The organism is Salinivibrio sp. PR932 (assembly GCF_001996125.1).
Taxonomy (GTDB): Bacteria; Pseudomonadota; Gammaproteobacteria; order Enterobacterales; family Vibrionaceae; genus Salinivibrio; species Salinivibrio proteolyticus.
This window is the reverse complement of the sequence record NZ_MUFM01000002.1, coordinates 57,672-115,342: the sequence shown is the minus strand read 5'-3', so window position 1 is coordinate 115,342 and position 57,671 is coordinate 57,672. Positions and strand designations below refer to the sequence as shown.

Annotated in this window: 48 protein-coding genes (2 of these 48 cut by a window edge); 20 read left to right on the top strand and 28 right to left on the bottom strand. The window is 50.6% G+C overall.

Features of this window, described 5'->3' with window-relative positions; genetic code table 11:
- From csdE to BZG84_RS01360, 7 genes are all read left to right on the top strand, one after another.
- A protein-coding gene (csdE, locus tag BZG84_RS01390; protein ID WP_232112093.1) for a cysteine desulfurase sulfur acceptor subunit CsdE crosses the window boundary here: on the top strand, positions 1-363 show its 3' portion. 66 nt of this gene lie to the left of the window's left edge; 363 of the gene's 429 nt are visible here — the last part of the coding sequence; the start codon falls outside the window, past its left edge; its stop codon occupies positions 361-363.
- A 502-nt stretch (positions 364-865) separates the two neighbouring features.
- Positions 866-1,606 carry an SDR family oxidoreductase gene (locus tag BZG84_RS01385; RefSeq protein WP_077480067.1) on the top strand — a complete coding sequence of 247 codons (741 nt, stop codon included), beginning with the start codon at positions 866-868 and terminating at the stop codon, positions 1,604-1,606.
- A 14-nt stretch (positions 1,607-1,620) separates the two neighbouring features.
- A complete protein-coding gene (locus BZG84_RS01380; RefSeq protein ID WP_077480066.1) occupies positions 1,621-2,832 on the top strand; it encodes an acetyl-CoA C-acetyltransferase in 1,212 nt (403 codons plus the stop codon).
- A gap of 55 nt (positions 2,833-2,887) precedes the next feature.
- Positions 2,888-3,235 carry a phasin family protein gene (locus BZG84_RS01375; RefSeq protein ID WP_069588559.1) on the top strand — a complete coding sequence of 116 codons (348 nt, stop codon included), beginning with the start codon at positions 2,888-2,890 and terminating at the stop codon, positions 3,233-3,235.
- 81 nt (positions 3,236-3,316) lie between these two features.
- A complete protein-coding gene (locus tag BZG84_RS01370) occupies positions 3,317-5,131 on the top strand; it encodes a class I poly(R)-hydroxyalkanoic acid synthase (RefSeq protein ID WP_077480065.1) in 1,815 nt (604 codons plus the stop codon).
- Between the two features lie 124 nt (positions 5,132-5,255).
- On the top strand, positions 5,256-6,020 hold the full coding sequence (locus tag BZG84_RS01365; RefSeq protein WP_077480064.1) for a substrate-binding periplasmic protein: 765 nt from the start codon (positions 5,256-5,258) through the stop codon (positions 6,018-6,020).
- A gap of 60 nt (positions 6,021-6,080) precedes the next feature.
- On the top strand, positions 6,081-6,866 hold the full coding sequence (locus tag BZG84_RS01360) for a substrate-binding periplasmic protein (RefSeq protein WP_158011459.1): 786 nt from the start codon (positions 6,081-6,083) through the stop codon (positions 6,864-6,866).
- A gap of 18 nt (positions 6,867-6,884) precedes the next feature.
- On the opposite strand, the gene tcdA is transcribed toward BZG84_RS01360, so the two are convergent.
- Complete coding sequence (gene tcdA, locus BZG84_RS01355; protein WP_077480062.1) at positions 6,885-7,703, bottom strand: tRNA cyclic N6-threonylcarbamoyladenosine(37) synthase TcdA; 819 nt, start codon at positions 7,701-7,703, stop codon at positions 6,885-6,887.
- Between the two features lie 27 nt (positions 7,704-7,730).
- Positions 7,731-8,651, bottom strand: coding sequence for a LysR family transcriptional regulator (locus tag BZG84_RS01350; RefSeq protein WP_158074943.1), 921 nt, complete (start codon positions 8,649-8,651; stop codon positions 7,731-7,733).
- 98 nt (positions 8,652-8,749) lie between these two features.
- On the opposite strand from BZG84_RS01350, the gene BZG84_RS01345 reads away from it, so the two are divergent.
- The 3 genes from BZG84_RS01345 to BZG84_RS01335 all read left to right on the top strand — a co-directional run bounded on the left by BZG84_RS01345 (position 8,750) and on the right by BZG84_RS01335 (position 12,050).
- The gene (locus tag BZG84_RS01345) at positions 8,750-10,078 is read left to right on the top strand and encodes an aspartate aminotransferase family protein (RefSeq protein ID WP_077677942.1); all 1,329 of its coding nucleotides are present in this window, start codon (positions 8,750-8,752) and stop codon (positions 10,076-10,078) included.
- 27 nt (positions 10,079-10,105) lie between these two features.
- Positions 10,106-10,936, top strand: coding sequence for a 3-keto-5-aminohexanoate cleavage protein (locus tag BZG84_RS01340; RefSeq protein WP_077479370.1), 831 nt, complete (start codon positions 10,106-10,108; stop codon positions 10,934-10,936).
- 142 nt (positions 10,937-11,078) lie between these two features.
- On the top strand, positions 11,079-12,050 hold the full coding sequence (locus tag BZG84_RS01335; RefSeq protein ID WP_077663021.1) for a TAXI family TRAP transporter solute-binding subunit: 972 nt from the start codon (positions 11,079-11,081) through the stop codon (positions 12,048-12,050).
- 74 nt (positions 12,051-12,124) lie between these two features.
- Here BZG84_RS01335 and mltA read toward each other — a convergent pair whose 3' ends face one another.
- Positions 12,125-13,204: a murein transglycosylase A gene (gene mltA, locus BZG84_RS01330; protein ID WP_069586646.1), complete on the bottom strand. Its 1,080-nt coding sequence runs from the start codon at positions 13,202-13,204 to the stop codon at positions 12,125-12,127.
- Between the two features lie 235 nt (positions 13,205-13,439).
- On the opposite strand from mltA, the gene BZG84_RS01325 reads away from it, so the two are divergent.
- A complete protein-coding gene (locus BZG84_RS01325; RefSeq protein ID WP_069586647.1) occupies positions 13,440-13,664 on the top strand; it encodes a hypothetical protein in 225 nt (74 codons plus the stop codon).
- 73 nt (positions 13,665-13,737) lie between these two features.
- Here BZG84_RS01325 and BZG84_RS01320 read toward each other — a convergent pair whose 3' ends face one another.
- On the bottom strand, positions 13,738-14,088 hold the full coding sequence (locus tag BZG84_RS01320; protein WP_101494780.1) for a DUF2850 domain-containing protein: 351 nt from the start codon (positions 14,086-14,088) through the stop codon (positions 13,738-13,740).
- Positions 14,089-14,328: 240 nt separating this feature from the next.
- Between BZG84_RS01320 and argA the strand changes: the two genes are divergently transcribed.
- Complete coding sequence (argA, locus tag BZG84_RS01315) at positions 14,329-15,654, top strand: amino-acid N-acetyltransferase (RefSeq protein ID WP_198536701.1); 1,326 nt, start codon at positions 14,329-14,331, stop codon at positions 15,652-15,654.
- A gap of 15 nt (positions 15,655-15,669) precedes the next feature.
- Here argA and recD read toward each other — a convergent pair whose 3' ends face one another.
- From recD to BZG84_RS01290, 5 genes are all read right to left on the bottom strand, one after another.
- Positions 15,670-17,508: an exodeoxyribonuclease V subunit alpha gene (recD, locus tag BZG84_RS01310; RefSeq protein WP_077677940.1), complete on the bottom strand. Its 1,839-nt coding sequence runs from the start codon at positions 17,506-17,508 to the stop codon at positions 15,670-15,672.
- Complete coding sequence (recB, locus tag BZG84_RS01305) at positions 17,505-21,086, bottom strand: exodeoxyribonuclease V subunit beta (RefSeq protein ID WP_077479374.1); 3,582 nt, start codon at positions 21,084-21,086, stop codon at positions 17,505-17,507. The genes recD and recB overlap by 4 nt, the downstream gene beginning before the upstream one ends.
- 151 nt (positions 21,087-21,237) lie before the next feature.
- On the bottom strand, positions 21,238-23,484 hold the full coding sequence (locus BZG84_RS01300; RefSeq protein WP_077479375.1) for a CehA/McbA family metallohydrolase: 2,247 nt from the start codon (positions 23,482-23,484) through the stop codon (positions 21,238-21,240).
- Positions 23,485-23,914: 430 nt separating this feature from the next.
- Positions 23,915-27,295 (bottom strand): exodeoxyribonuclease V subunit gamma, encoded by a 3,381-nt coding sequence (gene recC, locus BZG84_RS01295; protein ID WP_077677939.1) that lies wholly within the window; start codon positions 27,293-27,295, stop codon positions 23,915-23,917.
- A gap of 134 nt (positions 27,296-27,429) precedes the next feature.
- The gene (locus BZG84_RS01290) at positions 27,430-28,113 is read right to left on the bottom strand and encodes a DNA-3-methyladenine glycosylase I (protein WP_077479377.1); all 684 of its coding nucleotides are present in this window, start codon (positions 28,111-28,113) and stop codon (positions 27,430-27,432) included.
- Positions 28,114-28,196: 83 nt separating this feature from the next.
- Between BZG84_RS01290 and BZG84_RS01285 the strand changes: the two genes are divergently transcribed.
- The 4 genes from BZG84_RS01285 (at position 28,197) to pheA (ending at position 31,952) form a co-directional block, all read left to right on the top strand.
- Positions 28,197-28,505: a YebG family protein gene (locus BZG84_RS01285; protein WP_069586683.1), complete on the top strand. Its 309-nt coding sequence runs from the start codon at positions 28,197-28,199 to the stop codon at positions 28,503-28,505.
- A gap of 225 nt (positions 28,506-28,730) precedes the next feature.
- Positions 28,731-29,762 (top strand): 2,3,4,5-tetrahydropyridine-2,6-dicarboxylate N-succinyltransferase, encoded by a 1,032-nt coding sequence (gene dapD, locus BZG84_RS01280; protein WP_069586682.1) that lies wholly within the window; start codon positions 28,731-28,733, stop codon positions 29,760-29,762.
- Between the two features lie 396 nt (positions 29,763-30,158).
- Positions 30,159-30,509 (top strand): ribosome hibernation-promoting factor, HPF/YfiA family, encoded by a 351-nt coding sequence (gene hpf / locus BZG84_RS01275; protein ID WP_077479378.1) that lies wholly within the window; start codon positions 30,159-30,161, stop codon positions 30,507-30,509.
- Between the two features lie 258 nt (positions 30,510-30,767).
- Positions 30,768-31,952: a prephenate dehydratase gene (gene pheA, locus BZG84_RS01270; protein ID WP_077479379.1), complete on the top strand. Its 1,185-nt coding sequence runs from the start codon at positions 30,768-30,770 to the stop codon at positions 31,950-31,952.
- A gap of 56 nt (positions 31,953-32,008) precedes the next feature.
- Here pheA and BZG84_RS01265 read toward each other — a convergent pair whose 3' ends face one another.
- The 3 genes from BZG84_RS01265 to BZG84_RS01255 all read right to left on the bottom strand — a co-directional run bounded on the left by BZG84_RS01265 (position 32,009) and on the right by BZG84_RS01255 (position 35,091).
- Positions 32,009-32,710, bottom strand: coding sequence for a hypothetical protein (locus BZG84_RS01265; protein ID WP_077479380.1), 702 nt, complete (start codon positions 32,708-32,710; stop codon positions 32,009-32,011).
- Between the two features lie 167 nt (positions 32,711-32,877).
- Positions 32,878-34,011 (bottom strand): bifunctional chorismate mutase/prephenate dehydrogenase, encoded by a 1,134-nt coding sequence (gene tyrA / locus BZG84_RS01260; protein WP_077677938.1) that lies wholly within the window; start codon positions 34,009-34,011, stop codon positions 32,878-32,880.
- 3 nt (positions 34,012-34,014) lie between these two features.
- Positions 34,015-35,091 carry a 3-deoxy-7-phosphoheptulonate synthase gene (locus tag BZG84_RS01255; protein ID WP_077479382.1) on the bottom strand — a complete coding sequence of 359 codons (1,077 nt, stop codon included), beginning with the start codon at positions 35,089-35,091 and terminating at the stop codon, positions 34,015-34,017.
- A gap of 186 nt (positions 35,092-35,277) precedes the next feature.
- On the opposite strand from BZG84_RS01255, the gene BZG84_RS01250 reads away from it, so the two are divergent.
- The gene (locus BZG84_RS01250) at positions 35,278-36,975 is read left to right on the top strand and encodes a sensor histidine kinase (RefSeq protein ID WP_077479383.1); all 1,698 of its coding nucleotides are present in this window, start codon (positions 35,278-35,280) and stop codon (positions 36,973-36,975) included.
- Entirely contained in the window at positions 36,972-37,691 is a 720-nt protein-coding gene (btsR, locus tag BZG84_RS01245) for a two-component system response regulator BtsR (RefSeq protein WP_077677937.1), read from the top strand. Before BZG84_RS01250 ends, btsR begins: the two co-directional genes overlap by 4 nt.
- Positions 37,692-37,711: 20 nt before the next feature.
- Here the strand turns inward: btsR and BZG84_RS01240 are convergent, their stop codons facing one another.
- From BZG84_RS01240 to ffh, 7 genes are all read right to left on the bottom strand, one after another.
- Entirely contained in the window at positions 37,712-38,101 is a 390-nt protein-coding gene (locus BZG84_RS01240) for a DUF2799 domain-containing protein (protein ID WP_077479385.1), read from the bottom strand.
- Between the two features lie 101 nt (positions 38,102-38,202).
- A complete protein-coding gene (locus BZG84_RS01235) occupies positions 38,203-39,627 on the bottom strand; it encodes a carbon starvation CstA family protein (protein WP_077677936.1) in 1,425 nt (474 codons plus the stop codon).
- 227 nt (positions 39,628-39,854) lie between these two features.
- On the bottom strand, positions 39,855-40,208 hold the full coding sequence (gene rplS / locus BZG84_RS01230) for a 50S ribosomal protein L19 (protein ID WP_069586885.1): 354 nt from the start codon (positions 40,206-40,208) through the stop codon (positions 39,855-39,857).
- Between the two features lie 28 nt (positions 40,209-40,236).
- On the bottom strand, positions 40,237-40,992 hold the full coding sequence (trmD, locus tag BZG84_RS01225; RefSeq protein ID WP_069586884.1) for a tRNA (guanosine(37)-N1)-methyltransferase TrmD: 756 nt from the start codon (positions 40,990-40,992) through the stop codon (positions 40,237-40,239).
- 25 nt (positions 40,993-41,017) lie between these two features.
- Positions 41,018-41,545 (bottom strand): ribosome maturation factor RimM, encoded by a 528-nt coding sequence (gene rimM / locus BZG84_RS01220; protein WP_077479387.1) that lies wholly within the window; start codon positions 41,543-41,545, stop codon positions 41,018-41,020.
- Positions 41,546-41,573: 28 nt separating this feature from the next.
- Entirely contained in the window at positions 41,574-41,822 is a 249-nt protein-coding gene (rpsP, locus tag BZG84_RS01215) for a 30S ribosomal protein S16 (protein ID WP_069586882.1), read from the bottom strand.
- A gap of 198 nt (positions 41,823-42,020) precedes the next feature.
- The gene (gene ffh / locus BZG84_RS01210) at positions 42,021-43,394 is read right to left on the bottom strand and encodes a signal recognition particle protein (RefSeq protein ID WP_069586881.1); all 1,374 of its coding nucleotides are present in this window, start codon (positions 43,392-43,394) and stop codon (positions 42,021-42,023) included.
- A gap of 184 nt (positions 43,395-43,578) precedes the next feature.
- On the opposite strand from ffh, the gene BZG84_RS01205 reads away from it, so the two are divergent.
- Together BZG84_RS01205 and BZG84_RS01200 are read left to right on the top strand one after the other, a co-directional pair.
- Complete coding sequence (locus tag BZG84_RS01205; protein ID WP_077479389.1) at positions 43,579-44,376, top strand: cytochrome C assembly family protein; 798 nt, start codon at positions 43,579-43,581, stop codon at positions 44,374-44,376.
- A gap of 107 nt (positions 44,377-44,483) precedes the next feature.
- Positions 44,484-45,767: an HlyC/CorC family transporter gene (locus tag BZG84_RS01200; protein ID WP_077479390.1), complete on the top strand. Its 1,284-nt coding sequence runs from the start codon at positions 44,484-44,486 to the stop codon at positions 45,765-45,767.
- An 88-nt stretch (positions 45,768-45,855) separates the two neighbouring features.
- On the opposite strand, the gene BZG84_RS01195 is transcribed toward BZG84_RS01200, so the two are convergent.
- The 9 genes from BZG84_RS01195 to BZG84_RS01155 all read right to left on the bottom strand — a co-directional run.
- Positions 45,856-48,435, bottom strand: a complete 2,580-nt coding sequence (locus tag BZG84_RS01195) for a LuxQ periplasmic sensor domain-containing protein (protein WP_077677935.1) — start codon at positions 48,433-48,435, stop codon at positions 45,856-45,858.
- Positions 48,436-48,441: 6 nt separating this feature from the next.
- Positions 48,442-49,488: a substrate-binding domain-containing protein gene (locus BZG84_RS01190; RefSeq protein WP_077479403.1), complete on the bottom strand. Its 1,047-nt coding sequence runs from the start codon at positions 49,486-49,488 to the stop codon at positions 48,442-48,444.
- Between the two features lie 361 nt (positions 49,489-49,849).
- Positions 49,850-50,368 (bottom strand): S-ribosylhomocysteine lyase, encoded by a 519-nt coding sequence (gene luxS / locus BZG84_RS01185; protein ID WP_077479392.1) that lies wholly within the window; start codon positions 50,366-50,368, stop codon positions 49,850-49,852.
- Between the two features lie 30 nt (positions 50,369-50,398).
- A complete protein-coding gene (locus tag BZG84_RS01180; protein ID WP_443216367.1) occupies positions 50,399-51,007 on the bottom strand; it encodes a transglycosylase SLT domain-containing protein in 609 nt (202 codons plus the stop codon).
- Positions 51,008-51,024: 17 nt separating this feature from the next.
- Positions 51,025-52,602 (bottom strand): glutamate--cysteine ligase, encoded by a 1,578-nt coding sequence (gshA, locus tag BZG84_RS01175; protein WP_077479394.1) that lies wholly within the window; start codon positions 52,600-52,602, stop codon positions 51,025-51,027.
- A 97-nt stretch (positions 52,603-52,699) separates the two neighbouring features.
- Positions 52,700-55,546: a M16 family metallopeptidase gene (locus BZG84_RS01170; RefSeq protein WP_077677934.1), complete on the bottom strand. Its 2,847-nt coding sequence runs from the start codon at positions 55,544-55,546 to the stop codon at positions 52,700-52,702.
- An 11-nt stretch (positions 55,547-55,557) separates the two neighbouring features.
- Complete coding sequence (locus BZG84_RS01165) at positions 55,558-55,980, bottom strand: YqaA family protein (protein WP_077479396.1); 423 nt, start codon at positions 55,978-55,980, stop codon at positions 55,558-55,560.
- 64 nt (positions 55,981-56,044) lie between these two features.
- Positions 56,045-57,001, bottom strand: a complete 957-nt coding sequence (locus BZG84_RS01160) for an NADP-dependent oxidoreductase (protein ID WP_077479397.1) — start codon at positions 56,999-57,001, stop codon at positions 56,045-56,047.
- Between the two features lie 169 nt (positions 57,002-57,170).
- Positions 57,171-57,671, bottom strand: partial view of a sodium ion-translocating decarboxylase subunit beta gene (locus tag BZG84_RS01155; RefSeq protein WP_069586871.1) — the 3' portion only. 630 nt of this gene lie beyond the right edge of the window; the window shows 501 of its 1,131 coding nt (coding positions 631-1,131); the start codon falls outside the window, past its right edge; it ends in the stop codon at positions 57,171-57,173.

Here is a 57,671-nt window from a genome sequence, read left to right as displayed (position 1 = left end):
GCACAACACACCAACTGGGAAGACAAATACCGCCAGCTTATTATCTGGGGAAAACGTTTACCGTCCTTCACTGACGCGCAAAAACAGGCTGCGAGCCAAGTATCGGGCTGTGAAAGTGATGTGTGGTTTTTGCACCACAAAGACGCGGAAACGCACTACTTTGCCGCCGACTCCAATGCGCGTATTGTAAAAGGACTGCTAGCCGTGGTTCTCGCCTGTGTGAACGGCCAAAACCACACACAGATCGCTCAGTTAGATTTAAATGCGGTCTTCTCGCAAGCCGGGCTTGCACACCACCTCAGTGAATCACGCACCAATGGCTTGCACGCCATCGTGCAACATATTCATTCCGAGATTAAATAATCAAGCGTAAACAGGCGGATAGCAACAATAAACACAGCAAAAAGCCTGTTTACCCCACCCACTCAATTGCCTAACAATCCATTCATATTTAGCCACTAAGCTATCTTAAGACCACCAAAACGCAATCGATAACATCGCCAATAATTTGGTTATTTTAGTCACTAACAATCGATCAACTGGAAAACTAAAAATGAACAATTTTTTTACATTTGATTTCATTTTTGCGGTTAATCATTGACATAGATCTCGAATAGATAAAAGAACGCGTTTTTACTTTGCGTAATTTCTCAAATTCGTTAGGTTAAATATCGGCGGTCATAAAAGGGTCACACCTTCACGATAGACTGCCCAACAACAGTGACAGAAGATATTAATCATTATTGGCATAGGTCTTGCTGTTACTCATAGACAATAAGGATGACTGTAATTCTGGCGTGAGTGGTTCCAGATGCGGCTTCAGGCATCTCGTTTAATTTGCTTGTTGTAGTGAATGGAGTCATACATGAAGAAACTGGCATTAGTTACCGGCGCAAAAGGCGGTATTGGTTCAGCGATCACAGAACAATTGGTTCAAGAAGGATACCGCGTGATTGCAACCCACTTCACCGGCGGCCAAAGCTGCGCGCAAGAGTGGTTTGAAGAAAAGAACTTCAATACCGAACAAGTACGCCTTTTTGAACTCGATGTCACAGATACTCAGCAGTGTGCCACACGTCTTGCCAAACTGCTTGAAGAAGAAGGCACCGTCGATGTACTCGTGAACAACGCAGGCATCACACGCGATAGCGTCTTTAAAAAGATGGATGCCACCCAATGGCATGAAGTCATTAATACCAACCTCAATAGCCTCTTTAACGTCACCCAGCCTTTATTCGCCGCGATGTGTGAAAAAGGCGGTGGACGTATCATTAATATTTCATCGGTTAATGGCCAAAAAGGTCAGTTCGGCCAAGCCAACTATGCCGCAGCCAAAGCCGGCATGATGGGCTTTAGTAAGTCACTCGCTGCCGAAGGCGCGCGCGCCGGCGTAACCGTTAATGTGGTTGCTCCTGGCTATACCGCAACGCCTATGGTCACCGCTATGCGTGATGACGTTCTAGAGTCCATCACCAATCAAATACCGATGAAACGTCTTGCTAAACCTGAAGAAATCGCCGCGGCTGTGACCTACCTCGCGAGCGATGCAGGTGCCTATATTACAGGTGAAACGCTGTCGGTGAACGGCGGCTTATACATGCAATAAATCAGGGAACGATGATGGAACGCATTTATATCGTAGCAGCAAAACGTACTGCTATTGGCGCATTTTCAGGGGCGCTAAAAGATATCCCAGCAGGTCAACTGGCCGCTCATGCAATCAAAGGTGCATTGCAGGCTGGATCGCTTAGCGGCGACGTTATCGATGAAGTCATCGTCGGTAATGTGGTCAGTGCAGGACAAGGCATGGGTATTGGCCGTCAAGCCGCCATTTACGCAGACATTCCAGCTAGCGTGCCCGCCTATTCTGTCAATATGGTTTGCGGCAGTGGCATGAAGTCAATTATGGATGCTGTGACGCACATTCGCGCAGGTGACGCACAGGTTGTGGTCGCTGCGGGGGTAGAAAACATGTCACAGATCCCGTTTGCTGCGGCAGGAAATTTACGCACCGGACAAAAGATGGGCAATTTTGCGATGAAAGACTTACTCATCAATGATGGCCTTACCGATGTGTACAACCAATATCACATGGGCGTGACAGCCGAAAACGTTGCCAAAGAAGTCGGGATTACCCGTGAGCAACAAGACAGTTTCGCACTAAGCAGCCAGCAAAAAGCGATTGCCGCAATCGAAGCGGGCCATTTCAAGCAAGAAATTGTGCCCGTCGAAGTGAAACAGCGTAAGCAAACACTCACCTTTGATACCGATGAATATCCAAAGGCTGATGCCACGTTAGAAGGACTCACCAAGCTACGTCCAGCTTTTGATAAAGAAGGAACGGTCACTGCAGGCAATGCGTCTGGCATCAACGATGGCGCCAGTGCCGTCATTGTTGCCTCTGAATCTGCCGTCGCCAAACATGGCCTGACTCCGCTTGCTGAGATTACTGCTTACGCGCAGCACGGTATTGACCCGAGCGTTATGGGGCTTGGTCCAGTAGGTGCGGTCAATGCCGCGCTCGATAAGGCCAACCTGACTATCGACAACATCGATTTGTTTGAGCTGAACGAAGCCTTTGCAGCCCAAGCGCTCGGTGTGGTTCATCAGTTAGCACAACACCATCAAATCACTCCGGATGCTTTATTGGAGCGTGCAAACGTGAATGGCGGTGCCATTGCACTCGGCCACCCTCTTGGCGCGTCTGGTAACCGGATTGTGGTCACACTGCTACACGAGCTGACCCGAAGAAGCGCCACCTATGGCGTCGCTTCTTTGTGTATTGGCGGCGGCATGGGTACGGCTTTGGTTATCAAGCGTACACAAGCGTAAATGGACATTTGCGACCTTGGGAACTATCCCAGACAACACTATCAGGAGATACACCATGTACACAGATATGTTTAAAGCGTTTTCTGAGCAATCTGAAAAAGCCTTGGCTCCATACGTTAACTTCAACAAATTGGTAGCCAAAAACGTAGAAACTCTTACCGAGCTGCAAATGAATGCCATGCGCACATACAGCCAGCTAGGTCTGGAGCAAATGAAAGCGGCAAGCGAAGTGAAAGACGTATCAACACTGACGTCATTCAGCAGCCAGCAGCTTTCTGCGCTGACAAAACTGTCTCAACAAATGATGGACGACAGCACCAAGCTGCAAAATATCGCCAAAGAGTTCAAAGAAGATATCGACAAGTTGACTGCCGAAAACATGAAAACTGGCACCCCAGCATAAGGGCAAGGCCACTACAACAGCGCCTGCTGCCTTGTGGGTAGCAGGCCTTTGTGGTGTTTATCCGTTTAAGAGGGCAAGACTATGTTTCATCACTTCTTTTCGGACTACCTTGCCAGGCTGCAAGAACAAAACCAGCAATGGTGGCAGGATCTTGAGCAGGGCAAGGCAGCCGTAAACACACCGTTCAACCAAGCCATGCAGGAAATTAGCCTGCAAGACACTGCTCAGTTGCTGGAAGGTGCGGCTCAACAACCCGCTGCACTTTTACAGGTACAAATGCAGTGGTGGGAACAACAACTTCAAATTTGGCAAAACGCCATGCTCGCGCGCGACAATACCGAAGAGGTCGTCAGCGAAGAGCGAGATGACAAGCGTTTCAAAGACAAAGCATGGCAAGAAGACGTCTTGTACAACTTTATTAAGCAGTCTTACTTGCTGTTCGGGCGCACCTACATGCAAACCATCGATGCTATTGAAGGCCTCGATGAAAAAACCCGTGAGCGCCTTTCTTTCTTTTCACGTCAAGCGATTAACGCTATGGCGCCAAGCAACTATATCGCGACCAACCCTGAACTGTTGAAAATGACATTGGAGTCTCAGGGCGAAAACCTACTTCGTGGTATGGAGCAGCTAAAACAAGACATGGAGTCAAGCGCCGATATTTTGAAAGTGCGCATGACCAACAACAATGCCTTCCGTGTCGGTGACGATGTAGCGAACACCCCAGGGGATGTGGTGTTTAAGAATGAGGTGTTTGAACTCATTCAATATCGTCCTATGACGGAGAAAGTACACGCGACACCCATCTTGGTGGTGCCTCCGTTTATTAATAAGTATTACATTCTCGATTTACGTGAGAAAAACTCACTAGTGCGCTGGCTGGTCGAACAAGGCCATACCGTGTTCTTGATGTCATGGCGTAACCCTTCTGCAGAGCAAGCAGAGATCGGGTTTGAAGACTATGTGACCCAAGGCACTGTCAAAGCGGTTAGTGCTATCGAAGAAATTACAGGACAGTCGCAGATTAACGGCGTGGGTTACTGTATCGGCGGCACCGTACTGGCCTGTACGATTGCATACTATGCCGCGAAGCGCATGAAAGCACGTATCAAGTCGGCGAGCTTCTTTACCACCTTACTCGACTTCTCTCAGCCGGGTGAAATTGGCGCCTATATCAATGACAGCTTGATTCGAGCGATTGAAGCGCAAAATACAGCGCGTGGTTATATGGATGGCCGCTCACTCAGCGTCACTTTCAGCTTGCTTCGCGAAAACAGCTTGTACTGGAACTATTACATTGAGAACTATCTCAAGGGAAATAGTCCTGTCGATTTTGACTTGCTGTATTGGAATAGCGATAGCACCAACGTGGCGGCGAAAACCCACAACTTTATCCTGCGCGATTTGTATCTTGAAAACAAATTGGTGCAAGACAAAGGGGTCAAAGTCGGTGGCGTCTGGATTGATCTCAACAAGATCAAGGTGCCAAGCTACTTCATCTCGACCAAAGAAGATCACATTGCCCTGTGGCAAGGCACCTATCGCGGCGCACTGAATGTCGGTGGCAATAAAACCTTTGTGTTGGGTGAGTCTGGTCATATTGCGGGGATTGTTAACCACCCTGTGAAGAAGAAGTACGGATTCTGGACCAACGATAGTCTGCCTGATTCAGCCGATGAGTGGCTCGATAATGCGTCACATCACACAGGCTCTTGGTGGACGCATTGGGAGAAATGGCTGCGAAGCTATAGCCCAGAGGAGCAGGTAGAGCCTTATGCGATCGGCTCTGAGAACTATCCGGTTCTTTATGCGGCACCGGGTGAGTATGTTCGTCAGGTTTTGCCGATTCACACAGAGGCAAAAACCGAACCTGAGCCTGAAGAAGCTAACGCGTAACCAACTACTGTCTCAATAATAAGAATGGCGGCGCAATTGTGGCTCATAGAGCACAACGGCGCCGCCGCTTTATTTCTCCTGCACTATACTCGTCTCATAATCACGAAAACGATTAGGAGGCAGTATGAGGCTGATGGTGCAATGGGGATGTGCATTGTTGCTGCTCCTCCCAATGCTCACGCATGCGCAATCAATCCGCCTAGCATCAGGTGAATACCCTCCTTTTATTTCGCAGCACCTCCCCAACCAAGGCCCATTAACTGAAATTATTGTGTTAGCCACCGAAGAAGCTAATCTCGATGTGTCTTTTGGTTATTTTCCTTGGCATGAGTCTATGGCGCTGGCTCAGCAAGGTCAGTGGGACGGTACGGTTGGATGGGCTTTCACCGAAGAGCGCGCACTGGATTTTATCTATTCGGATGCCATTTATACCGAAAGTGCCGTTTTCTTTCATCACCGGGATAAAGCGTTCGATTGGTCAAAGCCCGAGGATTTAGCCGGTCTTGCGGTCGGTGTCGGCCTTGGATATATCGACGTCAAGACACTGAGCCAATTACAAAAAGCCGGTATCGATGTGAAGTTACAAGAATTTGCCAAAGAAGAGGACAAGCTCCACGCCTTATTGAATAATCAGGTTGACCTTGCACTAGGCAACAAAGATGTTTTGCAGCACATCATTAAAACGACGCTAAGTGTAGAGCAAGCTCGTCAGTTAACACATCATCCCCATCCCTTTCGCGTGACTCCCTTACATGTGCTGTTTAGTCGTAAGATTGAACAAGGGTACGATCATTCCCGCGCATTCAACAAAGGGTTACGACGTATAAAAACGGATGGTCGCTATCAAGCAGTTTGGAATCAATTTCGACGGCAAAAAATGTCGGAATAGTCTCAGTTGAAGATTCATCGACATTGGTTTTGGTAAATGTCCGTTGACTTTGGAGTTGTTATGTGGCGATGGCTAATCATTTTATTCGCGTTCAGCCTCCCGGTGGTTGGTGTTGCCACGCCCAATTTGGTGCTCACGTCTGGCGACTACCGTCCATTTATTTCTGATCAATTAGCACATCAAGGGGTGTTGGCGCATATCGTCAAAGAAGCTGGCAAGCAACAGGGCATGGAGATAGAGATCAAGTTTGTCCTTTGGCCGCAAGCAAAAGAAGACGCACAAACCGGTAAAGTACACGGCACGGTTGGTTGGGGCTATACCCCAGAAAGAGAGCGCGACTTTATCTATTCAGCCCCCATTTATACTGAGTCTGTGGTCTTTTTCCACCTCAAAAATCGTCACTTCGATTGGCAGTCTTTAGACAGTCTCAATGGCCTGAATGTGGGAATTAGCGAAGACTATATTGAAGACAACATGTTGGAAACCTTTAACCAAGAAGGTGGTAGCGTCATCATCCGTAAATATCCGAGCGAGCTCGAGAAGGTGAAAAGCCTGCTGACCGGCCAAAGTGATGTGATTGTCGGCAATCAATACGTCATCCATGACGTGGTGCGCAATCAACTTCGCAACGATGAAAGTCGTCACATCACATTTCATCCCAAACCGCTTCGTGTCACGCCTTTACATGTTTTATTCAGCCGTCAACACTCCCAAAGCGCGCTATGGGTCAGTCAGTTTAATCGAGGATTACGCCAGTTAAAGATGAGCGGTGACTACCAGCGCGCTTGGAGTGCATTTCGTATGGGAGAGTATGGGCTGATCGGCATCCCCGCCGAGCAGCCGTAGTTAATCGGCTTGGCGTAGTTAATCGGCTTGGCGTCGTTTATCCGCCTCGATCAATTTGTGTAAAATGCGCGACACCGCGACGAACCCAAAACTGGCCGTCACCATAGTTGCCGCACCAAAACCACTGGCACAATCCATTCGCTTCGGCCCTTGTGCAGATGCCTTGCTTTCACAGACACTGCCGTCAGGTTGTGGGTATTTGAGTTGCTCGCTTGAAAAGACACAGTCAATCCCAAACTTTCGTCCTTGAGTCTTAGTAAAACCGTAAAAGCGACGCAAATTGTTACGCAGCTTCGCCGCGAGTGGGTCTTGAATCGTTTTGGTTAAATCCGCCACTTGGATCTGGGTGGGGTCGATCTGTCCCCCCGCGCCACCCACGGTAATGACTTTGATTTTGTGCCGCTTGCAGTAAGCCAACAAGGCCGTTTTGGGCTTGATGCTATCGATAGCATCGAGCACATAATCAAAGCGCTTGTCGATATACTCAGCAATATTATCCGGCGAGATAAAATCATCAATCACAGTCACTTGGCATTCTGGATTGATTGCTGCCACACGCTCGGCCATCACCTCGCTTTTGCTTTGGCCAATGGTCGCTTTCAAAGCATGGATTTGTCGATTGGTGTTGGTAACACACACATCATCCATATCAATCAGTGTGATGGCGCCAATCCCTGTCCGAACCAGCGATTCCACTGCCCACGATCCCACGCCACCAATACCAATGACACAAATATGGCTCTGGTGAAACACCTCAAGCGCACGGCGTCCATATAAACGAGCCGTACCGCCAAAACGTTGCAGATAGGATTCTGATAGGGATTGTGTCATAACCATAGTCTTCATTGATCGCGCAGACAGGCGTTATACCGACTTGCTGATGGGATGTCTAGCCGGATCCCCTTTGAGGACATCATACAACCAATTGATCACGTGCATAACCGCCGGTGAGCGCTGCTTATACCGCGCGCTATAAAGATAATAGCCATAGCCGCTGTCGATACTTAACCCCAACGGATTCACAATCTGATCGTTTGACAGGGCCGCTGAGGCCATAAAGGTGGGGATTAACGCCATCCCCATCTGTTGTTTTACGCCTTCAAGCGCCATAAAAAAGTGCTCAAAGCCCGCTCCGTATTGCGGATTGCTGTCAGCCAGCCCAAATTGTTGCCAAAATTGCTCCCACAGTGAAGGGCGCGTTAGATGAGATAAAACTGGCACTTCCGATAACAACGCGGCCCGATCCAAAGGTTCTGGCAGCAAGGTCACTGATGCGACAAGCGATAAGTGTTCGTGAATTAAACAGACTCCTTGCGCGCCTGCCTGCTGATGAGGCTGACAGCGGATTAAAATATCCAATTCACTCTCTTTCCCTTGGGGCACATAGTCACTGGCACTGACCACCACAGAAATATCAGGATGCTGCGATTTAAACGCTGGCAGCTGCGGGATCAACCAAAGGCTGGCAAACGAGGGCGGCACCAATAAGCTGACGGACTCTTGCCTTGCACTTTGCTGACGCGCTTGCGCCGTGGCATTGGCAATATCATTGACGCTGGCCGATATCATAGTTAAATAAGGCTCTCCGACTCGGTTTAGCCTTACTCCCCCAGCATGTCGCTCAAAGAGTGGTTGACCAATCCCTTCTTCGAGCTGCTGTATTTGCTTGCTCACTGTACTTTGGCTGACATGCAACACCTTCGCGGCTTCTGAAAAACTTCCCGTTTGAGCCACCGCAATCAGTGTTTGTAGCGAGCGCATCGACGGCAAACGCACATTCATCATCCCATTCCTTTTTTGCATACCTGGTGAAAATATATCCTTTGCGGTTTAAAACACAAGTTCACCATACTGAGTTATCACGCTTGCATTGAGGCCCTCGTATGAGTCATGTCTTTCACCGTCACTGTCATCATCTTCCCCCTACCATTGCCAGTGGTAATGGGATGTACTTAATCGACACTCAAGGTAACGAGTATCTCGATGCATGCGGAGGCGCTGCCGTCTCTTGCCTTGGACACAACCACCCTAGCGTGTTAGAGGCTATCCACCGTCAACTGGACACTATTCCTTATGCGCATACCGGCTTTTTTACCTCCGCACCGAGTGAAGCACTTGCCGAGAAGCTGATTGATCTTGCCCCTTCTTCCATCAACCATGCTTATTTGGTCAGTGGTGGATCTGAGGCGATGGAAACCGCCCTCAAGCTCGCTCGCCAGTACTGGGTGGAAGTCGGCGAACCCCAGCGCCAACATTTTATTGCTCGGCGACAGAGTTATCATGGCAACACCTTGGGCGCCTTGTCTGTGGGAGGGAATGCGTGGCGACGAGCTCCATTTGCTCCCTTATTAATGGATACCAGTCTGATTGCCCCTTGTTACGCCTATCGCGATCAAGGTCCCGATGAAACCGCTTACGAGTATGGTCAGCGGGTGGCCAACGAGCTTGAAGCCATGCTGTTAGAAAAAGGGCCGGATACCGTCATTGGATTTGTCGCAGAACCTGTGGTGGGCGCGACAGCCGGTGCATTGACCGCAGAGGCTGGCTATTTTTCTCGTATTCGCGCGATCTGCGATCAGTACAATATTTTGCTGATCCTCGATGAAGTCATGTGCGGCACGGGACGCACTGGGCGTTTTTTCGCCTTTGAGCATGAAGACATCGTTCCGGATATTGTTGCCATCGCTAAAGGGCTGGCTGCCGGTTATCAACCCATTGGCGCGACCTTAGTCACGGATAGAGTCTATGAATCGATTGCATCTGGGTCAGGCTTTTTTCAACACGGCCATACCTTTATGGCTCATCCAACGGCATGTGCCGCTGCCTTAGCAACACTCACCACACTTGAGCAAGAAGGATTAGTTGACGCGGCGGAAAAACAAGGTGAGGCGCTTAAAACGGCGCTACATCATCAGTTTGATTCACACCCTTTTGTCGGCGACATTCGCGGACGTGGACTGTTTGTCGCGTTAGAGCTCGTGGCAGACAAAACCAGTAAGCGCCCCTTTTCATCTGATCTCGCGCTCCATCAAACGATAAAACATACCGCCATGCATAACGGGCTGATGTGTTATCCCATGGGCGGTACCATTGATGGTAAGCAGGGGCACCATATCTTACTCGCACCGCCCTATATCATTGAATCAACTCATATCGCAGCCATCACCGACAAGCTAGCACTAACATTAGAGATGTGCTTGCCTTCTCAATAACGATACATTGATAGACGAGGGAAAAGAATGCAAGACGCAAGGACGATCATGGTTGCCCCCAATGGTGCACGCTTACAGCCCACACACCACCCGACTGTGCCTATCACCGGCAAACAACTGATCCACTGCCTGCACGAATGTGCAGAGGCAGGCGCAACCATGGCACATATCCACGCCCGAGATACACAGGGGACGCATAGCCTTGATCCCGCGCTAAACCAAACGCTATATCAGCAAGTGATGGATGCCGTCGGCGATCGTATGGTGATTCAACTCACCACCGAGGCCGTAGGCCGCTATTCTCCCCAGCAACAAATGGCTCTGATCCAAGCCGTCAAACCGGAAGCCGCTTCCTTTGCACTCAGAGAGCTTGTTCCTGATCATCAACCGACACACCAAGCCGTGAAAGATTTTTTTGCTTGGACAGTGGAGGCGCGCATCTACAGCCAGTTTATTCTCTATCACCCTCAAGAATTGGCACGCTATTACGCGTTACGAGAGCAAGGCATTCTTCCCTCGCAAGGTCATCACCTGCTTTTTGTTGCGGGCCGCGACCGAACGCCTCCCAGAGGCGCACCGGAAGATATCGTCGCCATGTATCAAGCTCGTCACTTAGATGAAACTGTTCCTTGGTCTGTCTGTGCATTTGGCCAGCGTGAGCTTTCCTGTTTAACCACGGCCGCCTTGCTAGGAGGAGATATGAGGATTGGTTTTGAAAACAACATCTTCGATGTCCATGGTCGCGCAGCCCCCAATAACGCATACCAGATCACACAACTGCGCAACACGCTGGAAAAGCTGGGATATTGTACTAAACCTGTACAAGCATTGAGGCAAACCATGACCCAGTCGTTTTAACCCAATACTATTGCTTGCAAATATTGTTAAAAGATTGAAAAAATAGCGCGGTGACACTTTTTTGTCATATTTGCATCGAGTGTCATACCATCTTCGAGGGTGCGCCCGGATAGCAACCTCTAACTAAAAAGGAATCTTAAGCATGAAAGCGATGAAACCGACTCTGATTGCGCTCAGCTTTTCCGCTGCACTAGGAACCGCAGCAACCGCTCAAGCAAATCAGTTTGTGACCATTGGTACCGGTGGTGTTACTGGTGTTTATTACCCTACGGGTGGTGCAATCTGCCGTCTGGTCAATAAAAGCAAAGATGACCATGGTATTCGCTGCTCAGTAGAGAGTACGGGCGGTTCTATTTACAACATCAATACTATCCGTGCTGGCGAGCTAGATATGGGTATCGCCCAGTCTGACTGGCAATATCACGCTTACAAAGGCACCAGCAAGTTTAAAGACCAAGGCGAGTTCAAAGATCTGCGCGCGGTCTTCTCGATCCACCCTGAACCCTTTACTGTGGTCGCACGTGCGGACGCAGGGATTAAAACCTTTGATGATCTGGCTGGCAAACGCGTCAACATTGGTAACCCAGGCTCAGGTCAACGCGGTACCATCGAAGTATTGATGGACCAAATGGGTTGGGATATGGACAAGTTCGGCCAAATCTCTGAGCTAAAGGCGGCGGAACAATCCAAGGCATTGTGTGACAACAAAATTGATGCCATGGTCTACACAGTCGGCCACCCAAGTGGCGCAATCCAAGAAGCGACTACCGCCTGTGATAGCGTGCTAGTGGAAGTGGCGAACGATGCAGCTAAACAGCTGATTGCTGACCGTGATTACTACCGTAAAGCCGTGATCCCAGGTGGCATGTACCGTGGTAACGATAGCGATGTCACGACTTTCGGTGTCGGTGCGACCTTTGTATCATCGACTCAAGTACCAGACGACGTGATTTACAACGTCGTGAAAGCAGTGTTTGAGAACTTCGATGATTTCCGCCGTTTGCACCCTGCCTTTGCGAATCTGAAGAAAGAAGAAATGGTAAAAGATGGCTTGTCTGCACCGCTTCACCCCGGCGCGGCACGCTACTATCGTGAAGCAGGTTTGATTGAATAATCAATCACGCTCAAAGGAAAAGCGAGCATGCAATGCTCGCTTTTTTATCGCTTCAACTCCGTGAATGACACTCTCTAAGGCTGACTCGCAAGCTGGGGTGCCAACGCTTCAAGCTTCCAAACTCGGCCAAAGTGTTTGTAATGCCCCGCTCGCTCTCCAGCGTCATTGCCCATACCGTGGTACAAATCAAGATGATTTTCTTTCACCGCCCCACCGGTATCTAATGCCATTAACAGTTTGAGTACATGCTCTCCCGTCCAGTTGCCTTGCTCATCCAACTGAGGCACTTCAGCAAGTAGCACACTCCCCATCGGTAAATAACGTCTATCCGCCGCCACAGACGCGCCGGCTTTCAATGGAATACCTGCCGTGCCACTCACGGGATCTGCCGCCTTAGGCGTAAAGAAAACATAAGAGGGATTTTGCTCCAGTAACTCACGAACTTCCTCTTCACCATGAGCCGCCACCCAGTCTTTGATCGCTTTCAGCGACATTTTTTCACGCGGCACTTCGCCGTTTTCAATCAAGACTTTACCGATGCTGACGTAAGGGTGCCCATTCTTGCCACCGTAGGCAAAATACTCGAGTTGGTCGTTATCGCCAAAGTGGACAAAACCACTGCCCTGAACTTCCATAATAAAGTTATCAATCAAAGAAGCGCTGTAGCCCAGCTCTAATCCCAACCCATCTAAGGCTCCATCGTAAATCGCTTTGCGATCTGGGCAGTCGTCATCGCAAAAGGGTTTGGCATAAACCGGATAGCGGAACAAGGCATCGGGTTGATGACGCATCTCAATCACTGGTGAGAAATAACCGGTAAACATCACGTTACCAAAGTCATCACCACCGCCCATTTGGTCGACACCCAGTCCAAACTCAGCAAGTGCTTCCACATTGCCTCCTGCATCCAACCACGCTTGCAAGCGCTGGTATACCGCTTGATGCTTGGCCACTAGCGAAGGCGATTTCGCTTTCACTTCGGCTAACTGATCATTAAACAGACTAAAGTCACGTGGGCTATCAGACACCACGTGTGGCACTGGAGTTAAAATTGATTCAAACCGCCCATCAACATATTGTTGACCACGGTCAGTGGGACGTACACACCCTGCGAGTGCAACCACACACCCCATCACGACTAACGCTTTTTTCACACTGTAATCCAATCAGTAGTTTGTAGCGCTAAGGCTCGCAAAAAGACCTACACTTCGCAATCACTTCTCATTGCTAAGTTGTAACTGCCTGCAAATCAATACACGTTGAATGTGATCAAATCTATCTTACCTGCCTGAAATAGGCGACATTCATGAAAGTGTCATATAGTTGTTATGTACTGTGTCTGAAACAAAATTGCATAATAAATGCAACATCAAGGGAGTACGGGTTGCTATGGATCTGAAAGTTGGGCGTTCAACGCTTCTTGATACCGATGCAGTGGAATACCAATGGATTCGAATGATGGCCAGTGAGGGCTGCACTCGAAACACTATCAATACCAGCATTCAACGTTGTCTCGGTGGCGATGAAACCACCGCCGATATCCTTCGCCGCGTGGCCATGAAGCAGTGTTCGGTTAATGAACTGCTTTCATCTCTCGACGCGGTTAAATACTAGCGTGTAAAGTGGCGCCATATTGCCATTGATCGCAATTGGCGCCTCTTCACTTGCAGCAACGCTGCGCGCAAACTTAATTCGCCTTACCGAACATAGACGTATAGTGCGCTGGCGATAGCCTTTCTAGCGTTGATTTATTCTCTACGCGATACAGATACTCTTGTGTGCCAATCGTGTACGACAGCTCATCGCCATCAAACGTATAAGCGGTAGTCGCACGACTTCCATTGGTATAAATACCATCCGAGCGCACCTCAAAACGGTCAGCCGCATAAGGGGCCACCTCTAGTTCCACCCACTCACCGTATAAATCTTTTTTGGTCATATCAGGGGCAAAAAACTCGGGGCGAGTTGCCACCAGAAAACTGGCGCCACCCGCTAGAATAATAAACACCAGTAAAAATATTTGTTTGGTCAACCGCACGCTACAACCTCACTCACTGATAATCAGGACATTTTAACCAATCCCATTGTCTACTTTAGACGCAGTTTGCAAATCTTGTGAGTTTGGTTCCCAAACAGACGCTAATTTGCCCCGTCACCTCGCCTCTTTATCGCACGGGCGCGCAGACGACAGCGCATAGTAAACTGACTAAAGGCTTGACACTTATCACCCAAAGAGAATAAAAAGGCACTATAAGTGAATATTTAGATGGAAAGGCATGTGAAGATAAGAAGTACCGCACTGGTTAAAGGATTTCGTCAATCGGCGCCGTATGTCAACGCTCACCGAGATAAAACCGCGGTGATCATGCTGGGTGGCGAGGCGATGGCGGATGAGAACTTTCAGAATATCGTCAATGATATCGCCCTACTCAATAGTCTGGGCATGAAACTGGTGTTGGTGTTTGGCGCCCGCCCGCAAATCAATCATGCTCTTAATCAGTACGGACTGGAAACGCCTTATCACAAAGGTATTCGCATCACCGACAGCCACGCGCTTGAAGTGGTCAAACAAGCGGCCGGTCAAGTGCAGCTCGACATTACGGCGCGTTTATCCATGGGGCTGAATAACACGCCCATGGCCGGCGCTCAGATCAATGTGATCAGTGGCAATTTTGTTATCGCGCAACCCTTGGGCGTCGATGAAGGAATTGATTATTGTCACAGTGGCAAAATTCGCCGTATCGACATTGACGGCATTCAGCGCCAGCTCGATCAAAATGCGATTGTGCTAATGGGGCCGGTAGCCAGCTCAGTGACGGGGGAATGCTTTAACCTCACCTCCGAAGAAGTGGCGACTCAAGTCGCGATTCGGTTACGCGCAGACAAGTTAATTGGCTTTTGCTCCGAACAAGGGGTCTTAAACCAAGACAATGAGGTAATTTCTGAGTTACTGCCCACCCAAGCCCAGCCACTTCTAGAAGCCAGAGAAGCCGCTGGCGATACTGGCTCTGGCACCAGTCGCTTTTTACGAGGCGCGATTGCTGCGTGTCGCGCGGGCGTTACGCGTAGCCATTTGATCAGCTATAAAAAAGATGGGGCATTAATCCAAGAGCTGTTCTCGATTGAGGGGATCGGCACCCAGATCGTGATGGAGCGTGCCGAAAAAGTGCGCCAAGCCCAGATTGACGATATCGGTGGGATCTTGGATTTGATCCGACCTTTGGAGCAACAAGGGATCCTAGTGCGCCGCTCGCGAGAACAATTGGAGCAAGAAATCCCCCGCTTTACCATCATCGAACGCGATGGATTAGTGATAGGCTGCGCCGCACTCTATCCGTTTAGTGAAGCGCGCACCGGCGAGATGGCATGCGTCGCCATTCATCCAGACTACCGTGATGGCGACCGCGGCGTCATGCTCCTCAATCACCTCAAACAACGCGCCAAAGCCAAAGGGCTCGAAACCATTTTTGTGCTCACCACCCACAGTCTGCATTGGTTTTTGGAACAAGGCTTTTTGCTCTCTGATGTGTCAGCACTCCCTAACACTCGCCAAGAGCTGTACAACTATCAGCGGCGCTCTAAGGTGCTGACTTTAGCGCTTTAGCGGGTTTCGCCACGCTCAAGAGGCCAACAAGGCATCCGGCAAGCCACTATAACGGGCGGTGCGTGCGCCCACACCGTGGCGCAGCACCGGCCAAGACGCGTAAAGATCAAGTTGGTGCTTCGCCCGCGTGATTCCGGTGTAAATCAGCTCGCGGGTGATCACCGGTGAAATAGTGGGCGGACACACCAACACTGTATGCGCAAACTCCGAACCCTGTGATTTATGCACCGTCATCGCAAACGCAGTTTGATGGGCGGGCAGACGGCTGGCAAGCAAATAGCGCACTTCACCATCGTGGGTTTCAAACGCCACCCGGGTGATCCCCGCGTGTTGTACCGCAATCCCAATATCACCGTTATACAACCCCAGGGCATGATCGTTTTGCAAAATCATGATTGGTCGGCCGTGATACCAGGTGTCACGCTCTTTGGCGATCAGCCCTGCCGACGCCAAATGTTGCTCAATGGCTTGGTTGAGGCCAGCGACGCCAAACGGACCTTCAGTCAATGCGCATAACAATCGAAATTGGCTAAAGGCACTCAGCACGTCCGCCATTGATGACGGATTTTCGAGCGTTGCATTGTCGAGTGAGGTTAAGTAATCGCGATATCCTGTCACCGCTTGTTGCATCAGGGTCTGATAGCTGTCATCACTCAACACATGGTGGATAATATCGCCATAGCCGCGTTTTAACACCGCCCCCACCTCAGCCATTTCTCCTCGGTTCACCGCAAAGGCGAGCTGGCCAATGCCGGATTCGGCATCAAAACGATAACTTTTGCGCAGCAGACAAAGGGCACTGGCGATCGCTGGCGCATGTGGGTTTTCGGGTACGTCAAAGCCTGTTAACTGGCTTAAACGCGCTGCTTGCGCCGATGGATAGCCCGCCTCGGCGTACTGACAAATATCGCCTAGCACCGCCCCCGCTTCCACAGAGGCAAGCTGATCTTTATCCCCCAGCAAGATAATGCGTGTTGAGGGCGCCAAGGCATCGAACAGCTGCGCCATCAAGGGCAAGTCCACCATCGAGGCTTCATCGACAATCAACACATCCGCATGTACGGGATTATTTTTATGATGGCGAAACGCGACTCGCTGCGGAATCGCCCCTAATAATCGGTGAATGGTACTTGCTTGGGTCGGCAGCGCCGCTTTCACGTCATGATCAACAGACAAGGCGGCAATCGCCCGTCCTAGTGATTCAGTCAATCGGTTAGCCGCTTTGCCGGTCGGGGCCACCAGCTTAATAGTGAGCGCTGCAGACGTTGTACGCTCGGCGTGGTGCGACGCCACCAGCGCCGCCAACAAACGGGCGACGGTGGTGGTTTTCCCCGTACCCGGCCCACCCGAAATCACCGCAAAAGGCTGGGTCAACGCGGTGGCTGCCGCCACTTTTTGCCAATCAATCTCCGCCTGTGAGGCGGCAAATAAGCTATCTAGGGTTTGTCTAGCCTCATCCGGTACCGATAGCGCCGTGAGACGCTGGCGAATATGCCCCGCCACTTGCTGCTCGGCATGCCAGTAGCGATGCAAATACAATCGATGCCCGGCAAGCACCAAGGGCGTCGCCTGCGTCCCGTCAGACACGACTGAGGCCTGTGCCAATTGCTCGCTTGGCGCTTGGTTATCAATGTGCGCCAATAAAGACTGCCAAGCGACGTCACTGGGTGGCTGCCACTGGTGCAAATCAAGGCAGACATGGCCTTTGCCCACTTCACGGCTCAGCAGCGCCGCCCATACTGTGATAGTAGCCTTATCTAATTGGGTTTCTTCTTCGCCCATCAAACAAGCAAATTGCACATCAATCGCTCGTAATTCCCCGCGCTGGTATAGTGCCATTAATGCTTGTTTCATACCGACTCTCCAGCAAAGAGGTTGTCCAAGGCGTCAATCAGCGCCTTGTCGGGACGGTGCGCGAACACACCGGTCTCGCCACTATCACTGGCGCCCCGTAAAAAGAAATAAAACACGCCCCCCACATGGGTGTCGTAATCATAATCTGGGATCCGCTGGCGCAAAAAGCGGTGCAGCGCCAAGGTATAGATCTGGTACTGAAAGTCGTATCGGTGCGCGATCATCGCCTCTTTGAGCGCATCAGGATGGTAATCGGCCAAACTGTCCCCTAAATGGTTCGACTTCCAATCCAGCACGTAATACTTGCCATCGGCGCGGAAGGTCAAATCGATAAAGCCTTTTAGCATCCCGCGCGCCGTGTCAAAGGTGAGCTGGCCAGCTCGGGCTGATAACGCATCATATCGCGCGGCGAGTCGATTCAATCGCTGGCAGTCTAGTGCAGCCAAAGGCATCACGAACTCCATCTCCGTTAATCGACTGGCGTTGTCAATTTGGTTGAGCATCAACCCGTGCTCATTGAGCGGGTGTTTCAATACCTGTGTCATCCACTGCTGCAATATCGGGCACCACTGTGGGTCATAGTTTTCCAAGCTAAGATGATGGGTAATAAGCTCAGCGACTTCTTCACTCATCAAGTCGGCGGTAAAGTCCACTTCTTCAAATAAGGTGTGTAAAAAGGTACCGGCTCTCGCGCCTTTGGGAAACGCAAAAACCGACCAAGGATCCACCGCCACATCCGCCGTCTCCTCGTCAGCGAGATCATCGTCCGCGTCCAAGTCATAACTGGCCAATGTTGGTAAAGCGCTAATGTGATGGCTTTGTTTTAACAGCCCTGAGTAACTGGTTAAGCGCCACTGACGGTCAATCTTACCGTCGAAGTGACGCGCGCTTAGCGCCTCGTGCGCGCCCGTTTGAGGGGCATAACGGCTATCATCTGGCTCGGGTGGCGCGACCACAGCCACCGCATCGCTCGCGCTTGCTAATCCAGCCAAGCTCTCGGCCAGCAGGCTAGCATCACCGGCTTCTCCATGCTGGAGCAAATAGCCGAGGGCCGTTAAGTGCAAAGCCGAGTCTTTTTGCCGACTGTTACCTTGTTTAAGGGGCGCACAGCCGATAAAACACCCATACACGGCGCGCGTCACCGCCACATACAGCAAGCGGATATCTTCAGCCAGCCGCTCTTTTTCAGCCCGTTCTTTGCCTTCATCGACATTATCCAGCGCCAGCACCGGCTGATACTGTTCATCGTGATAAAACGGTTGGCTGCTTTCGCGATACTGACAAGCAAACGGCAAGTAAACCAAATCGTATTCCAAGCCTTTCGATTTGTGGATGGTGACGATTTGCACCAAATCACGCTCCGACTCCAACCGCACCTGCTGCTCTTCCGATTGTTGAGCCGGCTCGGCCATTCGCTCTTGTAGCCAGCGGATCAGCGCGTGTGGGTTGTCCAATTGCTGGCTGGCACTTTGCAGCAACTCCGCGATATGCAAAAAATCGGTCACACAGCGCTCGCCTTGCGGCATCGCCAACCAGTTTTCTGCCACTTGGCGAGCACTGGCGACTTGGCGAAGCATCGGCATCACGCCACGGCGCTGCCAAGTGTCACGGTAATGGCTAAAGGCCACCACCTCTTGCTCCCACAAGGCTTCGTCTTGATTGAGTAACGCCAGCTGCTCGGCGGTCAAGCCAAATAAGGGGCTGGCTAGTGCCGCTCGCAACTTACGCTCGTTTTCAGGCTGCATCACCGCCACCAAGATGCGCTCAATATCACTGGCGACAGGGCTGGCGAACACATTATCACGGTTAGAAAGATAGACAGACGCCACGCCTTTTTCGGCCAGCGCTTGCTTGACCAGCTGTGCCTCGCGTCCGGTGCGCACCAACACAGCGATATTGTGCGGCTGAATGTCGGCTCGGCCGGAAGGCGTTTGTAGATAACTATTGCCCGCCACCGATTGATTGAGTACCTGAGTGATATGCTGTGCGGTACTCACCGCTAAGGTCTGTTCAAAATCTTGCTTGGTACACAATTCATCCGGGCTGTGATGCCAAAAGGTGAGCGCGGGCTGCTCGTTTCCCTCCACCACCAGCGCTTTTTGTTTGGCACTAGGCGAAGAGGCCACCGCTAAAAAGGGAATGCTGTCTTGATAAACGAACGGTGCCTTCGCACGTGAGAACAAGGCATTGACCCCGCGCACCATACCATCTGTCGAGCGCCAGTTAGTGGCAAGGTTGTAGTGATCAACCACCTGCGCACGGGCATGAATATAGGTGAAGATGTCGGCACCACGGAAGGCATAAATCGCCTGCTTAGGGTCGCCAATCATCATTAAACCGGTGCGCTCCCCCCCTTCTTCTTGCTCTTCGAATACAGCGGCATCGTCCGCCACTGGCGGCTGATAGACAGTGCTAAAAATCTGATATTGCAGCGGGTCGGTGTCTTGGAACTCATCAATCATTGCCACCGGATATAAGCTGCGAATACGCGCGGCCAACTGGCCTTGGCTATCTTGGTCTAGTGCGCTGGCAAGCTGAGAAAGGAGATCGTCAAACGAGAGCCACCCTTGACGGCGTTTTTCTTGGCGGAGCAGCTGCCGAACTTCTTTAATCGCCAGCGCGGTTAATCCCGGTTTTAACGTCGGCGGCTGATCAACCAATTCCTGAATTTGATCAAATAGCGCCAGACTCGGTGGCTCAGCTTTACTCTTGGCCGCTAATGTCTGTTGGGCGAATTTTTCCAATTTGTCGGGCAACTGGTAATCAAGCGTCTCGGCATTGGCCCATTGTTCCATCGCATTCAGCCAGTTTGCCAGATGATCTTTGCGATAACTGCGGCCATCGAGCTTGGCGGCGCTGAGCTGGTCGGTGATTTGCTCCCCTGCCTCGCGCCATGCGCGCTTCACCGCATCAATCTTGGCAATCGCCGCTTGGTGTGCCGCCATGAGATCTTCGCCAAGGTCAGGCGCCTTGACCGTGACAGCAGGCCCGGATAAATAGGGCGCAATCTCTTTTAATAAGGCCTCCGGTGCGGGCCAGTAGCTGCTCACCACACCGGCTAACGATTTAGGCAACGGATAAAAACGACGACGCCAAAAATCGGCCGCCGCGCGCGCTTTAATTTGTCGCTCGTCGGTGACAAATTCATGACTGAACAGGCTGCCCGATTCAAACGCATTTTGGGTCAGCATCCGCTGACAAAAACCGTGAATGGTATAGATAGCCGCTTCGTCCATCTGACGCTCGGCCTCTAACAGTCGCTGCGCCGCAGTTTTATGATCGCTAATTTCTGCCAGCAAAGGCTCAATGATAGGGTCGTCACTCTCACCGCGCATAAAGGCAAAACGCGCCTCATGAATGCGGCGCCGAATACGGTCTTTCAGCTCTTGGGTTGCCGCTTCGGTAAACGTCACCACCAGTATTTGCTCTACCCGACACGGCGCTGCGCGGCCATGCCCAAGCAACAATCGCAGGTACAAGCCAGCAATGGTAAACGTCTTGCCGGTGCCGGCGGAGGCTTCGATTAATCGGGCGCCATCAAGTGGCAAGGTGAGCGGATTGAGGATCTGCGGTTCCATATCATTATTTCATCGCCTAGTCTGCCCGCTATTGTAGCAACCCCTTGGGGTAAAACATATTCCAACCAAGACAATCAAGCGGAGCCCACTAACGTTACGATCAAAAAAGGCCAGCATGGCTGGCCTTGGTTCATTGATTGAGACGTAACACTTACGACTGAAGCCAAACTGGGTTGGTCCATGCCGTGCTGCCGTCTTTGTCTTCCACTTCTAGGTTGATCCAACCTTCTGCATCCGCAGGAATAGGCAGTGATAGCTCAAGACGCTGTGTGCTCTCTTCAGGGTTAATGGTAATGCTGTTTAGCACCTCACCACCTTGACCGATTAAACGCACTTCTTTGAGACCATCCGCGGCGACCACGTTAATATCCCATTTATCACCTGCCTTGGCGGTTTCACCAAACATGATGTTTTGTGGGTACAAGATTGGTCCCTGGGTGGCATAGCCGTGACCGGCTTTTAACGCTTTGGCAAAGGCGAGCGGCGTCAATTCGCCGTCAACGTGCGCCATCATACGAATACGACCGGTAAGCTGGTTCCACGCATCATGGGTATCGGTACCGGCTGTGAGGTACATGGCTTCGCCGCTATCCCACATATCATGCGCTTTTTTCAGGGTCGGCTCGTTATCGACACGTGCGTTGAGCTCCATGAGATCGAAACGGTCGGTCTTACCACCCGGCACCGCATCTTTGGCGATATTAGTGAAGTAGCCATAATCGTTATATGGGTGGTTCATCGGCACCACTTCTGCGCCCATCTCATGCGCAGCATCAATCAAGGTGTGCACGTCATCAGTACCCGGATCGACCGTCAGCGCGGCGCCATTGTCGATGGGGAATGGGTTCATGTGTCCCCACGATGGCGAGATCTCAATCGATGGAATGAAAGGTACGCCACGTTTTGCTGATAGGTCAGCAAACACTTTGTGATTAATGGTGGAATCGTGATCGCTGATAAAGGTCAGATCCAAGTCAGTTGCCAACTGAGCACGCACCACGATTTCTGGTGGGGTTACCCCTTCCAGCACATTGCCGTGGTGGTGCAAGTCAGCGCCATACCAATGGTTACGGTTCGGGAAAGTCACCTGAGGCACTTTCACCACTTGTTGGTTGGTTTTGCCCGACTCGAGCGTTACATCCAAAGTTTGTGATTCTGCAGTAAAGCCCGCACCGGCGTTAATGCCTAACTTGTATTCACCCGGTGCCAGTTTTAGCTCGGCATGGCCTGCAGGCAGCAAATCAGTGAAGAAGGTACGCTTACCCAAAAATTCAACCGGTGGCGCTTGGCCTTCAATGATAGTCACACGCGCATCTTTGGCGACACCAGACACCGCTTCTTCCACGTTAAGTGCAAGCGTCGCAGGGCTTTTCAGCGATGTGAAGTCCAGTGTCTGCTCACTGTCAGCACTCACGGTAATAGATTGCGGTTGGCTATTCGCATGGCCGGTCGCCGTGCCATAGACTTGGTACTTGCCTTCTGGCAATGCCATGTTGTATTGACCCTCTTTGGCAAGCGTCCACGCGTAAGGGTGACCGTCTTTTTCAATCATCACAATCGCATCGGCTGGCACCTTACCGTTGTCGGCGCGCAATTGGCCGCTAATGGTGCCCGTCGCTTCGCCATGACGCTCAGCTTCCGCTTTAACAATCGGTGCCATATCGCCGTTGGGAACAACCTGCAGCTTTGAGTCAAAGGTACGGGTCTCGCCCGCTTTAAGCGTGTGGCCCAAATACATATCGCGGCCATTGTATTTGATGCGATCAAAATAAGGCGCGTGCAGTGCGAAGGCCCAATCACGGTCATACGCGACCATGCGATCGGCAAGGGCGTTATCCGCCATCGCTTCTTCATTGCCCTCAAGACCCGGTACCGCGAATTGATAGCCCGTATCCGGCCAAATCGTGTGGCCAGATTCCAGCTCAAGATCGTCTTCGCCTTGGTTGGTCATCACGGTTTTGAGTCCAATCGAATCAGAGCCCGCTTCCAAGGTGTACCAAGTGGTAATGTCGACCTTGTCGAAGTTACGGCTCACTTTGATCACCGCTTTTTCATCGCTGTCTTCCACAATGTCAATCGACTTACGATCGTTCGGCCAAGCCGACCAGCTATTAGGGATGAAATCTGCAAAAGCGACTCGGTCTAGATCAATTTTGCCATTTTTCACCGCCGCGAGGTCCACCAAGGTACCACGTGGCACGCCCCATGGTGGCGCAGACTCAACCGCCAATGCGAACGCGACATGCTCGTTTTTTACCGTGATATCCTGGGCGTGTGTTGCCTCGCCATCGGGAATCGCCGTTTTACCCTGTGTAATGCTGACGTCGGCGTGCGCTGAGGCACCCAACAATAGGCCGGACACTAGGGTCGCCACTGCGCTTTTTGAGAATTTATGCATGAAGGCACATCCTTTTTTTCATGATTTGTTATATGAATTTTCGATGACATTGTGCGTTAACTTAATTACACGTTCAAATAAAAAACCATCAAAAACCACGAAACAAACCCAAAAAACATACGCACACTAATCTTATAAAAACACACAATTTACTGATATAAATAAACAAATATATAAATCACAGCGACAAAATAATCGCAAAACTAATGTTTAGACCACAAACAAATTAATCCGTTAAACGCACGCATTTGGTTAATAAACAAACAACAACGTGATAACAAACCGCTTTTTTAGTGTCGCGTGATGCACCGCATTTAGCCGCCTCGTTCATCGTCCGAGCAAAGGATGTTCCGGTTAGATATTCTTTTTTTACGCATAAAAAAGCCAGACAGGACGTCTGGCTAATAAGGTACGGCAGGGAGATAAGACGCTAACGCTTTTGCCGCTGCGCTAGCATCGGCATTAAGTGGCGATCGCCTGTCGCTAGCAGCGCTTGGCCGAGGCTCTCTCGCCATTGAGGCCAAACACGGTAGATATAAGGATCTTGCCCTTCGCCAGGATTAAAGCCTCCTACAAAGGCATCGCGTATCGCTTTTAGGGCTTTGTCTTGGCCGGTTTCACTGTTATCAAAGCCTTTTTTGCCATCTCGGGCTTTTATCCCCGCTCCGACTGAGCTTGGCAGATAGGTAAGCGGCTGGTTGAGGCCCTGTTGATAGTCTTCAACCAAGGCTTGTAGGTGTGCTCGCGCGTCATCTTTGCTGAGTGGGGAAAACTCGATGGTTTCTTTCACTCCCACCAGCGTACTCGGCACGGCTTCGCCCATTGCGCATTGGCATAAATGATCAATCCATACCGCAAGCTGATGACGCACGGTCAGATCGCCGCAATGAAAGCGGACCAAGCTGTCTTGATAACGCCGATTGAGCCAACCTTGCAATTGCACCTCACCCAAGGCAGTGGGAAGGGTCAGATTAAGCTCAAGATCGGGGCGCGGCGCGGCGAGTAAAGGCGTTAAACGTTGGTACATATCACGGATCACCGTAACTTGCGTATCCAAGGTCAGCTCGCCAAAGTACGCCAAGGGCAACTTGCCCTGTCCTCGCTGTCGGGCCATAAAGTCCTGCACGCTTTGGGGACTGTCATCAGTCTCAATAAAGTGCGCTAACAGCTGATCGCGCAGTTGAAAACGGTGCAAGGTATCTAAGCTAAAGGGTTCAAATTCTTCTAACGGCGCTTCTAACTGCTCAAAGAAGACTTTCAAGCGGCGTTGGAAAAAGTAGCGCACGGGCAACCGCCAAAAGCGCTGCAACTCAGCCAACTCAATCACAGGATCGATATGACTATCCGGATCAGGGCTTAACGCATCACCAATAAATGCCGGCAGTTGCGTCCCTTGCCCTTTGGCAGCCGGTAGCCACTCTTGTGCATAACTTCCATCACCGGAAAAGGCATCAGGGCTAAAGGGCGTTAGCGGATGGAACTGGATAAGTTTTTCTTCCAACCGCTGGCGTGACTGGACTTCAGGTAAATCGCGGTCACCGGCCAAACAGTAGCCTTGGGTACAATATTCAAGCAGCTCGGTAACCAGCACCGACGGGACTTTTAAGCTGTTATCTTGCACTGAGCGCCCGACATAACTGATATATAAACGCTGCTGTGCTGACTGCAGCGCTTCTAAAAACAGGTAACGATCATCGTCACGGCGCGAGCGATCCCCTGCCCGCGTGCGGCCCACCATCAAATCAAATCCGACGCTAGGCACAGTGCGCGGGTACACGCCATCATTCATCCCAAGCAGACACACCACGTTAAAGGGAATAGAGCGCATCGGCATCAAGGTGCAAAAGTTGACCTGCCCGGCCAAAAAGCGCTGGCTGACTCGTTCGTTATTGAGGCGACCATTAAAGTAATCGCGCACCACGGGCAAGGTTAGCGTGTGGGTAAAGGCGGCATCGCTAAGCTGTGTCAGCCAACTGTCTAACTGGGTACGGATTAATTTGACTGCTAACTCTTCATCCCCTTCAATAGCGAAGCAATCATCTAGCATTTGAGTCAACCGCGCCACCCACGCCTTGCCATCGCACTCAATCGCTAACTGCTGCTGGTAGTAAATTAAGGTGTCGATAAACAGCCCTAACCGCCCCGCCAGCTCCGCATTAAGCCCTTGGACTTCATCATAAGGGACGGTGTCTGCAAACAAGCCGGCCTCACTCGGCATCGCGTAGCCGAGTAGCATACGTTTCAGGCCAAATAGCCACGTATTCTGATACTGCTCGGGCAAGGCAAATTGGCTCGCGGTATGGGTATCAAGCCCCCAGCGAATGCCGGTTTCTTCCACCCACTGCTTAATCTGATCAAACTGTTGGCTGTCGATGGCGAAACGGCGCAACACCGCCGGCACCTCAAGAATTTCCAACAGCTCCGCCGCACTGCATCGACTATCAGGCAGGGTGAGCAGGCGCAAAAAGGCGGCTAACACCGGGCTTTCTTGATCGGCGCTACGATCTGAGATGGAAAACGGAATAAAACGCTCACTCGGCGCATTACCAAACACCGCTTGAATGGCGGGGCTGTAGGCATTGATATCCGCCACCATCACAATCACATCGCGGGGGCTCAGTGATGGGTTGGCCTCAAACATCGCGAGTAGCTGATCGTGCAGCACTTCGACTTCGCGCATCGGGCTGTGACAGGCATGGATTGCGATCGAAGCATCATCTGGCTCGATTTCTGTTTTCGCCGTACTGGTTTCAGTCTGCTTGGGATCGCCCGGCTCATTCAAATCCAAAATATCGGCTTGGATGTGATGCAGCAGATTATCGCGGTTGACCTCAACAAAGCCGCTATCAATCTCATTGCAGGCCATTTCCGAGAGCAGCAGTAAGTTGTCGCGCCCCAGTTTTCCCATCGACGCCAGCAAGCTGTTCCCTACTTCACCGTGCTCGGGCTCATCAAGTCCGAGTGCCAATTGGCTCTCGGCGGGGATGTCTTCAATTCGGCTGATTTTATCCCGCGCCAACGCGGCACGTTTAGCCAGATAGCGCTTGTCGCGAATATCGCCCCAATAGTAACGGCATGGGTTGGTGAACATAAAATGCACCTCCACATGCTCGCCCAGTGCTTGCAACGCATCCAGATAGCGTGGTGGGAGCGCGGAGATGCCAAACACAAAGACCCGCTCAATATCAGCCAGCCCCGCAGGCTTGTGCTGATGGCTGGTTAAGGTATCGATAAACTCTTGATAAAAGTTAGCGCGATGGTAAGGCGATTGGCCCAGCGCCAAAGTATGATCGTATAAGCGGCGCCACAGTTTTTGCTGCCAAGGCTGCACATCGTCAAGCTCAGGCACCGGTTGTTCTTGCTCCCATGCCAGCACCCACTCGGGGCGATAGACCAAATACTGGTCGAAAATATCGGCCACTTTTTCGGCCAGCTGGTAGGCGCGTTGCTGATCCTGGCTATCTTCCAAATACGCGGCTAAATCAGCGAACTCTGGCGCATCCAGACAGCTGGGTAAGATGTCCATTAGCTTCCATGTCATCGCCTCTTTGTTGAAATCACTGCGCTCAGGCACGCCATCTAACACCCGCACAAACAGCTGCCAGATAAAGGTAGCGGGAAGCGGGAATTCGACGTTGGCGACAATCTGCTGCTCGTTGGCGAGTGCCATTTTTAACCACTGCGCCATGCCGGGGCTTTGCACCAGAATAAGTTCTTTTTGAAAGGGGTCAGACAGCGGACGCTGTTGGATCAGGGAAACCAACAAGGATTTCAACAGATCGAGCTGATTAGAGTGATAAACAGTAAACACAAGGCGCTCACATGGGAAAGATAACTGGCATCGATTGTGGCCGATTGCCGTACTAAGCGCAAACCGCCATCGATACGCCGCGACCTCGCACACGGCTTGCTAACCGTGTGATGGCACAGCAAAACGCTGCGCGATTAAACGCGATTGTCACCCACACTGAATGCGATCAGCTGGCTGATATGGTTCAGTGAACGGCCTGACTCTTGTTGCCACTCATTAAATGCCTGTTGCGCTGCTTGCATCGCCCGCTTGGTCTCTCGACCGCTATCAACGATTTTAGTCGCACGCAGGTAGTGCTCGATATCACGGGTGAACAAGAAGGTGTCCTTGCCCATTCGGCGCAAAGTATAAGCGCCCGTATTACCGCCTAAACGCTTACCGTGCTTTTTTAAATACTGCCACAAACCGACAATATCTTCGCTGGGCCAATCGGCGACAAACTGGCTAAAACTGCCGTGCGATTGCTGCACGCGGTGGATCATTTCCGCGTTGTGCGGAATGGTCATCACCTTGGTAAGATGACGAATAATCGCTGGGTTGGTGGCTTTTTCTTCCCACATTTCCGGTGGCATCAGCAGCATTTTCTCAATATCAAAGCCCCAGAACACCTCTTCAAATCCGGGCCATTTTTTACGCACTACCTGCCAACTAATCCCCGATTGAAACACCTTCTGGCTAAACGCTGCGAGCCAGCGATCATCTGGTATCTCACACAAGGCATCATGTTCAAGCGGTGCCACCAGCATATGCTCTAATGCACGTTGACCACCTTTACGTTCGGCGGCACGTTGATAAATAGTGCTAAATTTTTCTCTCATGTCACAATCATGGCAGGGTCAGTAGACAATGGCCCTTATCGTACTGTATAAAAAGACAGTAAATCAACGAAGAGAGGGTGATTATGGCCGTTATCGTCAAGTACGTGGTCGAACGCGAAGGAGAAGAGAAGATGACATTTACCTCCAAAGCCGAAGCCGATGCCTACGACAAAATGTTGGACATGGCAGACGCCTTGTTCGATCTGATTGAAGAAAGCAAACTGGTAGACGACGAAGAAAAGCGTGAAGCCTTGTCGCTATACCTCGCTGAACATAAAGACTCTGTCCTCGAAGCGCTGGGCGCCAAGCGCAAGGCGGCAAAGAAAAAGCCGGCTAAAAGCGAGACCAAAGCGGACACAAATAGCGACGACAAAGACGCCGACGCAGCTTAATGTTGTGATTGCTGACCCTGTTAGGATCCGCGAAAGAGCAAGCCCAGTGGCTTGCTTTTTTTATGCCCGCCCCCTTCACCACCTATGCATTAAGGCGCATCGCTGCCCCGACCTGTGCGGTTTTTTCGTCAGCCGCCGTTTGATCGCTTCCAACCACTGCCGCTTGTCTTTAAGATGAAGCGTTAGATGTTTTAAGCCCAAATATACACAAGGAGATCTTCCCCGATGGCAAGCTTTGCTCTGGCGCTAGGTACAGCGACCAAAAACCAGGACGGTAAAATCATTGAGGCCTACTTCCCGGCACCGCTACTCAACCCAAGCGATGAGCTGGTTAACGCGCTTAGCGCCCTCACCGACTATACGTCGGGTAACCAGGTGATCGAGGTAGCGCCTGAAACATGCGGTGCGATCAGCGAAGCCTTCTCAGCGGCTGACGCCTCTCAAGCGGCAACCTTTGCCAATAAAGCGCAGCAAACCACACAACCCTTGGTACTGGTGATCCTCGAAAATGACATCAAGCCAGCGTCAGTGGCGGAAGGCTTCCTCAAGCTTCAACTGATCTCACACCGCTTAGTCAAACCACACGGTGTGGTACTTGACGGACTCTTTGGTCTGCTACACAACATTGCTTGGACCAACCAAGGCCCGATTGACTTGCCAGAACTGCCTGAGCGTCAAATGGAAGCTCGCCTGAAGGGCGAAACATTGACCGTTGAGTGCGTGGATAAATTCCCGAAAATGACCGATTACGTGGTGCCTGCTGGCGTGCGTATTGCGGATACCGCCCGAGTGCGTTTAGGTGCCCATGTGGGCGAAGGTACGACAGTGATGCACGAAGGCTTTATCAACTTTAATGCCGGTACTGAAGGTGTCAGCATGGTTGAGGGCCGAATCTCCGCGGGAGTCATGGTCGGCAACGGCAGTGATATTGGTGGCGGCGCATCAATCATGGGAACCTTGAGCGGCGGCGGCCAGATTGTCGTTTCAATTGGCGAAAACTCACTACTCGGTGCCAACGCCGGCCTTGGCTTCCCATTGGGCGATCGTTGCACCATCGAGTCAGGCCTGTATGTCACCGCAGGTACCAAAGTCACCATGCTCGACGCCGACGGGAATGCGGTCGAAAGCGTTAAAGCACGTGACTTGGCGGGCAAAGCCGATCTCCTGTTCCGTCGTAATTCAAAAACAGGGGCCGTTGAGTGTTTGACCAACAAGAGTGCGGTTGAGCTCAACCACGAGCTACACGCGAATAACTAATGCCTTGATTGTTTATCAGCGCATCATCAGGCGGCCATCATGGTCGCCTTTTTTATGCCCAGTTAGCTGGAGCCACTATCGTTTCACCGCAGTGCACCAAAACGCACCAGCTGATTTGTGGCACATTTTTAACCACAGGGAAAAGTAGGAAAATACACAGGCGCGACGCGGCCCTGACTGGCGGGTAAATCAGCATTCGTGACCTCTCCCAAGGTAGCATTTTTGTCTTTAAGTTCAAGGGATTTCATGCTTAACAAATGTCAGGATCCGTGAAGGCTCACAGTTCAACTTTTCGTTTTTTCTCCCCCCTTTAAACTTGAGCCAAGTCACGTTATCAAAGGAGGAAAGCGGTAATCTGAATATGAACCTAATACAGGGGAACAAAGAGGAACGAGTATGAGAGTGGAAATTGCAGGCAAAAACATCGAGATCACTCCCGCCATCCGTGAGCGCATCGAAAGCCGCTTTGATAAGTTGGCCAAGTGGCAGGTGGCACTCATCAATCCTCATGCTGTGATCAGTAAGGAGCCAAACCATCAGTTCAAAGTAGAAGCCAAAGCAGGGTTGCCAGGATCAACCATCGTGGCCTCTGCGGAAAGCGATGACATGTATAAAGCGATCAACGAGGTGGGCCAAAAGCTCGAAAAGCAATTAAATAAGGCCCAACACAAAGGCGAAGCACGCCGCAACGACAAATCAACGGCAACGGTTGCAATGGAAGAAAACGCAGCCGACGAGGAAATCTAACCCGCATTGCATTACCTCACCCGCTAAACATGTCAGCCCCGCCCCCGCGGGGCTTTTTGGTGCTTGACAGCATCCCCCGCTGTCAATATGGTTAATTGACACGCAAACATAACAACCAAGGCCCTATGCTGATTATTGCTCGTTTCTTTCGCTTCTTTTTTATCTCGCCTGTGCGGGAGGAAGCGTGCTAAGCCTTAACAGCATGGCGCTCTAACCTCCCAACCGGGAGGTTTTTTTGTATTAGAACAAGGATAATGTATGCCAGACACGCCACTTTCACTGGACGAGATCCGCACGCGGATCAGCCAGTTAGACCATGAATTGCTGACTTTACTGGCCGAGCGCCGCCGCCTCAGCGTGGATGTCGCGAAAAACAAAATCGCGATTCAAAAACCGATTCGCGATCAAGCGCGAGAACAAGCCTTACTGGAAAAATTGGTCAGTGATGGCAGCGCCCACCAACTGGACGCCCACTATGTGCTGAGTATTTTCCACACCATTATTGAAGACTCGGTGCTGATTCAGCAGCGTTATCTGCAAGCTCTGGCCAACCCCGACAATCAACGCCCAGTGGCACGGGTTTCCTTTTTGGGCAGCCAAGGTTCGTACTCCTATCTCGCCGCGCGCCAGTACTTTAGCCGCAAGCAGACTGAATTGGTTGAAATGGCCTGTGACAGCTTTAAACAAGTGGTCGAAACGGTAGAAACCGGCCATGCCGACTATGGCTTATTGCCTGTTGAAAATACTAGCTCAGGGTCGATCAATGAAGTGTACGATCAGCTGCAGCATACCCGGTTATCTATCGTTGGCGAGTTAACCCTTCCCATTGCTCATTGCTTACTGACCGTTGGTGACCAAGATCCCAGCCATATTGATACCCTGTACGCGCACCCCCAACCTCATCAGCAATGCAGCGAGTATGTCGATACCTTAGGCAAAATCAATAAAGTGTACTGTTCAAGCACCGCTGACGCGATGCAACAAGTGGCAGATTTAAACCAACCTAATGTGGCTGCCATCGGCCATGCCGCCAGTGGTGAGTTGTATGGCCTCACGGCAATCAAAACAGACATAGCGAATCAGCAGCAAAACTACACCCGCTTTATTGTGGTGGCCCGTAAGCCGGTGAAAGTGTCCAAACTTACGCCTGCCAAAACCACATTCATTATGTCGACGTCGCAGCAAGCAGGGTCTTTGGTGGAGTGTTTGATGGTATTGCGAGAGCGCGGCATCAATATGACCAAGCTGGAATCTCGGCCCGTGCTCGGCAACCCATGGGAAGAGATGTTTTATGTCGATGTTGAAGCCAATATGGCCAGTGATGTGATGCAAAGTGCACTGGACGAGCTCACCACCCTGACCCGTTATCTAAAAGTGCTCGGTTGCTATCCGTCAGAGACCATTTCTCCCACCGAGGTATCGCTGCCGGACAGCAACGAGTAACCGTCACTGACTATCAACGCGAAAAGCCCACAAAGTGGGCTTTAGCTGATTAATAATCACTCTTTAAACGTTTTATTAGTGGCTGTATCCGTACTGAATTTATAGGGATACTCTTCGTTCAAAGCCCCAACAACCGCCAACCAGTGACGACGAGCTAATGACTTTGGAAGAATAGGCTGTGGAATCAAAGACCATCTAAATAAGTTGAACCCCCAAGATATACCTCCGACAGGGTAAAAGATCCCATCTACTTCGCTTAGCCCAAAGAGCATACCTTCCCAACGCAACGTTCGATGGGGCGGAGCCGTCCAACTTGGATTATCGCGAAATACCTCTCCCTCACTATAAAATGGGTAACTGTTGTTGCGCCTTTCTTGACTACCTACATCGACAAAAGTCCATCCAGACTGACCATTGCCAAACGATGCATGCTTTCCTGAAAACTGCTGCTCTCCAGACGTCGTGACTATATGCAACCAGTGCGTCACCTTGTGGGATGAGACTTCAATAGCGGGAAAGTTTGGCGCCAAGCAATCGTGACTGCCAACTGGAACAAATCGAACCGTAAAGGCCTCTTTGTCTAACCATGTGGGCATCATATGTTCGGTAGCCGCTTCATCATCAAAGCACGCGGAGTAACGTCCATGTTCGAGGTTCACAGCCAGCAATGCATTACGATAGAGCATCAATGCGATAAAAGAAGCAAAGAACACGGTAAAAAGGATAAGTGAAAGATATATCAGAGTGCTTTTTTTCATTGTTTGATTGCATACCAAATAAGAGCGCCTTAAAAACCATATCAAATCAACGGATCAAAGTTCTCTTTTTTGTATAAAATACAGACAAATGCACACTGTAAAAAAACCAGCCAAGCGGCTGGTTTGGGTATAGATTTATCATCTATTGTCGGAGTGGTTTACATAAGCTAGGTCGCGGTGCGATGGGTGGCGTCGTTGGCTTGTCGCAACAGGCCTTGGCTTTCTTGTAAAAAACGTGGGGCATAGTCGCCAAACCAGTTTTCTACTTGCGCGAATGCATCAACAAAGGTGGCTTTGTCGTGCTGTTCAAGCAAATCAATCGCTTCCCCAAAACGCTGGTAAAAGCGCTTAATCATCGCCAAGTTTTGCGGTGAGGACATAATAATATCCGCATACAAGCTTGCATCTTGGGCAAACAGACGCCCCACCATGGCAAGCTCCAAGCGATAAATCGGTGAGCTCAACGCTGTCAGCTGGTCCAAGTTGGGGTTTTCTTCTGCCAGATGGACCCCGTAAACAAACGACGTAAAGTGACGCAGCGCTTGGATCAGTGTCATGCCCTCATCATGCTCAACAGCACTGATCCTGTGTAGTCCCGCCCCCCAAATACGAAATTGCTCGAGCAGCCATTGATAGGCTTCTGGCTCGCGGCCATCGCAGTAAACAATGACCTGCTTAGCCAGGCTAGCCACATCAGGACCAAACATGGGGTGCAGCCCCACAACGGGGCCTTGATGCGCCGTTAACATGGCTTGTAGCGGGCCAGATTTAACGGAGGTAAGGTCTGCCAAGATACAGTCTTTCGGAAGCTGCTGGAGGGCGCTAATCACGGTTTCGGTGACATCAATCGGCACAGAGACCACCACCATGCCGGCATCTGCGAGCAATGCCTCTGCGTTGTCCCAATCGTTTTTCTCCAACACAGACACTTGATAGCCCGATAAACGGAATAAGCGTGCGAATAAGCGACCTAACTGCCCTTCTCCGCCAATCACCACAATGCGGCGCAAATCCGGGTTTAGGCATTTAAATCCTGAGTCGTTTTCGCTGCTGTACGACTCGCGCATTGTGCGTCTCAGCACATCTTCAATCAAATCGGGCGGCACCCCTTGCGCTTCGGCTTCTTCTCGTCGAGACGCTAACATGGCCGCTTCACGGTCAGGCGCATAAATGGGCAAGCCATGCTGACTTTTTACCTCTCCCACTTCCGCAACTAGTGCCAGTCGTTTGGCGAGTAGAGTTACCATTTGTTTGTCGACATCATCAATTTGATCGCGCAGTCGGCTTAGTTCCGCCACCATGATTTAGTCCTGTTGAATCCGTTGTTGTAGAGAAGTTGCCAACGCTTGGTGCGTATGACGCAGCAATTGTTCGGTAGACGCCCAATCAATGCAAGCATCAGTGATCGAGACGCCGTACGCCATCTCTTCTTTGGGCAGATCCGCTGACTGATTCCCCGCATGGATATGGCTTTCTAGCATCAGACCGATAATAGACCGGTTGCCCTGATTGATCTGGTGGATCACATCTTCAGCGACCAAGGTTTGGCGACGGTAATCTTTGCGAGAGTTCGCATGGCTACAATCGACCATCAGCGATGGCGTCAGGTTAGCATCGCGCAGTTGCTGCTCACACTCGGCCACAGAGACTGAATCATAGTTGGTTTGCTTGCCGCCACGTAAAATCACATGGCCATTGGGGTTACCTTGTGTGGTCAATAATGCCACTTGGCCGGCTTGGTTAATCCCCATAAAACGGTGCCCTGAAGCAGCCGCTTTCATCGCATTGGTGGCGGTGGCCAGATTGCCATCCGTACCATTTTTAAAGCCAATCGGCATCGACAGGCCACTCGCCATTTCACGATGGGTTTGTGACTCGGTGGTACGAGCACCGATGGCAGCCCAACTAAACAAATCGCCAATGTATTGTGGACTGATGGGATCGAGCGCTTCGGTGGCCAGCGGCAATCCCATTTCAGCAAGCTCAGTGAGCAGACTGCGTGCTTGCTTTAAGCCAAACTCAACATCAAAGCTGCCATCCAAGTGTGGATCATTGATAAGCCCTTTCCAACCCACTGTGGTGCGTGGTTTTTCAAAGTAAACCCGCATCACAATAAACAAGTGATCGCTCAGCTCATCCGATAGGGCTTTCAGACGACGGGCATAGTCTTTCGCCGCATCGACATCATGAATGGAGCAAGGACCACAGACCACAAGCAGGCGATGATCACGCTTGTTGATAATATCTGCCACGGTCTGACGAGCCTGACTAATCGCCGCTCGGGTACTTTTGGTGATAGGAAATTGATCGCGAAGTTGCTCTGGTGTGAGAAGCACTTGTTCATCGCGAATGTTGATATTGGTTACCGAATCTTTCTGCATGACCCTGCCCTAAAAGATGTTCACTATGTTTTACATAGACAATACCAGCCCATATTTTAAAAGCAATAGTAACTGTATCATTTAAATTACGGTGTAATTTTTAATTTACACATGCATTTTTAATTAGAGTCTTTTATCACCAACAGTTACTATAACGGAGAACTCTAGTTACCCCTTTTTATTGTTATGGCGTTAGTGCTTTCGTTGCTGCAGCAGATGAGCGTGTATCTTGTGATCGCGTATTTGCTGAGCAAAACTCCTGTGTTTATGCCGCTGCTCAGTATTTCTGGGCGGCTATCGCACAAGTGTGTCTGCTATGTGCTTTTTTCCGGCTTCTGTATTCTCGGCACCTATTTTGGGTTGCACATCCAAGACGCAATCGCGAATACCCGCGCTATCGGTGCCGTGCTTGGCGGTCTGCTTGGCGGCCCTGTGGTGGGGTTTTTGGTCGGCTTAACCGGCGGACTACATCGCTATAGTTTAGGAGGGTTTACAGATTTAGCTTGTGCGATCTCGACCACAGCAGAGGGCGTGATTGGCGGCTTAATGCACCGCTACTTGGTCTCTCGCAACCAAACCAGCCGCTTGTTTTCCCCTACCGTGGTCCTGAGCGTGACGTTTGTAGCAGAGCTGGTACAAATGGCCATCATTCTCGCCGTCGCCGAACCCTTTAGTCGTGCTTATGAGCTCGTCAGCGCGATCGCCGCGCCCATGGTGATCGCTAACTCAGTCGGCGCCGCGATGTTTATGAGCATTATTGTTGATCGCAAGACGTTGTTCGAGCGCTATTCAGCAGCGTTTTCCAGTAAAGCACTTAAAATTGCTGAACGCTCGGTCGGTATTTTAAGCAGCGGGTTTAATCAACAAAGTAGTGAACAGGTCGCCGCCATTATCCAGCAAGAAACCGGCGTGGGGGCTGTGGCAATCACAGACCGCGAGAAAATCCTCGCCTTTACCGGCATTGGTGATGACCACCACTTACCCGGTACCCCCATTGCGTCCGATTATACCCGACGTGCTATTGCGGATGACCAACTCATCTATATCGACGGCGCGGATACCCCTTATTGCTGCTCACTGTCTCCCCATTGCAAACTGGGCTCTGTGTTGGTGATCCCGCTGCGTGGCGGGGATGGCTATGTGCTAGGGACGGTGAAGCTTTATGAGCCAAAACGTAAACTGTTCTCGGCAATCAATGTCACCATGGGAGAAGGGATCGCGCGTTTGCTCTCCAACCAAATTTTAACTGGTCGTTATCAGCGCCAGCAAACCTTGCTGACCCAAGCGGAGTTAAACTTGCTACGCGCCCAAGTGAACCCTCACTTTTTATTTAACGCGTTGAACACCATCAGTGCGGTGGTCAAGCGCGAGCCAGAGCGCGCCCGTCAGTTAATCCAGCACTTATCCACCTTCTTTCGTAGTAACTTAAAACAAAACCGTGAAACCGTCTCGCTTGAGCAAGAGCTGAACCATCTTGATGCCTACCTGGAACTCGAACATGCCCGCTTTGCCGATCGAATGAGTGTTGAAAAGCAGATTGATCCGGCTATCTTGCACGCGGTGATCCCCAGTTTCACCTTACAGCCTTTGGTTGAGAACGCGGTGAAACATGGGATCAGTCAATTAATGGCCGACGGTCAAATCATCATTCGTGGTTGGCAAGAAGGCGAGTGCCTGTATTTACAAGTCGAGGACAATGCAGGTTTCTATCAACCAGCGGCACAGCATGCTGGGCTGGGGCTTCGTATTGTTGATAAACGGATACGCGGATTATTCGGCGGACAATACGGGCTTAAAATGACCTGTCAGCATGATCACTGGACTCGTGCCACCGTGACCTTGCCATTAACCGATACTGCCCCAAACAAGGAGACCATGGCATGATTCGAGCGTTAATCGTGGATGACGAATTGTATGCACGTGAGGCCTTGGAAGATGAGCTGCTAGGATTAGGCGGTGTAACCATCATTGGTCAATGCAATAACGCCATTGATGCACTAAAAACCATTAATCACACCCGCCCCGATGTGGTGTTTTTAGATATTCAAATGCCTCGCGTCACCGGCCTTGAGCTGCTTGCAATGCTTGACCCCGAGACCATGCCCAAAGTGGTGTTTGTCACCGCCTATGATGAGTTTGCCGTACAAGCCTTTGAGGACAACGCATTTGATTATTTGCTCAAGCCCATCGAAACCGCGCGCTTAAAAAAGTCACTCGACAAACTGTCGCGTGAGTTAAACCGACAAGAGGACTATCAGGCGATCACACCCGCACTGGAGCTGCTCCCTTGTGCGGGCCATAACCGGATTACCTTAGTGCCTCACCAGGATGTTGAAGTGGCACGCACCTCAGTAACTGGCGTGACACTACTCACCGCCAATGGAGAATCCGTCACCCATTTAAGCTTGAAAGTCTTAGAAGACAAAACGCCCTTAATGCGCTGCCACCGGCAATTTTTGGTGCACCCTGCCGCCATTCGGGAGATCCGGCTGTTAGATAATGGGCTCGCGGAGGTGGTGACCTCCTCCGCTCATTCGGTACCGGTAAGCCGACGTTATCTTAAGGCACTGAAAGATAAACTTGGTCTTACCCATAATTGATGCCGGCACCGGCTTTAGCGCTAGTAAAACTGGCTATTCGCTTGGCTTTGGTAATCGTTATAGCCACGTTGCCACTCCATACGAAAACGCTGTGAACCGGGTCGGCTTTCGCACACGCCCATATAGGGGTTGCCATCCAACCCGAGTTGATACGCATGTGCAGGATTGCAGTATGCGTCAATGCCATGAATATAGCCTTGCTCGTAGTCGAGGTAATTGGCGGTCATACGGTCGCCCGCTTTGTTCACCAGTGTGCGTAAGTCGTTTAAGGTTCGCTGTGGTAGCCCGCGCTGGCCATCTTGCTCACCCAGTCCATACCAGTTTTGCTCATCCACTAACGCTTGTGTAGTCGACGCTGCACACCCCGTCATCAGCACAATAGTCAGTAACGAAAAAAGCGCGTATTTCATGCCACCATCCTTTTGATCAAAAAAGCCCCAGCGAGTGCTGAGGCTTTGATCTTAGCGCATTTTATACGTTATTGCTGTAATACCAATTGGTTAGGATGGCATCATTGCTCGTCAGCAATCAGCTGAGGATTCGGCTTATAGACCACGAGGAACGCAATACTCGCCACCACCGTTGTTACCAGGCCAATGATGGTCGCTGTGTTCATCGGTAAGCCAAAGCCAATGTCGGCGTTGGCTAAGTAGGTCACCGTCACTGCGGTCATAAACATCGCTGGAATAGTGCAGACCCAGTGCAGCTTATCACGCTTAATTAGGTAGGCTGCCGCGGCCCACAACATGATCATCGCCGTGGTTTGGTTGGCCCAACCAAAGTAGCGCCAAATCACGCCAAACTCGGCCTTGGTGATCAAGTAACCCACCACAAACATAGGAATCGCAATCAGGAGACGTTTCATCAATGGCTTTTGCTGAATATTCAAAAAGTCAGCAATGATCAAACGCGCAGAACGGAACGCGGTATCCCCTGAGGTGATAGGCAATACAATCACACCTAATACCGCCATAATGCCCCCGACGGTGCCCAAGAGCGAGGTAGAGACCTCATGCACCACAGCGGCAGGACCGCCATTGGCGAGCGTTTGGTTCAACGCATCCGTAGATTCGTAAAAGCTTAATCCTAAGCTACACCAGATAAGCGCAATCACACCTTCACCAATCATGGCGCCATAAAAGATAAAGCGACCCGACTTTTCATTCTGCATGCAGCGCGCCATCAATGGCGACTGGGTGGCATGGAAACCTGACACCGCCCCACAGGCAATAGTGATAAAGAGCAGTGGCCACAATGGCAGATCAGTGGGATGGAAGTTAGTGGCAAAATCGAGCCCTTGGCTGTAGAAGCTGTGATCGCTCGCGGCCAAACCAATCATTAAGCCAACCGACATAAAGACCAATAAGGCGCCAAAGAACGGATAAAAGCGGCCAATAATCTTATCGATCGGTACCACAGTCGCGAGGATATAGTAAGCAAAAATGATCGCCACCCATACCGGTACACTCATCGCCGATAAGCTACCTAGCAGCTTGGCAGGGCCCAAGACAAAGACCACGCCCACCAGCATCAAGAGTAACACCGCAAAGAAGTTCATAAAATGTTTAGCGAAGTTACCTAAGTGCTCGCCGACTACCGCAGGAACCGACGCGCCTTTTGCTCGGACACTCAGCATACCTGAGAAATAGTCATGGACCGCACCGGCAAATATACAGCCAAACACAATCCACAACATGGCCACCGGTCCATACAAGGCACCGAGGATTGGACCAAAAATCGGCCCAAGGCCTGCAATATTAAGCAGTTGAATAAGATAAACTTTTTTATCAGATAGCGGGACGTAATCCACACCATCGTTCATGCTCATGGCGGGTGTCGCTTGTTCGGGTTTTGGACCGAACACCTTGGTAATAAAGGTGCCATAAGTGAAGTAGCCGGCGATCAAAGCCACTACGCAGAGTAGAAACCAGGACATTCTCGTTCTCCGTCTCGATACGCAGCGATGCTGCTAATCAGTGAGTAAGGTACGGATGCCATTTTGCCCTATTGTTTGTCTATGTCTTGCGCTCTTTCAGTGAGTGGCAACATAGCAAGTTAAATGGTCGTGACGGGCATTAAGTGGTTTCGTGACCTGACTGTAAGAGAACAATAAAAAAGCCCGTCCATCGGGACGGGCTTTCTGAGCAATAAACGCCGGAGCGATTACTTCTTGTTAAGACGCTCTTTGATTCGAGCTGACTTACCAGAACGCTCACGCAGGTAGTACAGTTTGGCACGACGTACTGCACCGCGACGTTTAACAGTAATGCTGTCGATAACTGGCGAGTGAGTTTGGAAAGTACGCTCTACACCTTCACCGCTAGACATTTTACGTACGGTGAATGCAGAGTGCAGGCCACGGTTGCGCTTAGCAATTACCACACCTTCGTATGGCTGCAGACGCTCACGGTTACCTTCTTTTACTTTAACCTGTACCAGGACAGTGTCACCTGCTTGAAACTCAGGCAGGTCTTTTTTCATTTGCTCGTCTTCGAGCTGCTTGATGATGTTACTCATTGTCTATAACCCTAGAATAAACTGAAACTCAATTTGATTCGGCACTTGCTCGATGCTCTTTAATGAACTCGGCAAGTAGTGATTCCTGTTCGTCAGTCAGAGCTAGGTTTTCCAGGAGCTCTGGTCGTCGTAGCCAAGTGCGACCTAGCGATTGCTTTAATCGCCAGCGACGAATGTCCTTGTGGTTTCCGGATTTTAGCACCTCTGGTACCGCCAACCCATCTAACAACTCAGGACGCGTGTAGTGTGGACAGTCTAACAACCCGTTGGCAAAGGAGTCTTCCTCTGCTGACGCCATGTCGCCTAAAACGCCCGGTACAAACCGAGCAACAGCGTCTACTAACGTCATCGCGGGCAGCTCGCCCCCACTGAGCACAAAATCTCCCACCGACCATTCTTCATCGACGTGAGTTTGTATAATGCGCTCGTCTACCCCTTCGTACCGGCCACAAATCAAAATAAGTTTTTCATTGCTGGCCAGTGATTCGACCCCCGCTTGGTCGAGCTTACGCCCTTGCGGAGAGAGGTAAACCACTTTCGCGTTATCGCCTGCGGCTTGTTTGGCAGCGTGAATGGCATCGCGCAACGGCTGAACCATCATTAACATACCGGGGCCACCGCCGTAAGGTCGATCATCAACCGTACGATGTTTGTCTTGGGTGAAATCACGCGGATTCCACGTTTCGACGTTTAACAGCCCTTTTTTAACCGCTTGGCCCGTGACTCCAAAATCAGTGACGGCTCGGAACATTTCTGGAAAAAGGCTGATAATGCCAACCCACATATTTCCGCTCGCTTACTGTTGGAGTTTAAAAACCAGGATCCCAGTCAACTTCGATCCGTTGAGCAGTGCGATCAATCGACTTGATGACCTGCTCTTCAAGGAACGGAATTAAACGTTCCTTTTTGCCAAAAGCATCTTTCAGGTTGGCTTTAACGACAAGTACGTCGTTCGAGCCCGTTTCAAGCATGTCTGTCACAGTACCGAGGTGATAGCCTTTCGTATTCACCACGTCCATGCCAAACAGCTCACGCCAATAAAACTCTTCATCCGATAACGCTGGCAGTGCTTCAGCACTAACGGCGATTTCGGCATTGGTCAGCATCTGCGCGTCTTCGCGCTGATCCAGCCCTTTGAGCTTGGCAACATACCCTTTGTTGTGGCGCTTCCAGTCTTCTAACTCGAAACGTTGCCACTCGCCACGCACCTGGATAAACCACGGTGAGTAGGCAAAAATGCTCTCAGCTTCTTCAGTGTAAGAAAAAATCTTGAGCCAGCCTCGAATGCCGTATGACGAGCCAAGCTTGCCGACGACGATAGTTTCTTGCTCACTCATTTCTTCTTTTAACCCTGACACTGATTGCTTACGCTGCTTTCGCTGCGTCTTTGATCAGCTTAGCAACACGGTCAGAAACCGCAGCGCCTTCGCCAACCCAGTGGTTTACGCGATCCAGGTCAAGGCGTAGTTTCTCTTCCTGGCCTTGAGCTACAGGGTTGAAGAAACCGATTTTCTCGATGAAGCGACCGTCGCGCGCCTGGCGGCTGTCAGCTACAACGATTTGATAGAATGGGCGTTTTTTCGCGCCATGACGTGCCAAACGAATGGTTACCATATCGTCCTCATTTGCATTACTTAATAAAATTGGCCCCGTTTCGCGTAAGCAATGCGGGGCCTCGTGCCAAAATAAAGCTCGGGAATTTTACTCTTTATTGCTGTGATTGCAACTGGTTTAGCCAAATTTTCACCAGCTGTCCCAAGCCTCACAGCGAGTTGTCATGCAGGCTGACGCTTCATCCGCCTGCAAAATGGGTTAGCCCATAAAGCCACCACCAGGTCCACCCGGCGGCATCATGCCTTTCATCTGACGCATCATGTTACGCATGCCGCCTTTTTGCATTTTCTTCATCATTTTTTGCATCTGGGTAAACTGCTTGAGCAGACGATTGACGTCTTGCACTTGGGTCCCAGAGCCGGCTGCGATACGTTTTTTGCGCGAGCCTTTGATGATCTCAGGGCGTTGACGCTCACGTGGGGTCATCGAATTGATGATAGCTTCCATTTGCACGAACATCTTATCATCAACGTTATCTTTCACGTTGGCCGGTAAGTTCGACATACCCGGGAGCTTATCCATCATCCCCATCATGCCGCCCATGCTTTTCATTTGCTGCAGTTGGTCACGGAAGTCGCCCAGATCAAAGCCTTTCTTTTCTTTGAACTTCTTGGCCATTTTCTCGGCTTTGTCTTTATCGACATTACGCTCGAGATCTTCGATAAGTGACAGCACGTCACCCATACCCAAGATACGGGATGCCACCCGGTCAGGGTGGAATGGTTCCAGTGCGTCAGTCTTCTCACCCACACCCAAGAATTTAATCGGCTTACCGGTAATATGGCGAACCGACAATGCAGCACCACCACGCGCATCACCATCGACTTTGGTCAATACCACACCAGTCAGTGCTAACGCATCGTTAAAAGCCTTGGCGGTGTTCGCGGCGTCTTGACCGGTCATGGCGTCCACCACAAACAAAGTCTCGACTGGGTTTATCGCATGGTGAACGTCTTTGATCTCGTCCATCATTGCATCGTCAACGTGCAGACGACCGGCGGTATCGACGATCACCACGTCGTAGAATTTGAGCTTCCCTTCATCGAGCGCTGCTTTGGCGATATCTACTGGGTTCTGGTCTGCGCTCGACGGAAAGAAATCAACGCCAACTTCACTGGCCAGTGTTTCCAACTGTTTAATCGCCGCGGGGCGATACACGTCAGCCGATACCACCAGCACTTTTTTCTTATGGCGCTCTTTGAGCATCTTACCCAGTTTACCCACACTGGTGGTTTTACCGGCACCTTGCAGGCCCGCCATCAGGATCACCGCAGGAGGCTGGGTGGCAAGATCAAGCTGCTCATTAGCATCGCCCATCACCGCTTCCAGCTCGGCTTGAACGATCTTGATGAATTCTTGCCCCGGGGTCAGGGTTTTCGATACCTCAATCCCCACGGCGCGCTCTTTAACGCGTTTAACAAAATCACGAACCACAGGGAGCGCGACATCGGCTTCCAGTAGCGCCATACGCACTTCGCGCAGGGTTTCCTTGATATTGTCTTCCGTTAATCGACCTCGGCCGCTGATATTTTTTAGCGTCCGGGATAAACGTTCTGATAAATTTTCAAACATGCGTTACTCGCCCACTCGTCCTATTGGCCCATGACATTGACCGTCAGGGTGCAATCGCTGTCGCGAAATTAATTGAGATTATACCGCAATCCCCCCATCGCTTGCATGTATCGATAGCGACAGAGATTGAGGCAAGGTATACTCACACCTTCATTCTTATTGATTAACTGACTGATCGGTGACGATGGATATTCTGACAGCCTTATTGGCATCACTGCTTTATCTGGCCGCCATTTTGCAGATCATCCCCGGCTTGTCCAGCAACAATCAGATTAGTGCGAAGCCGGTCTTCTTTACTGCACTGGCTGCGCTGGCATTGCACGCATATCTGCTCAAGGATTTAATCCTTTCTGGCAGCGGGCAAAATTTAAGCATACTCAACGTCGCGTCGTTGGTAAGTTTCATCATTGCTATGATGACTACCGGCCTGATTTTCCGACTCCGTTTATGGTTTTTGCTGCCGGTTGTCTATGCCTTTGCGGGGTTAAACCTCGCCAGCGCGACCTTGCTACCCGGTGCCTTTATTACCCATTTAGAGTCACACCCTGAGGTGTTGTTGCATATCTCCTTGGCGCTGTTTGCGTACTCGACCCTGATGATTGCAACCTTGTACGCACTGCAGCTGGCTTGGCTCGACTATCAGTTAAAACATAAAAAACGTCAGGTCATCAACCATAACGTCCCACCTTTAATGATGGTGGAACGCCAACTTTTCAACATTATTTTAGTGGGTCAGAGTTTACTGACGTTCACCTTAATTACTGGATTTGCTTTTGTCGATGATATGTTCGCGCAAGGAAAAGCGCATAAAGCCTTCCTATCGATGGCAGCATGGGTGGTCTATGGTGTGCTACTATGGGGCCACTATCAATCTGGCTGGCGTGGACGTCGAGTGATTTGGTTTAGTATTGTAGGCGCCTTTCTACTCACATTGGCCTACTTTGGTAGCCGATTTGTTCGCGAGATCCTTATTGCGGGTTAATCGTCACTCTAGAATGCATGATGGGTGCGCTCACCACCCAAAGGCATGTCAGTGTTATACTCTCGAGCAGACGCTCACATTTTAAAACAAACGTAAGGAACAGTTCGTTGGACGACATATCGACGGGAATATTAATTTCCTTCTTGGTATTGCTTATCGTCATTTCCGGGTATTTTTCCGGCTCTGAGACAGGCATGATGGCATTGAATCGATATCGATTACGCCACCTTTCTAAACAGGGCCATACCGGTGCCAAGCGCGTTGAAAAACTGCTAGCACGCCCGGATCGCTTGATTGGACTCATTCTAATCGGCAATAACCTCGTCAATATTCTTGCCTCTTCTATTGCGACTGTCTTAGGGCTACGTCTTTATGGTGATGCCGGTATTGCGATTGCGACCGGTGTCCTGACGATGGTGATTTTGGTGTTTGCAGAAGTGACACCGAAAACCTTGGCAGCCTTATACCCTGAGCGCGTTTCCTTTCTCAGCAGCTTTGTACTCACCATCTTAATGAAGGTGTTTTACCCGGTTGTAAGCTTGGTGAACTTCATTACTAACGGCTTTCTACGCTTACTTGGCTTAGGCGTGAAAAGTGATGGGAAAGACAATTTAAGTACCGAGGAGTTGCGTACCATCGTTAATGAGGCCGGCAGTTTAATCCCTCGTCGTCACCAGCATATGCTGATCTCGATCTTAGAGCTCGAAGAGGTGACGGTAGACGATATTATGGTGCCACGTAACGAAATCACAGGGATCAATGTCAACGATGACTGGAAGTCTATTATGCGCCAGCTTACCCATGCGCCACATGGCCGTATGGTACTGTATCGTGACACCATCGACGAAGTAGTCGGCATGTTACGGGTACGAGAAGCGTACCGCTTGATGGTCGAGAAAAACGAATTCAATAAAGAGACCTTGTTGCGCGCTGCAGATGAAGTGTACTTCATTCCAGAAGGCACCCCGCTCAACGTACAGATGCTGAAATTCCAACGTAACAAGCAACGCATTGGTCTGATTGTGGATGAGTACGGCGATATTATCGGTTTGGTGACCTTAGAAGACATTCTCGAAGAGATCGTGGGGGAATTTACCACCTCACTCTCGCCAAGCTTAGCCGAAGAAATCACTCCGCTGACAGATGGCGGTTACCTGATTGAGGGTAGCGCCAATATCCGTGATTTGAATAAGAGCCTGAACTGGGATCTCCCTACCGACGGCCCCCGCACATTGAACGGTTTGATCTTGGAGCACTTGGAGGATATTCCTAATAGCCGCCTAAGCGTGGAAATTGACGGCCACCTAATTGAAATCGTCGATGTTGCCGAGAATATGATCAAACAAGTTAAAGTGCTGCCAATCCAAAAGCAGAAAGTCACCACCGAGTAGAACAGAATGCGCCGTTAAGTTTTCTAACGTTAGAACTACTTAACGGCTCTGCCTTTTTCCCGTTATATTGACCTTATACGCAAACCTCTCACTGATCAGCGGGGCTCTGCTCTACCATTGCTTGGTGCTCAGTTTGGTAATAACGCAACGCTTCAACAAAGCTGTCTTCTTTGATGGGTTTGACAATCACATAATTTGCCCCGGCCTCATAAAAGGCTTCATGCACACTGCCATATGCATCGGCAGTACACGCATAAACCGGCACATTAAGCCCTAGATCTTGGCGAATAGCCTTAGTGGCATCAATGCCACCCAAATTGGGCATTTGGTTATCCATCAACACAAGATCATAGGTGCTTTCGCGTAAAGATGTAAGTGCTTGCTCACCATCTTTTACCCAATCCACGCTGATGTCGTGTTTTTTGCAGAACGCTTGTGCCACCATCGCATTAATCTTGTTATCTTCCACTAACAGCACGCGCTGAATGCCCGCCTGTTTGGCGTCAAACACGGTGCTTTCCACCATGGTTTTAGGTTTATTATCTACATGTTCGACTGGCACCGTCAGCGTAAAGCAGCTGCCTTTCTCCGCTTCACTGGTCACCTCAATCGTACCGCCGAGTAAGTCGAGCAGACTCTTGACGATGGAAAGCCCCAATCCACTGCCGCCGTATTTGCGCGTCACACTTGAGTCAGCCTGAACGAAAGGATCGAATAAGGTGTCGAGTGCGTCTGCACTCATGCCCACCCCTGAATCTTGCACTTTTATAATCAAGCGGTGCTGATCCCCCTCCATTGGGGTAAGTTTGACTTCAAGCGCCACATTACCCTGATGGGTAAACTTCACCGCATTACTCATCAAGTTAAACAGTATTTGGGTCAAGCGTGATTGATCAGAGCGTATCACGGTGTCGTCTGCGAGATTAGACTCAATAATCAGTCCAATACGCTTACTTTCGCATAGCGGCGTATAGATGTTTTCTACCGTACTGATGATATCGTGCAAATAAAAATCACCGTACTCGATGGTCATCTTACCTTGCTCAATTTTGGACAGGTCCAAAATATCATTCAGAACAGTCAGTAAGTGCTCACCACTTTGGTACAAACTTCCCAATAGCTCGCTCTGCGCTTTATCTTCCACTTTATCGCTGAGTATTTGGGTAATGCCCAGAATGCCATTGAGCGGTGTCCGGATCTCATGGCTCATCTTAGCGAGGAATTCTGATTTTGCTCGGGCGGAGGCTTCTGCCGCTTCTTTGGCACGTTGGCTTTGCTGCTCTGCTTCAATCAACGACGTAATTTCCTGCCCTTGCCCGATGACAGCTTTGACTTGGTTATCGACCATCAAAGGGGCAAGGTTCCAACGATACACGCGGTTATTGATATGGATATTGACGCCTTTAAGAATGGTACCATCGACGGCACGCTTGAGATACGGCGAGATAGCGCGCATAAACTGCATGTACATCCAGCTCGTTTGCTGCGCATCGGCATCATAATTCAGTTTTAATTTGGCCGCCGGGTTAATACGCGTGATGGCAAAGTCGGTATCCCAAACAATAATGGGTGAGAGCGCATAATCAAACAAATCCTGCAATGACCGCTCTTTTTCGTAAAGGGCATCAAATGTCGATTCGAGTGTCTGACCGATGTGATCAAACTCTTCAATATCAGAGCCCGCAAAAGGCAAGGTTCGCTGGCGTGAGGTCGCGCCCAATGTATAACGCATCAACTTATCGAGTGAGCCAGCAATACGGGTTTTTACAAACCGGTTGACCCAAATAGCCGCCACTAAAATCACTAACGTGGTAAGTAAAAGGTTGATCCCCATTTGGCGCTGTAACGCGAGTACATTGTCATTGCGTTGCGCCGACAGTACGGCGATGTTTGAGTTTTCCCCTTCAATACGCAAATTAGCGTGACTGATAAGATAGTTGCGAAACGCTTGGCTACTCCCCTTAGTGGGTAAGGTGAGTTCGTTAGCGAAATTATCATCCCCGGTCAGTGTGGAAGCGAGCGTTAACTCTTTAACCGATAGCCAAACGGCTTGCGTACCACTGGCTCGCTGCAGACTTTTGGCAAAAGAAAAATTGCCATTGAGCATCACCGCAACATACAGGTAACCGCCCAACTTACCACTGGCTTGGAAAACGATCGGGGTTTTACGCATAAGCACATACCCCTGCTCCATCTCGGTAGTAATGGTGGTCAGTGTCCAGCGGTTGATATCTCGCAGCTGTGCGCGCAAGCGCTCAAGCCCTTTGTCATCAATGCCATGAAAAAGGCTACTGCCATCGTGCCATAGCAACTCGCCATCACGGGCAATAAATCGGAAATCAGGGGTATTGGCGGCATCTTGCTGCTCTTGCTCGATAAAATAGTCATCGAGAGCAATCCGATCGCCTCGTGCCACCAAGGCTTGCAATGTCATACTGGATGCATTGGTATTTTGGTGGATCTGCAGCGAGTCTAGGCGACTATCAAACACATTCTGTAACAGGCGTGACGTTTGTGTCAGCGTGCGCGTCACTTCCTGATTAATACCCGCCAACGTCAGCTGATAACTCTGGACATAAACGCCCACGGTCACAAACAAGAAAAACACTACGATAAGACGCGTGAGTAGCTGTGAAAGTGACAGTTTTTTGGAGCCTGACATAGTCATGATGCGTTAATCCGAGTATCTGAAAGCCTGCTTCTTAAGCGCATTAATACGCTCAGGACTGTCCTCTTTCGTGACAATTTCAAATCGGCCTGAGTATACCACGGGCACAGGCTGATCCTGCAGATCGCGTTTAATCGCCTCAGCCATTGCCACACCTGTGTCATCATTCATTCGCATCACAGTAACGTCTAGGTCGCCACGTTGTAGGGCGTCAAGCTCTGCTGAACCGCCCCCCCAGCCATTGATCACGACCTCATGCCGATTCAATTCTTCAAGCGCATCAATTGCACCAAAGGCCACGTCCGTAGCGCATGCGTAAATAAAATCGAGGGCTGAGTTATTGTTCAATATTGCTTTAGCCGCTTCATAGCCTGACGCTTGGTCACCTTTGGTGTAGTAAGCGGACAACAGGTGATTGTGACTGTGGTTATTCATCGCATCGATGAATGTATCGCCACGCGCATCACTGACATAGCCTTGAGAAAAATACAGCACCGAATAAGAGGCGCCTTGCGGATAACGGGTACTAAAATAGTCTGCTAACGCTAAGCTTCCTTCTTGGTGGTCAAAGCCAACATACAGAAACGGCTGATTGCCCTGCCACGACTTAACCGGTGTGGTGATATTTTGCAGGATCAGCTTGGTTTTGTTTTGCGACAATACATGGTTAATAAATTTACGATGGCGAACACTGTTGAGAGTAAAAATCAGGTAGTCTGCGCCATCACGAAGTGCTGCGAACAAGGAAGCACTTTGCTCGCGAATATCGTTGTTGGGCCGTGTGGTCACTTGCTCCAATTCATACGGGATATTCAGCGCTTGCAGCCGGCGTTCTAAAGCGAGGATATTGCGCTGCCAATAATCCGAAATCTGCTCTCCCGGCACGACGACTGAGATTTTAATCGTTTTAGGAGACGTCTTGAGCGGCTCCGGCTCTGCTTGCACTTGGCGATCAAGTTGCTCAGTCAGCGCATTTTGTTCAGGATGAAGGTCGAGGTATTCACTGTAAGACCAGTAATCATTAAGGGCAGCCAGCGCGCTAGGCGTCATCATCCAGATAATGACGCCACATATTGCACGAACAATATTGAGATGAGTGGGTTGCCACTTACTTAATTTCACGTTGGGTCTCACTACCTTATTACTTGCCAGATACCTATCAGCTTAGCGAATACCCGCACATTGCACAGCACCGAACTTCAGAAGCGTGCTTCATTAAGCAAAAAAGCTGCAATCGCGCATACCCCTTCACGTAATTTATCCAACAATTAAGACATTCGGGTTTTTATTCCCAATGGCGGTAGCTGGTGACATAGCAAAGAAAGAGGTCAATAGTATAAAAAACGCCACCGGACGGTGGCGCCTGAATGTCTACTTTTTCGTATTCAATGTCGTATCTATCTATGCAACGACCTTAATCCACACGTAAGGTTTGTAGCATCGACTCAGGTAGCGACAGATCATCGTTTTTATTCACGGTGATCCCAGCATCAATGATCGCACGTGCAATATCCTTCGCCTCAGAGAGAGAATGCATTGCATAGGTGCCGCATTGGTACTCATTCAGCTCTGGGATTTTATCTTGCGACGGTACCGTTAATACATCTTCCATCGCCGCTTCCCAAGCGCGTCCCACGTCGCTTTCTTTAGGTTCACCAATCAAGCTCATATAAAAGCCCGTCCGACATCCCATCGGGGAGATATCAATGATCTCAACATCCTTGCTATTTAAGTGCTTGCGCATAAAGCCTGCAAACAAGTGTTCCAGCGTATGGATGCCTTTTTCCGTCAAGATCTCTTCATTGGGTCGGCAAAAGCGCAGATCGAACACGGTGATCGTATCACCACCGGGCGTTTTCATCGTTTTAGCCACGCGCACTGCAGGTGCATTCATACGGGTATGGTCGACCGTAAAACTATCCAATAACGGCATTTTGCCCTCCTTTTAATTCATCACTGTGGCTTAGAAAGGCCACCAGCTCAGATTGTCCTCTAAACGTTGCCGACAGCCTTTAAGCTGCCAGCCATAGTCCTTGGCTTGCTGCTCTACTTTTCGCGCGACGCGTTTGAGTCCGGGTTTGCGCTCAAAAGAGCCGCGCTGAAAACCGCCGCGTCCTTCATGGTAAGCCAAATATTGTCGGTACACATCCCATTTAGACACACCGAGTTGACGATAGGTTTCGTTGGTGTACCAACCAATAAATTGCAATGCATCATCGAAGTTGGTGCGCGAGCCGCCATTACCGGTTGCCTTTTGATAGTCCGACCATGCTGGGTCTTGCGCTTGTGCATACCCATAGGCACTACTCACACGTCCCCAAGGCAAAATGCCTAGGACATAATCGCGAGGCGGCAAAGCATCATGGACAAACGCACTCTCTTGTTTCACGAAGGCCATCGCGACTTGGATGGGTGTTCCCCACGCCTTTTCCATCTCCACCGCCGCTTCAAACCAATCTGGATTCTGATCAAAAATCGCACATAGGTTATTTGGATTATCCGGCGGGGGCGTTGCACAGCTAGACAGCAATAATGCCGCCCCTAGTGCCGCGAAAATTCGCCTAAAACGCACCCAAGTCATCCTCCGATTTACCAGCTTTCTGCCATTGGCACATCTTTGAAATAGTCTTTCAAGAAGGCCTCAAAGCTGAGAGTGTCACTGGCTTCGACATCTTTTTGACGGGCGATACTGGCATCTGCTTCTTGCAAAAATTCCGCATCACTGTGGACACGATAGTCATCGCCTCTCAGCGCTGTCTTGTGCGCACTGGCTAACCCTAAGCCCACATTACCAATACCACCTTGGGCAATAATATCGGCAAGCAAGCGCCCAGAGAGGGTGAGTTCAGGGTTGTCAAAGCAAGCCATCATTTTATCGCAGACGGTTTCGTAGCGATTATCGCCCACCGCTCGGTCCATCACGACAGCCAATTGTTTGAGCTCAGCCATCACTTGCAAACCCCACTCCGCTTGTGAGCGCTGATGGCCGTTACATCCGGTGGTCAGCAATAAGCCTGGCTTGCGCCCCTCAATCACGATCTTGTTCCAGTTCTCGCGCCAGCAATTGAGCTCCGCATCCGTCATCGGGTCTGACGGTGAGAGCGCGCACCAACTTACAAAGAGATCTAAGAAATGGATTTGGTCTTGTTCAATACCAACCGGACTGTAAGGGTTAACATCTAGCGAGCGCACTTCAATGTACTCGACACCGGCACGATCTAGCGCTTCTGTGGGCTTTTCACCACTTTTCGCATTGCGTTTCGGACGGATAGGCGCATAGAGTTCATTCTCTATCTGCAAGACATTGGTATTGAGCTGGCGATAGCTGTCACCATCACGGATCCCAAGTTTGGCAAACTCGTGAGAAGGGGTGCGAATCGCACTGCGCAGCCCTTCCAAATATTGCTCAAGGGTATTAAAGCCGATTCTTAGCTCGGCTTGTGCGTTGTTGGTATAGCCTAAATCACTGAGACGCAATGAGGTTGCATACGGCAAATAACAGGTGCCTGAGGGCAAATGCTCAAACGGCAACCGGGTCTGTGCATGCTTAATAAAAGTGCCACACAAGGCAGGTGACGCACCAAACAAGTACGGGATCATCCAACCGTGACGGTAGTAGTTACGGATAAGATCAAAATAGCCTTGCGTGACTTGGGCTTGCGTCACGGACTCCGTGTGGTAGAGATGCTGCCAAAACGTCTCTGGGAGGGAGATATTAAAATGCACCCCAGAGATCACTTGCATCACACTGCCATAGCGATGTTTGAGCCCTTGGCGATAAAGTGTTTTCATCCGCCCGATATTCGAGCTGCCATATTGTGCCAAGGTAATATCGTCTTCAGAGGCGACCACACATGGCATGGACATGGGCCATAGCTGCTCGTCACCCATTTGCTTGTAAGTAAAACGGTGAATGTCTTGCAGCTCATCGAGCATTCCGTTGACCGATGTATTGACGGGCGTAATAAATTCCAACAAAGACTCCGCAAAGTCCGTAGTGATCCATCGATGCGTTAGCGCTGAGCCAAGTGCATCTGGATGCGGCGTCTGTGCCAAGTGCCCGGTTGGCGTGATCCGTAAGGCTTCACGCTCCAGTCCTCGGCCAATCCCCTTTAATGCTTCTGGGTTTTGCGCCAAACGCGCTAACCGCTGGGTGAAATCAGTCAAAACGTTTCTCTTACCTTTGTGCTGCGTGACGGGTTAGGATAAACAAGCTATCACTCAAAAGCCATCACGCAGCGACATGTGTTTACTCGAAGCGGCGTTAGCGATACTCAAGCGTAAGCGGATTCACCGGCAAACCAAGCGCTTTCAGCTCTGGCGCAAGCTGTTCGGCATCTCCGACAACGATGATTTGATAGTCATTCGGATTAAACCAACGTCTCGCTGCCTGATTTAAGCGTTCAAGATCAATTGTCTGAATGATCGCTTGCTGCTCATCGCGGTAGTTGTCGGGCAAGCCAAATTCCTCAACATGGGCAATTAAACCTGCCTTTTCCCACGGGGTTTCATAGCTCAGCGCATCTCGTTGCCCGCTCGATTGGCGCAGGTAAGCGAGCTCTTGCGGTGTGAAACCATTTTCCGCCGCATTGGCCATTTCCTGCCAAAGCTGGTTGATTGCATCAACCGTCGCGTCCGCACGGACATCAGCATCAAACTCAATGGTGCCGAGTTGACGCCCACTGTACACACCGCCACCGGCGCCATAGGTATAGCCTTTATCTTGGCGCAGGTTCTGATTAATACGTGAGTTGAAGTTGCCGCCAAGGTTAAAGTTGGCCAGGCGTGTGATAAACATCTCGCCGGTCGCATCATAAGGCATACCGTGGCGCACCATACGGATACTGGTTTGCGGCGCTTTCGGTTTATCTACAAGCCAAATTTGTGGCTGTTTTTCATCCCGAGGAACCGCGCGGGCGATTTGAGGCTGCGAACGAGGCGCCTCTTGCCACGGTGTTATTTGGTTCGCCAACGTCACGGCTTGATCGCGTGACACATCCCCCACGACCACGAGCTGGCTGCCTTTCAATACATAGTGTTGGCGATAAAACGCACGTACATCATCGATGGTCAGTGCCTCAATATCTTCCATTACGCCACCTCGTGGTGACCGGAATACCGCGTCTTGGAACAAGAGCTCTCGAGTAGCTTGGTCTGCAAGCCAGCTGGCATCATCGGCACGCGAAGCCATCCCTTCCAGCAGTTGCGCTTTTACCCGCGTGAAGTCTTGCTCGGAGAAGGTAGGCGCACTTAACGCTTTGTGAACGAGTTGCAGGGTTTCACCTACATGTTTTTTCAGCGCAGTAATCGTGATATAGGTTTCATGCTCATCGGCTTCAATACTCGCCTGACTCCCCAATTGCTTCAAAGCTTGGGTTAACTCCGCCGCGGTCATCCCCGCCCCACCTTCGGTGACCATTTGGGCAGTAAGGTTGGCGAGACCACGCTTGTCATTCGGCTCCATTAAGGTACCGGCAGGCAAGGTCATATATAGGGTAACCGTCGGCGTTTCGCGACTCTCCGTCCCAGCGAGATGAATGCCATTATCGAGGTCCGCACGATAAATCTTCGGCACGTTCACCGTCACACTACCGGACGCTGGAGGCACTTGGGTGCGATCGATATTTTCCGGCGTACGACGGGGGGGCAGCTTCTCTTGTGAAGGCGCGACGCTTTGCGCGTAGTCGGGGCGCTGATACACAAAGTTAGCTGGCTTCGCCACCAAATCCGTACGCTCGTAAGGCACGACACTCAGATACACGGCAGGCTTACCTTTCAGCCAGCGGTGGAAACTTTCCATCACGTTTTCAGGGGTCACCGCCTCAAGACGCGCTAAACGTGCTTCTAAGCGATTGGCATCACCAAATAAACTGAAGTCACTGGCCAACTGCTCGACTTTACCGTCCACACTTTGCAGCGCGAAAATGTCATCCGCTTCAGCCATGGTTTTGATGCGAGCAATACTTGCCTTCGATACCCCTTGTTGTTCAAAGGTCGTAAGCGCGTCCATCAACAGGGTTTCAACCTCAGCCAATGATTGCTGCTGGCTACCTACACCATAGAGCTCAAACGTACAAGCAAGCTCACCGCAACGGTGAGAAGCGCCCGCGCTCAACAGCTTACCTGATTGCACCAATGACTGATAAAGCAGGCTATCACGATCTTGTCCAAGCACGCTGGCAAGCACACTCAAGCGGGTACTGGCATTTGTGTCTGGCGTACCGGTTGGAAAGGTAATGACCAATACGGGTTGGGAGATTTGGTCTTCCAAGGTGACATAGCGGTCCGCCTCAAGCGTGACGGGTTGTGGTTCAGGGTCAGCCACTTCTGGGCCAGCAGGAATATCACCGAAGTACTTGTTCACCCAAGCCAGCGTTTGTTGTACATCAATATCTCCACCGATGGTCAAAGTGGCATTGTTTGGTCCGTACCAGCGTAGGAAAAATTGTTTCAAATCCCCCACATCGACGCGATCAAGATCCTCAACATAGCCAATCACAGGCCAAGAATAGGGGTGTCCTTCAGGATAAAGCGCTTGATTAATGGTTTCATTAACACGGCCATAGGGCGCATTATCGATGCGATAAGCGCGTTCGTTTTTCACAGTATCACGCTGCACTTCAAATTTACGTTGTGAGACAGCTTCTAGCAAAAAGCCCATTCGGTCCGACTCAAGCCATAGCACGCGCTCTAACTCATTGGCGGGAACGGTTTGATAGTACTGAGTGGTATCGCGATCGGTCGAGCCATTGTTATACCCCCCTACTTCTTTGATCCGTTTTCCATGATCATCCACATGCTTGGAGCCTTCGAACATCATGTGTTCAAAGAAGTGTGCAAAGCCCGATTTACCCGGTTCTTCACGGGATGAACCGACGTGATAACGCATATCGACTTTCACCAAAGGATCGGAGTGGTCTTGATGCAACAGAACGGTCAGCCCGTTATCGAGACGAAACTCTTGATAAGGTACCTGTGCGCTGCCCTCAGGTGGCGACACGGTTTTGATCCAAGTAATACCTTCAGGGGTTGGCGTGGCTTGTGGGCCAAGTAACTGACACCCTGTCAGTGAGGCAAGAACAAAAAACGAGACAAGCAATAAACGTTGCATATGATAATTTCCTACCCGGCTACCCAATGATATGACAAGACAAGAATAAGGTAGCGCGCTGTTTTTGCAGAAAAAATAACTAGCCAGCACCAAGACTGGCGTAAACGTAGCCACCCGGCGACGACACATAAGGGATCGCCAATGGCGGGCACCCAACTTAACAATAATGCGGCATAACCGTATCGCTTTAACCACGCCTGCGCGTGGCGATCCCAGCGCCGCTTGGGTTGATAGTCAGGTAACCAACGACCAATCGCATAGTTGGTCATACCGCCTAGCGTATTGCCCACACTGGCAATAGCAATAATGACGCTTTCGGGGTAGCTATGGTGATGAAGTAAATACACCATATTGGCTTCAGAGCCACCCGGGAGCAAGGTGGCACTGAGAAAGCTGGTTGCAAACAACATAACCAGCGATGACCAATCGCCCATTCGACCGCAGACTCCCCTATTGGTTCAGGCGTTTAGGCCCTGAATGACCACTCTTTTTATCCATTTATGCAGACGGCATTTCGAGGACGCGTTTACCACGCGTATGACCGTCTTCAAGGGCAATATGTGCTTGTGCAGCCTCCGCTAACGGATACACAGCCGCAATATCAATCCGTAAATCACCTTGGTCAAGCATGTCGAGTAGGCGCTGAGTTTGCCATGTATTGGGCTCCACCAGCATCCCCGTGGCTTTCAAGCCCCGCTCGGCCGCTGCTGAGGTGATCATATCGCGGGTATTGGTCGGCACGGTCACCACACGACCGCCAGTGCGCAAACTGGCGAGCGCATCAATCCCAGTTTCTCCCCCAACCAGATCAATCAGCACATCAAATTCACCATGAGCGGTTGCCCAATGGGTTTGGTGATAATCAACCGGTTTTGCATCAAGCTGACGCAAGAAATCATGATTAGACGGCGACGCGGTCGCGTAAACATTCGCCCCGGTTCGAACCGCTAATTGCACCGCCAAGTGACCCACGCCACCGGCACCGGCCAAGATCAGTACTTTTTCGTCTACCCGTAATTGCGCGTGCTCGAGCGCTTGCCATGCGGTAAGGCCTGCTAGTGGTAAGGCAGCGGCGTCCACCATAGGCACACTCGGTGGAACGGTCGAGAGTAATCCTGCGTCAGCTACTACGTACTGGCTATAACCGCCACCATCAGTGGGAAAGCCAATCATACCGGCAACGCGGTCGCCCACATCAAACTTGCTTTCGTTAGTGCCATTAGCCACCACAACACCCGCAACATCATATCCCGGCACCCAAGGCAATTTGTCTTGGTTATGCTCTGCGGCCCAGCCGTGGCCTGCACGCGTTTTTGCGTCAATCGGATTCACACCTGCCGCTTTTACCTGAATCAGCACTTGTTCTTCAGACGGAGACGGAATGGGACGATTAACGGCGGTTAACACCTCAGGTCCTCCAAATTGGGGGATCGCAAGAGATATATTGTTCGACATAAAGACTCCTTTCGCATGCCGTTGCACGGTTGAGTCACCTGACTCATCGCTTCATAGCAACGCACTGCGTAATCGCAAAGCGTAAACCTCTAGTCTTAACAAAAACGGCGATAGACACAATGCCTACCTCCGTTTTCTTTCGCCTTTTCTCGTCACAAGGCAGGGCGCGTTATCCGACCAGCGCCAACAAGATACCCGCTGCCACCGCGGAGCCCAACACACCAGCCACATTGGGCCCCATGGCATGCATTAACAAGAAGTTGTGTGGGTTGGCATCTAAACCAACTTTGTTGACAACCCTTGCCGCCATGGGCACTGCCGACACGCCTGCTGCGCCAATCAGCGGATTGATCGGATCGCGGCTAAAGCGGTTAAGCAGCTTTGCCATAAGCACGCCGGCGCCAGTCCCAATACTGAATGCCACAGCACCGAGCACCAAAATGCCTAACGTCTCAAACTGAAGAAACTTATCCGCTTCTAATTTAGAGCCCACCGCCAAGCCAAGGAAAATGGTGACAATGTTAATCAGCTCATTTTGCGCGGTGCCGGATAAACGGTCGACAACCCCACATTCTCGCATCAAGTTCCCGAGGCAGAACATGCCGACCAGCGGTGTTGCCGACGGCAAGAACAAGATGGTCATCATTAATACCGCCAGCGGAAACAGCAC

Coding starts and splice junctions, on each gene's coding strand:
- BZG84_RS01385 (WP_077480067.1), top strand. CDS start 866: ATGAAGAAACTGGCATTAGTTACCGGCGCAAAAGGCGGTATTGGTTCA.
- BZG84_RS01380 (WP_077480066.1), top strand. CDS start 1,621: ATGGAACGCATTTATATCGTAGCAGCAAAACGTACTGCTATTGGCGCA.
- BZG84_RS01375 (WP_069588559.1), top strand. CDS start 2,888: ATGTACACAGATATGTTTAAAGCGTTTTCTGAGCAATCTGAAAAAGCC.
- BZG84_RS01370 (WP_077480065.1), top strand. CDS start 3,317: ATGTTTCATCACTTCTTTTCGGACTACCTTGCCAGGCTGCAAGAACAA.
- BZG84_RS01365 (WP_077480064.1), top strand. CDS start 5,256: ATGAGGCTGATGGTGCAATGGGGATGTGCATTGTTGCTGCTCCTCCCA.
- BZG84_RS01360 (WP_158011459.1), top strand. CDS start 6,081: ATGTGGCGATGGCTAATCATTTTATTCGCGTTCAGCCTCCCGGTGGTT.
- tcdA (WP_077480062.1), bottom strand. CDS start 7,703: ATGGTTATGACACAATCCCTATCAGAATCCTATCTGCAACGTTTTGGC.
- BZG84_RS01350 (WP_158074943.1), bottom strand. CDS start 8,651: ATGATGAATGTGCGTTTGCCGTCGATGCGCTCGCTACAAACACTGATT.
- BZG84_RS01345 (WP_077677942.1), top strand. CDS start 8,750: ATGAGTCATGTCTTTCACCGTCACTGTCATCATCTTCCCCCTACCATT.
- BZG84_RS01340 (WP_077479370.1), top strand. CDS start 10,106: ATGCAAGACGCAAGGACGATCATGGTTGCCCCCAATGGTGCACGCTTA.
- BZG84_RS01335 (WP_077663021.1), top strand. CDS start 11,079: ATGAAAGCGATGAAACCGACTCTGATTGCGCTCAGCTTTTCCGCTGCA.
- BZG84_RS01325 (WP_069586647.1), top strand. CDS start 13,440: ATGGATCTGAAAGTTGGGCGTTCAACGCTTCTTGATACCGATGCAGTG.
- recD (WP_077677940.1), bottom strand. CDS start 17,508: ATGAAACAAGCATTAATGGCACTATACCAGCGCGGGGAATTACGAGCG.
- recB (WP_077479374.1), bottom strand. CDS start 21,086: ATGGAACCGCAGATCCTCAATCCGCTCACCTTGCCACTTGATGGCGCC.
- BZG84_RS01300 (WP_077479375.1), bottom strand. CDS start 23,484: ATGCATAAATTCTCAAAAAGCGCAGTGGCGACCCTAGTGTCCGGCCTA.
- BZG84_RS01290 (WP_077479377.1), bottom strand. CDS start 28,113: ATGAGAGAAAAATTTAGCACTATTTATCAACGTGCCGCCGAACGTAAA.
- BZG84_RS01285 (WP_069586683.1), top strand. CDS start 28,197: ATGGCCGTTATCGTCAAGTACGTGGTCGAACGCGAAGGAGAAGAGAAG.
- dapD (WP_069586682.1), top strand. CDS start 28,731: ATGGCAAGCTTTGCTCTGGCGCTAGGTACAGCGACCAAAAACCAGGAC.
- hpf (WP_077479378.1), top strand. CDS start 30,159: ATGAGAGTGGAAATTGCAGGCAAAAACATCGAGATCACTCCCGCCATC.
- pheA (WP_077479379.1), top strand. CDS start 30,768: ATGCCAGACACGCCACTTTCACTGGACGAGATCCGCACGCGGATCAGC.
- BZG84_RS01265 (WP_077479380.1), bottom strand. CDS start 32,710: ATGAAAAAAAGCACTCTGATATATCTTTCACTTATCCTTTTTACCGTG.
- tyrA (WP_077677938.1), bottom strand. CDS start 34,011: ATGGTGGCGGAACTAAGCCGACTGCGCGATCAAATTGATGATGTCGAC.
- BZG84_RS01255 (WP_077479382.1), bottom strand. CDS start 35,091: ATGCAGAAAGATTCGGTAACCAATATCAACATTCGCGATGAACAAGTG.
- BZG84_RS01250 (WP_077479383.1), top strand. CDS start 35,278: ATGGCGTTAGTGCTTTCGTTGCTGCAGCAGATGAGCGTGTATCTTGTG.
- btsR (WP_077677937.1), top strand. CDS start 36,972: ATGATTCGAGCGTTAATCGTGGATGACGAATTGTATGCACGTGAGGCC.
- BZG84_RS01240 (WP_077479385.1), bottom strand. CDS start 38,101: ATGAAATACGCGCTTTTTTCGTTACTGACTATTGTGCTGATGACGGGG.
- BZG84_RS01235 (WP_077677936.1), bottom strand. CDS start 39,627: ATGTCCTGGTTTCTACTCTGCGTAGTGGCTTTGATCGCCGGCTACTTC.
- rplS (WP_069586885.1), bottom strand. CDS start 40,208: ATGAGTAACATCATCAAGCAGCTCGAAGACGAGCAAATGAAAAAAGAC.
- trmD (WP_069586884.1), bottom strand. CDS start 40,992: ATGTGGGTTGGCATTATCAGCCTTTTTCCAGAAATGTTCCGAGCCGTC.
- rimM (WP_077479387.1), bottom strand. CDS start 41,545: ATGAGTGAGCAAGAAACTATCGTCGTCGGCAAGCTTGGCTCGTCATAC.
- rpsP (WP_069586882.1), bottom strand. CDS start 41,822: ATGGTAACCATTCGTTTGGCACGTCATGGCGCGAAAAAACGCCCATTC.
- ffh (WP_069586881.1), bottom strand. CDS start 43,394: ATGTTTGAAAATTTATCAGAACGTTTATCCCGGACGCTAAAAAATATC.
- BZG84_RS01205 (WP_077479389.1), top strand. CDS start 43,579: ATGGATATTCTGACAGCCTTATTGGCATCACTGCTTTATCTGGCCGCC.
- BZG84_RS01195 (WP_077677935.1), bottom strand. CDS start 48,435: ATGACTATGTCAGGCTCCAAAAAACTGTCACTTTCACAGCTACTCACG.
- BZG84_RS01190 (WP_077479403.1), bottom strand. CDS start 49,488: ATGATGACGCCTAGCGCGCTGGCTGCCCTTAATGATTACTGGTCTTAC.
- luxS (WP_077479392.1), bottom strand. CDS start 50,368: ATGCCGTTATTGGATAGTTTTACGGTCGACCATACCCGTATGAATGCA.
- BZG84_RS01170 (WP_077677934.1), bottom strand. CDS start 55,546: ATGCAACGTTTATTGCTTGTCTCGTTTTTTGTTCTTGCCTCACTGACA.
- BZG84_RS01165 (WP_077479396.1), bottom strand. CDS start 55,980: ATGGGCGATTGGTCATCGCTGGTTATGTTGTTTGCAACCAGCTTTCTC.
- BZG84_RS01160 (WP_077479397.1), bottom strand. CDS start 57,001: ATGTCGAACAATATATCTCTTGCGATCCCCCAATTTGGAGGACCTGAG.